This is a genomic window from Streptococcus sp. LQJ-218, from assembly GCF_003428885.1.
In the GTDB taxonomy this organism is placed as follows: Bacteria; Bacillota; Bacilli; order Lactobacillales; family Streptococcaceae; genus Streptococcus.
Genome location: NZ_QQRU01000005.1, coordinates 115,344 through 166,241, shown reverse-complemented (window position 1 = coordinate 166,241; position 50,898 = coordinate 115,344). Strand labels below are relative to the sequence as shown.

Genomic DNA, 50,898 nt, shown 5'->3' with positions numbered 1-50,898 from the left:
CAGAAGGAACACCAGCTGAAACAACAGATATCCAAGGTAAAGAACAAACTGGCAAACCTGAGTTCAAACCAGGCAACCCAGAAGTACCAATGGACGATGAAGTACCAGCAACATTCGAAGATGGATCAACTGAGAAGAAAGTACCAGGTGAAGGAACTTACACAGTTGCTCCAAATGGAACTGTAACCTTTGTACCAGAGAAATCATTCACAGGAGTAGGAACAGGCGTGACTGTTAAACGTGTAGATAAGAATGGTACACCAGTAACAGCTAAGTACACCCCAACAGTAACACCAGTAACTCCTACAGGTGAACCAGCAACAACAATTGGTCCAAAAGGCCAAGAGCAATCTGGTAAACCAGTCTTCAAGGAAGGCGATAGTCGTGTTCCTATGAATGACAATGTTCCAGCAACATTCGAAGATGGCTCAACAACTAAGACAATTGAAGGAGTTGGTACTTATACGGTAGCTCCAGATGGAACAGTAACCTTTAAACCAGAACCAGAATTTACTGGAACGGCTCCATCAGTGACAGTTGTTCGTGAAGATATGAACGGAACAAAAGCTTCTGCGACATATACACCAACAGTAACACCTGTGACCACATTTGTAGACAAAGAAGGTAAAGAAATTCCAGGATATCCAACAGAAGACGGTGAAAATCCTAAGAAAGACATTCCAGGATACCGCTTCGTTGAAACTAAGAAGTTGCCAAACGGTGATACAGTACATGTCTACGAAAAGATCACAACAACTCATGTTGACGAAAATGGAAACCCAATTCCAGGATATCCAACTGAGGATGGAGAACAACCTAAGAAAGATATTCCAGGATATGAGTTTGTCAAGACAATTGTAGATGCAAATGGTAACATCCAACACATCTACAAGAAAGTGGTAACACCAGATCCAGTGCCAACGCCAGATCCAGTGCCAACGCCAGATCCAGTGCCAACGCCAGATCCAGTGCCAACGCCAGACCCAGTGCCAACACCAGATCCAGTGCCAACGCCAGATCCAGTGCCAACACCAGATCCAGTGCCAACGCCAGATCCAGTGCCAACGCCAGATTCAGTGCCAACGCCAGTTCAAGAAAAATCAGCTCCAGTAGCTGAAGAGGCAGTTTGGGTAACTGACCAATTGCCAAATACTGGTACTGAAGATCATGCTAGCCTTGCTGCCCTTGGTTTAGTAGGTGTCTTGAGTGGATTCGGTCTTATGGCTCGTAAAAAGAAAGAAGACTAATTTATCCTATTAAGGAAATAGGGCTCTTTGTCAACTGTAGTGGGTTGAAGTCAGCTAAGATCGAGAAAGGACAAATTTTGTCCTTTCTTTTTTGATGTTCAGAGCAATAAAAATCCTTTTTTTTGAAGTTTTCAAAGTTCCGAAAACCAAAGGCATTGCGTTTGATAAGTTTGATGAGATTATTGGTTGCTTCTAATTTGGCGTTGGAATTTGGAATAAGGTAATTGAAGAGTGTTGACGATTTTCTCTTTGTCTTTTAGAAATATTTTAAAGACAGTTTGAAAAATAGGATGAACCTGCTTCAGATTGTCCTCAATGAGTCCGAAAAATTTCTCAGGGTCTTTGTTCTGAAAGTGAAAAAGCAAGAGCTGATAGATCTGATAGTGGTGTTTCAAGTCTTCTGAATAGCTCAAAAGTTTGTCAAGAATTTCTTTATTTGTTAAGTGCATGCGAAAAGTAGGGCGATAAAAACGTTTATCGCTCAATTTACGACTATCCTGTTGGATAAGTTTCCAGTAACGCTTGATAGTCTTGTATTCATGAGATTTTCGTTCAAACTGATTCATGATTTGGACACGCACACGACTCATAGCACGGCTGAGATGTTGGAGTAAAACAGTCCAGTGGACTGTTTTAGCCTGAGTTTAGAAATAGAATAACGAAGGGTGAAAGCGATCAAGTACAATTTTTGCATTCGGGAGTGAAACAGTCTGGGAGACCGTTTCAGCCTGAACCTAGAAATTCGAAAGCGAAGCTGCTTGGCCAAGTCATAGTAAGGACTAAACATATCCATCGTAATGATTTTGATGCGACATCGGACGGCTCGATCGTAGCGAAGAAAGTGATTCCGGATGATAGATTGTGTTCTACCTTCAAGAACAGTGATGATATTGAGCTTATCAAAATCTTACGCAATGAAACTCATCTTCATCTCCCGATTGAAACAGTCACTCCCCTGACTGTTTCAACATCCCAGGACATAATTTCAGGAAGACGAGAAAGATCATGCTTAAAGTGAAAATCATTGAGCTTACGAATAACAGTTGAAGTTGAAATGGCCAGCTGATGAGCAATATCAGTCATAGAAGTCTTTTCAATTAACTTTTGAGCAATTTTTTGGTTGATGATACGAGGGATTTGATGATTTTTCTTTACTAGAGAAGTCTCAGCCACCATCATTTTTGAACAGTGATAGCACTTGAAACGGCGTTTTCTAAGGAGAATTCTAGAAGGCATACCAGTTGTTTCGAGGTAAGGGATCTTAGAAGTTTTTCGAAAGTCATATTTCTTCATTTGATTTCCACAATCAGGACAAGAAGGGGCCTCATAATCCAGCTTAGCGATGATTTCTTTGTGGGTATCCCTATTGATGATATCTAGAATCTTGATGTTTGGGTCTTTGATATCAAGAAGTTTTGTGATAAAATGTAATGGTTTCATATGATTCTTTCTAATGAAGGTTTTGTCGCTTTTCATTATAGATCTTATGGGACTTTTTTTCTACAACAAAATAGGCTCCATAATATCCATAGGGGATTTACCAACTACAAATATTATAGAGCCAAATAAAAGAGAATGAGAGAGACTTCGGGTTCTCTTTCTCTTTTCTGAAAACTTTCTCCATTTTTCCATGAAATATGGTAAAATAATACTCAATGAAAATCAAAGAGCAAACTAGGAAACTAGCTGCAGGTTGCCCAAAGCACTGCTTTGAGGTTGTAGATAAGACTGACGAAGTCAGCTCAAAACACTGTTTTGAGGTTGTGGATAGAACTAACGAAGTCAGTAACCATATCTACGGCAAGGCGACGTTGACGTGGTTTGAAGAGATTTTCGAAGAGTATAAAAGAAAGAAGCTGACAAAGGAGACAGGTATGGAACAGACATTTTTTATCATTAAACCAGATGGTGTAAAAAGAGGGCTAGTGGGTGAAGTATTGAAACGCATTGAACAACGTGGATTTACAATCGAAAAATTGGAGTTGCGCACAAAGGTTTCAGAAGAGTTAATTGATCAGCACTATCAGGACTTGGTTGGTCAAAGTTTTTACCCACCGATTCGTGAATTTATGACTTCGGGACCGGTTCTTATGGGTATCATTTCTGGTCCTAAAGTAATCGAAACTTGGCGGACCATGATGGGTGCAACTCGTCCAGAAGAAGCTTTACCAGGAACGATTCGATGTGATTTTGCAAAAGCTGCTGGAGAAAATCAAGCTATTCAAAATGTTGTACATGGTTCAGATTCAAAAGAGTCAGCTAAGCGAGAAATCGCTCTTTGGTTTGACGGAAAATAATGAAAGTTTGATGTAAGGATTACTTGCATCAAATTTTTTTACATTTTAGAGTAGAAAACTGACAGTTGAGAAATATTCTAGCAATGGTGAGAATTTCTAGCCTATAATAAGGGTAAGTAAGGGAGGAAGAATGATGGAAAAAATGAAAAAGCAAATTCGTGTTTTGTTATTACTGACAGTTTTTGGTCTTAGTAGCTGTTCTTGTTTAAGCTTATCGACTTGGGCCTTGATGTTAAATCAAAACTGCTTCTATTATTTAGTTGGCATGTTGCTTCTTGCCAGTATTGGTGCAGGGCTAAACTACTATAGTGGACAGCGAAATCAATCTTATTCAGTTTTTAAGGAAGATAAGCAACAATTCTTGTATAGTCTGTTGCTCCTAGTAAACATTTTGGGTTTAGCTTTAATTGTTATAGAACATATCCTTGCAGGAAATACATCCGTAGAAGGAGGTGTGGAAGCCTTTTTACCGAGCTTCTTTTTCTTATTTGGTATTGATTTGTTAGTTTTTCTACCGATTCAGAAGTATGTAAATGGATTGAAAAAGATTTTGGGAAAGAAGGAGATGTGTTTTATTAGTGGACTAGTTATTCTAATCTTTCTTAGAAATCCTTGGATGCTATTATCCATGACCTTTTATATCATCTTGGGAATGCTATTTCTAGGACTGTTGGTACCAAAAGTCATTCGCTGGGAAGTTTCGTTTTATAGCCATTTGATGAGAGATATCTTATTAGTTGTCTTCTTACTGTTTCTATTCTGAGAACTAAAGAAGAGATCGTTGAAGTTTTACAATTTATAATATGGAATTCACATATAATATCTCGACAAAGAACAACTTTTTGGTATAATAGAAGTATGTACACTAAAAACGAAGAAGAGTTACAGTCCTTAGGTGAACGTTTGGGCTATTTATTAGAAAAGAATGATGTTTTAATTCTAACCGGAGAACTCGGAGCAGGCAAAACGACCTTCACAAAAGGCCTTGCTAAGGGATTGCAGATTTCTCAGATGATTAAGAGTCCAACCTATACTATTGTTAGAGAATATGAAGGTAGACTATCTCTTTATCATTTAGATGTCTACCGTATTGGAGGAGATGCTGATTCTATCGACTTGGATGAATTTCTCTTTGGTGGCGGGGTGACTGTCATCGAGTGGGGACATCTTTTAGGTGATGCTTTGCCAGATACTTATTTAGAATTGGAAATTCTAAAAGAAGGAGACGGTCGCAGATTACATTTCCAAGCCAAGGGTTTGCGTGCAGAAAAACTCTTGGAGGAGCTTCAACATGGAGTATGAATTGCTCATTAGAGAAGCAGAACCTGGTGATGCTGCTGAGTTAGTGACATTTTTAAATCGTGTCAGTGTAGAAACAGATTTTACCAGTCTGGACAGGGAAGGTATTCTGTTGACAGATACTGAGATGGAGTTGTTTTTGGATAAACAGGCCCGTTCAGAAAATCAAATCACTTTACTTGCCTTGCTGAATGATGAAATTGCTGGTCTTGTAAATATCACAGCCGATCAACGTAAGAGAGTTCGTCATATTGGAGATCTTTTTATTGTGGTTGGTAAGAAATATTGGAATAATGGACTGGGAAATTTGTTACTTGAAGAAGTCATAGAATGGGTACAAGCTAGTGGCATTCTTCGTAGGCTTCAACTCACTGTCCAAACTCGTAATCAGACTGCAGTTCATCTATATCAAAAACATGGCTTTGCAATTGAGGGTAGACAAGAGCGCGGTGCATACATAGAAGAAGGAGAATTTGTCGATGTTTACCTGATGGGTAGACTGATAGATTGATAGAAATATGGTTAAAAAAATTATTGGAATGGTACTAGCTTTTCTAGCTGTGACAGTTTTAGGTGTGGGTGTTTTTGCTTATACCATTTATCAGCAAGGCACACAAACTTTATCAAAAACATATAAAAAGATTGGGGAAGAAACCAAGGTTATCGAAGCAACTGAACCCATGACTATTCTTTTGATGGGAGTTGATACTGGAAACGTGGAACGAACGGACCCTTGGGAGGGAAATAGTGATTCCATGATTCTCGTGACGGTTAATCCTCATACGAAAAAAACAACGATGTTGAGTTTAGAACGTGATATTCTGACTAAAATTCAGCATAAAGATGGTAGTATTGAAGAAGCGAAGTTAAATGCTGCCTATGCTGGTGGTGGTGCAGAGTTAGTTATTTCAACTATTCAAAAGATGATGAACATCCATATTGATCGCTATATTATGGTCAATATGCACGGCTTGCAACAATTAGTCGATGCGGTAGGTGGTATAACTGTCAACAATACATTAGGTTTCCCGATTTCTATCAGTGACCAAGAAGAGTTCAACACTATTTCTATTGGTGTTGGAGAACAGACAATAAATGGAGAAGAAGCGCTTGTTTATTCACGCATGCGTTATCAAGACCCAGAAGGAGATTACGGACGTCAGAAGCGTCAGCGTGAAGTCATTCAAAAAGTTGTTGAAAAAGCTCTTAGCTTGAATAGTGTCAGTCACTATCAGTCTATCTTGAAAGCCCTAAGTACCAATATGCAGACTAATATTGATTTATCTGCAAAAAGTATTCCGAACTTGTTGGGCTATAAAGATTCCTTTAAAACCATTGAATCACAACAATTGAAGGGCGAAGGAGAGATGTTGCAAGGCATTTCTTACCAGATTGTTTCGAGAGAGCATATGTTGGAAATGCAGAATATATTGCGACGTTCTTTAGGACAAGAAGAAGTCACTCAGCTTGAAACTAATGCTGTTTTATTTGAAGATTTGTTTGGACGGGTGCCTGTTGCTAATGAGGATAATCAAGAACAAGGTGTCTTTGTAACAAATGAAGTAGAATAGTTCATTTGTTGATAAAAATAAAAAATCAATCGTGGGAAATTTCCTGCGATTTTTTCAAAAAAAAACGAATAGATAGGTAGGAGGAAACATGAAAGCAGAAATCATTGCTGTTGGAACAGAGATTTTGACAGGACAGATTGTCAACACTAATGCTCAATTTTTATCGGAAAAACTAGCTGAGATTGGAGTAGATGTTTATTTTCAGACGGCTGTAGGAGACAATGAAGCTCGTCTCTTGTCTTTGCTTGAGATTGCCAGTCAACGTAGCAGTCTGGTGATTTTGACAGGTGGTTTGGGGCCAACTGAGGACGATTTGACCAAACAAACCCTGGCTAAATTTTTAGGGAAAGAATTAGTCTTCGATCCTCAGGCGCAGGAGAAGTTGGATGTCTTTTTTGCCCAGAGACCAGACTATGCCCGAACACCGAATAATGAAAGACAAGCTCAAATTGTAGAAGGGGCGACTCCACTACCCAATGAAACGGGACTGGCTGTGGGAGGAATGTTAGAAGCCGAAGGAGTGACTTATGTTGTCCTTCCTGGTCCACCAAGTGAATTGAAACCGATGGTCTTAAACCAGCTTCTACCCAAGTTGATGACAGGGAGTAAGCTATATTCCCGAGTTCTTCGTTTTTTTGGAATTGGCGAAAGTCAGCTGGTGACGATTTTGGCTGATTTGATTGACCATCAAACAGATCCGACCTTGGCACCTTATGCCAAGACAGGAGAGGTGACTCTACGTCTGTCAACAAAAGCTAGCAATCAAGAAGAAGCGAATCAAGGGCTGGATATCTTGGAAAATCAAATCTTAAGTCGCCAAACCTTTGAAGGATTTTCTTTACAAGACATTTGTTATGGTTATGGGGAAGAGTCTAGCTTAGCCAGCATTGTGGTAGAAGAACTGAAAAAACAAGGGAAAACCATCACAGCAGCAGAGAGTTTGACGGCAGGTCTTTTCCAAGCGACCGTAGCGAATTTTTCTGGAGTTTCCAGTATATTTAAGGGTGGTTTTGTGACCTATAGCTTGGAGGAGAAATCTAAGATGTTGGATATTCCTGTCAAGGATTTGGAAGAACAGGGTGTGGTGTCTGAATTTACCGCTCAGAAGATGGCTGAGCAGGCACGAAGCAAGACCCAATCTGATTTTGGAATTAGTTTGACTGGAGTGGCAGGACCAGATAGCCTAGAAGGACATCCAGCTGGGACAGTCTTCATAGGCTTGGCTCAAGAGCAAGGAACTGAGGTTATAAAGGTCAATATTGGAGGTAGGAGTCGAGCAGATGTACGTCATATTGCGGTTATGCATGCCTTTAACCTAGTTCGCAAGGCTTTATTAAGTGACTGACTTTTGATATAATAGTAGTTAGGTCTAAGGACCATTAGAATGTAGGAGAATAGAATGGCGAAAAAACCAAAAAAATTAGATGAAATTTCAAAAAAATTCGGGGCAGAACGTGAAAAAGCCTTGAATGACGCTCTTAAATTGATTGAGAAAGACTTTGGTAAGGGTTCAATCATGCGTTTGGGTGAACGTGCAGAGCAAAAGGTGCAAGTGATGAGTTCAGGTTCATTGGCTCTTGACATTGCCCTTGGTTCAGGTGGTTATCCTAAGGGGCGTATCGTCGAAATCTATGGGCCAGAGTCATCTGGTAAGACAACGGTTGCCCTTCATGCAGTTGCACAAGCACAAAAAGAAGGTGGGATTGCTGCCTTTATCGATGCGGAACATGCTCTCGATCCAGCTTACGCTGCGGCTCTTGGTGTCAACATTGACGAGTTGCTCTTGTCACAACCAGACTCAGGAGAGCAAGGTCTTGAAATTGCAGGAAAATTGATTGACTCAGGTGCTGTAGATCTTGTCGTAGTCGACTCAGTTGCGGCCCTTGTACCTCGTGCTGAAATTGATGGAGATATCGGAGATAGCCACGTTGGTTTGCAGGCTCGTATGATGAGCCAGGCTATGCGTAAACTTGGTGCATCTATCAATAAAACCAAAACAATTGCCATCTTTATCAACCAATTGCGTGAAAAAGTTGGGGTCATGTTTGGAAATCCAGAAACAACTCCTGGTGGACGTGCTCTGAAATTCTACGCTTCAGTCCGCTTAGATGTTCGTGGTAATACACAAATTAAGGGAACTGGTGACCAAAAAGATACCAATGTCGGTAAGGAAACTAAAATCAAGGTTGTAAAAAACAAGGTGGCTCCACCGTTTAAGGAAGCTATAGTTGAAATTATGTATGGAGAAGGGATTTCTAAGACTGGTGAACTTTTGAAAATCGCAAGTGATTTGGATATCGTCAAAAAAGCAGGAGCTTGGTACTCTTACAAGGATGAGAAAATCGGACAAGGTTCTGAAAATGCTAAGAAATACTTGGCAGATCACCCAGAAGTCTTTGATGAAATCGACCATCAAGTCCGTGTTCAATTTGGTTTGATTGATGGAGAAGAAGCCTCTGTAGAAAATGTGGAAACTCAAAAAGATGAGGCAGTTCAAGCAGATTCTGTGAATGAAGAAGTAATACTTGACTTAGGCAATGAGCTTGAAATAGAAATTGAAGAATAAAAAGTGAAAGTGGTGGAGCAATCCGCTGCTTTTTTGCCATATGAGAATAAAGAAACAAGTTTATAAGAGTATGATTGACAGATTTTCACAGTAAAAATGAGGAAGACGACTGCAAAACAGATAATTGGATGAGAAAATAAAATTAATGCTAAGGAGATTGTTGGTATGGAAAAACGTGTAGTTCGCAATGTTCAAGATAAAAAATTGCAGGTGTTTGTGCAGATCTTGCTGACTATTTAGATATTGACCCTACTCTAGTTCGTGCACTTTGAATCCTCTTCATTCTACTAGGTGGTTCAGGAATTCTTGCTTACCTCATTCTCTGGCTCACCATACCAGAAGCTGGGACAGAAGCGTAAACTTAGTGACCTCTTTATAAGATAAGTCCTGATAGGGCTGAAACAAGGTTGTCTCAGTCTTATTTATTTTGATGGATTTAGAAAAACTTTCTGCTATTTGATTTTGGAATCACAAAAAAATCACCTGTAGCACAGGTGATTGGGTATTCATTGTAGAAGAATTTGCGGTTTCTTACTGGGAAGTTCAAGACTACAGTATAGGTTAGTGGTCGCTGAAACGACGATACTCGATGTGGAAGTCGAAATAATTTTCTTTTTGCAATTTTTGAAAGATGTTCTGATAAGCCTCTTCATCAAAGCGGTCGCCACGATATAGAATCTCAAAACTAAGACCTTCGTACTCCAAAAAGGCATTGGCTGTTTTGAAGCCATTTTGTAAGTAAAAGTCCATGCGGGCTTTTCGTTGTTCAAGATTGTCACAGTCTTCGTCCAATCGCTCCACTTCAAGAATCATAGTACGCTGGTAAAAATCAATCAGCTTTTCAATGATTTCTTTTCCATAGCCGTGGCTACGCAAATGGGGCATAATAGCAAAAAAGCTGATATAGAAAGCTTTTTGATTGGAAAGAGCGAAGGCGAATCCTACAAATTCCTCTTCGTTGTAAAAGGCGAAAAAGTGGGCGTCGTCTCGATCCTGATATCGTAAAAATTCAGACAGGGACACACGCTCTTCTTCAGGAAAGGCTTCGATATTTAACTTTTCAACTTTCTCAAGGTCTGGAAATATATCTGTAATTAATTGGCTGGTTAAGCTCATACATAAACTCCTTTTCTGTCACGATTATACCAAATTGTTAGTTTCTAGGCAACCGATTTCTCCGGAGTTGGAAGCTAAGTCTGACCTTGTTCCTCTTCTAGAAAGCTGATATAATAGCCTTATGAATAAAAAACGAACAGTGGACTTGATACATGGTTCTATCCTTCCCTCGCTCTTGACCTTTGCCTTTCCAATCTTGCTGTCAAATATTTTTCAACAGCTCTATAACACTGCTGACGTCTTGATTGTTGGGCGATTTCTTGGTCAAGAATCCTTGGCTGCAGTAGGAGCGTCGACAGCTATTTTTGATTTGATTGTAGGTTTTACTCTTGGCGTTGGCAATGGCATGGGGATTGTCATTGCCCGCTATTATGGAGCTCGGAATTTCACTAAAATAAAGGAAGCAGTAGCTGCCACCTGGATTTTAGGTGCGCTTTTGAGTGTTGTAGTGATGCTGCTGGGCTTTCTTGGTTTATATCCTCTTTTACAGTACCTAGATACCCCTGCTGAAATCCTCTCTCAGTCCTATCAATATATTTCTATGATTGTGACTTGTGTAGGTGTCAGTTTTGCCTATAATCTTTTTGCAGGCTTGTTGCGGTCCATTGGGGACAGTCTCGCGGCTCTTGGCTTCCTGATTTTTTCTGCTTTGGTCAATGTGGTGCTGGATCTCTATTTTATTACGCAATTGCAACTGGGGGTTCAATCTGCGGGGCTTGCTACCATCATTTCGCAAGGCTTATCAGCCGTTCTCTGCTTTTACTATATTCGTAAGAGTGTACCTGAGCTACTCCCTCAGCTCAAGCATTTTAAATGGAACAAGGCCTTGTACGCTGATCTCTTGGAGCAAGGTTTGGCTATGGGCTTGATGAGTTCAATTGTGTCCATCGGTAGTGTGATTTTACAGTCTTCTGTTAATACCTTTGGTGCAGTAATTATTAGTGCCCAGACGGCGGCTCGACGCATTATGGCCTTCGCCCTTCTTCCTATGACTGCTATCTCTGCCTCGATGACGACCTTTGCTTCTCAGAATTTAGGTGCTAAGCGCCCAGACCGCATTGTCCAAGGTCTTCGAATCGGCAGTTGTTTAAGTATGTCATGGGCAGTTTTTGTTTGTGTCTTCCTCTTTTTTGCAAGCCCTAGCCTAGTTTCCTTCTTGGCTAGTTCGACGGATAGCTACTTGGTAGAAAATGGCAGTCTCTATCTCCAAATCAGCTCAGCCTTTTATCCTATCTTGAGTCTTTTGCTGATTTATCGAAATTGTTTGCAGGGCTTGGGACAGAAAGTCCTCCCTCTGGTTTCTAGCTTTATCGAACTAATCGGGAAAATCGTTTTTGTGGTCTTGATTATCCCTTGGGCGGGCTATAGGGGGGTTATCCTCTGCGAACCCCTTATCTGGGTTGCCATGACCATCCAACTGTACTTTTCGCTTTTTCGTCATCCTTTGATACAGGAAGGAAAGGAAATCTTGGCAACCAAAATGCCATCCTAGTTGGAATTACTGAATAAAATCCATTTCCTCTAGTGAAAATCGACTAGACTTGTGTTATAATAAGAAAGATTAAAATGTGAAAAAAGGAGATTCCGAATGGGACGTAAATGGGCCAATATTGTAGCCAAGAAAACGGCTAAAGATGGAGCTAACTCTAAAGTATATGCAAAATTTGGTGTAGAAATCTATGTAGCAGCTAAAAAAGGTGATCCAGATCCAGAATCAAACTCAGCCTTGAAATTTGTTATCGACCGTGCTAAACAAGCCCAAGTGCCAAAACACGTTATCGATAAAGCTTTGGACAAGGCTAAAGGAAATACAGACGAAACCTTTACAGAAGGACGTTACGAAGGTTTTGGACCAAATGGTTCTATGTTGATTGTTGATACCTTGACTTCTAACGTCAACCGTACAGCGGCTAATGTCCGTGCAGCCTTTGGTAAAAACGGTGGAAACATGGGCGCTTCAGGTTCAGTGTCTTACCTATTTGATAACAAGGGTGTTATCGTATTTGCAGGTGAGGATGCCGATGCAGTCTTTGAGCAATTGCTAGAAGCCGATGTAGATGTGGACGATGTAGAAGCAGAAGAAGGTACAATCACAGTTTACACAGCTCCAACTGACCTTCACAAGGCTATCGTTGCCCTTCGTGAGTCAGGTGTCGAAGAATTCCAAGTGACTGAATTGGAAATGATTCCTCAGTCTGAAGTGGAATTGTCAGGCGATGACCTTGAAACTTTTGAAAAACTTTATAGCGTCCTTGAAGACGACGAAGATGTACAAAAAATCTATACTAACGTAGACGGGTTCTAATTCAAAAGCGAACAGTTATTCAGCTGTTCGCTTTTATTTTATATTAGATTCGTATCCCGCTATCATGTTGTTTTTGTGATTCCAGGACGATCGAAAATTTATGTATTAGAAGAAATTGTCCATTCTCCTGCTTTGCAAAGGTTAGAATTACAGCCTTACTTTCAAAACCTAGGGAGAGATAGGCGATTCTTTTTATTTCATAGTCTCCCATAATTGAATCTGTTTCTGAATCTGGAATTCCATGTTTCCTGATACTATCTTTGTAGTTGCTTCCTTCCTTCCTGCCATCAGAAGTGTCCCATTCTACCAAGGCATCGAACTGTTCCTGCCCCCAAGTGAAGAATTCGGTATCATCTTCGTCATCTTCCTCAGTTGTACTACTATCAGGGAGTTCATCATACTCCCCAGCATTAGTTGAAAAAGTGATGTTTCTATAGGGGTGACTAAAGGCTCTGGCAAGGTCAGTAAAGATATTAGTAGATAGAACTTGAGTTATCAAAACAATGACAATGGAAATAACACCTAAGGTTGTTCCAATAATAGCCAATGTTTTACGGTTTCTGAGATTGAGGGCAATGCCAAAAATTCCTAAAATCAAAGAGGCAATGGCAAGGAAAAATGATAGGATGTTTACAATAGGTATCCAAGAACCAAGAAGTGCCAGAGTTCTAAAGATGATGGCAAGGATTCCTAAGATTTTCTGTTCTTCTTGCTTCGTTTGTGAATGAATCATTTCTAGTAAACTAGATTTGTGTTCGTGTGAGATAGTGTCTATTGTAGATATAATAAGAGCTGATGTCAATTTATACCGAGATAGTTCTCATGGAAACTTTTTTCTTGACATCTTTTCTGAAAATGATAAAATAGTTCTCATGGAAACTTAATTGTTCTCAAGAGAACTATTTTCACTTAGAAGGGGGAAAGCATGGATAAACCGATGTTGGTCTTTAAACGTTTTGGTTACCAGTTACATCTGATGGTACAAAAGGAAGCCAAGCGTTGTGGTATTGAATTTATGGGGGGACCGCAAGGGCAGGTCATTCGTTTTTTAGATCGTCGTGAGCATGAACAAGAATTAACACTCATCAAGGATATTGAACAAGAATTCAATATTACCAAGTCAGTTGCTAGTAATTTGGTCAAGCGTATGGTGCAAAATGGTTTGGTAGAGTTGGAGGTGAATCCAAGTGATAAACGGGCGAAATTTGTTCATTTGACCGAAAAATCACGCTCTCAAATGAAGCAAGTTAAGTCTTTCTTTGATCAAATTGATCGTAGTTTACTCGATGGTATTTCCGAAGAGAATCTCGTTATCTTTGAAGAAGTTCTTGGAAAACTACAAGCAAATGTAGAAAAAATAGGAGGTAAGAATGAAGAAACTTGCTAAGCGTATCACAGGAAAAGAGTGGGGCATGATTCTAATAACTGTTCTCTTTACCTGTTGCTCGGTCTATCTAGAGTTAGAAGTACCGACTTACGTTTCAAAAATAACAGAATTACTCGTAACGCCAGGTACGGAGTTGGGAGACCTTTGGTCGCCAGCAACTAAGATGATGGGCTTGTCATTCTTAGCCTTCCTATCGTCTGTAACAGTTGGATTTTTTGCCGCTCGAGTTGCAGCATCCTATACGGCTCATCTACGAAGCGATATTTTTAATCGTGTTTTGGATTACTCCCAGACAGAAATTAAACGTTTTTCAATTCCCAGTCTATTAACTCGGACGACTAATGATATCACACAGATTCAGATGCTCTTTACCATGGGACTTCAGGTAGTCACTCGCGGACCAATCATGGCGCTTTGGGCTATTGGTAAAATCCTTGGCAAGTCTGAATACTGGATTTGGGCAGTAGTGGTGGCAGTCATTGTTAATGTTCTGATGACAACTGTTCTCATGACTTTGGCCTTTCCTAAACAATCTGTCATCCAAAAATTGACAGATAAACTCAATAGCATCACCCGTGAAAGTTTGACTGGGATTCGAGTTGTTCGTGCTTACAATGCTGAGGAATATCAAGATAAGAAATTTGAAGAAGCTAATGATGAGGTGACGCGACTTAATCTCTTTGTCAACCGTTTGATGGCCATTATGAATCCTATTATGATGGCAATTTCCAGTGGGTTAATCTTGGCTATTTATTGGATTGGGGCCTATCTCATCAACGATGCTAGTTTGACAGAGCGTCTACCACTATTTAGTGATATGGTAGTCTTTATGTCCTATGCCATGCAAGTCGTAATGGGATTCTTGCTCATGGGTGCTCTCTTTATCGTTCTTCCTCGTACCTTGGTTTCTGCAGGGCGTATCAATCAAGTCTTGGACCTTCATTCCGCTATTGAAAATCCTAGACATCCGCAGACAGCAAACTCTTCTGTAAAAGGACAAGTGGAATACCGTGATGTAACCTTCCGCTACTCTAAACACTCAGAAGCAGTTGTGGAACATGTCAGCTTCAAGGCAGAAGCAGGGCAAACCATTGCCTTTATCGGATCAACTGGTTCTGGTAAATCGACGCTTGTGAACCTCTTGCCCCGTTTTTATGATGTGTCAGAGGGAGAAATTCTAGTAGACGGCGTCAATGTTCAGAATTATGACTTAGAAGATTTGCGTAATAGAGTTGGCTATATCCCTCAAAAAGCTGTGCTCTTTTCTGGAGATGTTAAGGGCAATCTCGACTTTGGTAAGAGTCAAGAAACGCCACTAAGTGAGACGGCCATGTGGCAAGCTCTGGAATTGGCTCAATCTAAAAACTTTATAGAAGATAAGGAAGCGAGTATAGCTTCAGAAGTAGCTCAAGGTGGGACCAATTTCTCAGGTGGACAGAGACAACGTCTGGCCATTGCACGCGCCTTGGCTCGTAAACCAGAGATTCTCATTTTTGATGATTCATTCTCAGCCTTGGACTACAAGACCGATCGTATCTTGCGTCAAGTATTGGCTGAAAAAACACAATCCATGACCAAGTTAATCGTTGCCCAACGCATCTCAACCATCATGGATGCAGACCTGATCTTAGTCTTGGATCAGGGTAAAGTCGTGGGACAAGGCACCCACAAAGAACTTCTAGCAAGCAATGAAGTTTACCAAGAAATTGCCTACTCGCAACTATCGAAGGAGGAATTGGAACATGGAAAATAAGAAAATGTCCTTATGGAAACAGTGTAGACCTTTTCTAGCAGGTCTCCAACTTCCTCTACTAGTCGCAGTTGTGGCGGCTATCTGTTCAAGTATTATCACGGTTTATGGACCAACTAAGATCAAAGAAATTACCAATTTGATTTCAGATGGGTTAATGACAGAGATTGACCTAGAGGCTGTCTCAAGTATTGCTAGTTTTTTGGTTATCCTTTATGTGCTTGGAATTATCCTGAACTATACGCAAGCCTACATTTTTTCAACTAGTATCCAACATTTCTCAAAACGTTTGCGGACAGCTATTGCTGAGAAAATCAATCGCTTGCCACTTGCTTATTTTGATCGTCATTCTCAAGGGGATACCCTTTCTCGTGTAACGAATGATGTTGATACAGCCGCTCAATCTCTCAACCAAAGTTTGGGAACAGTGATCTCAGCTAGCTTCTTGCTGATTGCTGTTTTGATTACCATGTTTGGTATGAACTGGATTTTGGCACTGGTAACCGTTGTTTCAACTCTTGTTGGATTTGCAGCGGTCTCAGTGATTATGGTTAAATCTCAAGGCTACTTTAAAGCTCAACAAAACAACCTAGCAGCTGTAAATGGCTATGTGGAAGAAATGTACTCTGGCCACAATGTGGTGACCAGTTATAATGCTGTGGAACCAACAAAAGATACATTTGCAGGCTTGAATCAGAATCTACATGATAGCATCTGGAAATCTCAGTTTGTCTCTGGAATTATGATGCCTGCCATGATATTTGTAGGCAACTTTAGTTATGTTCTAGTCATTATCGTCGGTGCTGCCTTGGCTCTTGAAGGGCATATCAGTATCGGGATTATTGTAGCCTTCATGGTTTATGTTCGAACCTTCTCGCAACCCTTATCACAGATTGCCCAAGGAATTACCAGCTTACAACAAGCTAGTGCAGCCATGACTCGTGTCTTCGAATTTCTAGGTGAAGAGGAAATGGAAGATGAATCTCATAAGGAAAGACAATTGACCAACATGAAGGGTGAGGTGGTCTTTGACAGAGTTGCCTTTGGTTATACTCCTGATAAAACCATCATTCACGACTTTTCTGCGACAGCTCATGCAGGTCAAAAGGTCGCCATTGTCGGACCGACTGGAGCTGGAAAGACGACCATTGTTAACCTCTTGATGAAATTCTATGAGATTGATAAGGGAAGTATTCGCATTGATGGTGTAGATACCAAGGCTATGAAGCGTTCAGAAGTACATGATGCCTTTTCAATGGTCTTGCAGGATACCTGGCTCTTTGAAGGAACCATTCGTGATAATCTCATCTACAATCAAACAGGTATCAGTGATGAAGGAGTGATTGAAGCTGCCAAAGCAGTAGGAATCCACCACTTCATCACAACCTTACCTGATGGATACGATACAGTCTTGGATGATACAGTAACCTTATCAGTCGGACAGAAACAACTCTTGACCATTGCTCGTGCCCTGCTCAAGGATGCTCCACTCTTGATTCTGGACGAAGCAACATCCTCAGTCGATACTCGTACGGAGGAGTTGATTCAAAAGGCTATGGACCGTTTGATGGAGGGACGCACATCCTTTGTCATCGCCCACCGCTTGTCAACAATCCGTAATGCTGACTTGATTCTGGTCATGAAAGATGGAAATATCATCGAGCAGGGCAATCATGAGGAACTCATGGCTCAAGGTGGTTTCTATGCAGACCTCTACAATAGTCAATTCACAGAAGACCAAGTAGAAGAATAAACTAAAAGAAGGCTTGACGGCCTTCTTTTTCTGCACTATACTAGAGTAGGAGAAGCTAGCCGACTTATTCTGTCAGGCTTCTTGTGTAAAGTCTAGAAACAACGAGAAAACAGATGAAAAATTATCAAGAGTGGTACGATAAGAGGAAATCAAGTCTTCTTCGACAACCACAACTTTTGCAACTGATGCGCGTTTTTAATCGCATGATGACAGTGCTGATGCCCTTAGCTTACTTGACCCTGTTGGGAACAAACTTTGTAAGTAAAGGGGGTGGAAAAGAACTTTCTGCTTATATTTTGGTGCCAGCTTTTGGCTTTGTCCTATTGACGCTTGTTCGTAAGTGGATCAATCAACCGCGTCCCTATGAAACTTGGGAAATTGTCCCGCTACTAGATAAGGGCAGCTCTGGGAATTCAATGCCCAGCCGCCATGTCTTTTCGGCAACCATTATTTCCATGGCATGCTTCCATGCAAATCTGCCTGTGGGATTGGTTTTATTGGTCTTTTCAGCTTTTCTTGGCCTTGTTCGGGTCTTGGGTGGGGTTCATTATCCCAAGGATGTTCTAGTTGGCTACGCCTGTGGCCTACTCTGGGGAATTCTTTTCTTTATTTTCTAAAAAGTTAAGCAAGTGGGCTTGGCCTCGTAACCACTTACGGGCTAAAAATGACCACTTGCTTTTTTGCCCTTGTAAAGTCTTCTGGCCTTTGGTATAGTAGATGCAGAAAGGAGATAGGATGAAGTTACGAATCGAGATTGATAGTGAATTAACTGAGACAGAGATTGTCATCAAGGCTGCAGCCCTGACAGATGAGATTGCTGACTTGCAACGACTCTTTCAAGAAACCAAGGCTCCTAGATTAATCTTTTATAAGGGGACGGGTGAGTACTACTTAGACTTGGCAGAAATCCTCTTTTTTGAGACAGAAGGGAGCAAGATTTACGCCCATACCCAGAAAGAAGCCTACGAGGTTCGACTCAAGCTTTATGAACTAGAGTCCATCCTGCCCCGCTATTTCAGTCGAGTATCCAAGTCGACCATTGCTAATCTTCGGCAGGTCTACTCGGTGGACAAGTCCTTTTCAGGGACAGGAACTATTTTCTTTTATCAGACCCACAAGGAGGTTCACGTGTCGCGGCACTATCAATCCCTCCTAAAAGAAAATCTAAGAAATATGAGGTAAGAAGATGAAAAAGAAAGTATTTGGTATTGTGTTGCTAGTATTGGCAGCCTTAGTGTTATTGCAGGGAAATTTTGGAATTCCTTCTCTTGGAGGGCACATTTGGCCCTTGCTCGGTATTGCATTTTTTGCCTACCAATCCGTTGAAGCTTTGTTGCGTCGTCATCTGACATCAGCCTCTTTTACAGCCCTAGTGGCGCTAATGATTGCTAATCATTTTTATGACATTTTACCGATTCCTAATCAGTCATTGTTCTGGGCTGGAGTTCTAATCGTTCTCGGAGTAAATATGCTGACTCACTCTAACAGAACCTGGAATGGGAAAAAATGGTGGTATGACAGTGAAAAGACCATTCTGACAGACAAGGAAGTTGCTTTTGGGGCGGGTACATTTTACAAGCAAGACCAAGAATTGGTAGAAGATGAGTTTGAGGTCGGTTTTGGGAATGCCAAGATTTATTATGACAATGCAGAGATGTTAGGTGATTTTGCTACTCTGAATATCGAAGTCGGTTTTGGGAATGCAGTTATCTACGTGCCTCAACACTGGAGAGTAGATCTAAAGGTAGAAACTTTTTGTGGAGCAGCCAAGGCAGATACTCCTCTAGCTCCAACCAGCAAAACTTTGATTATCCGTGGAGATGTAGCTTTTGGGAAACTAGGAGTTGTTTACGTTAAATAAAAAAATCTTCCAATCCCCTTGCCAAAACAGAGAAAGTGTGATAACATAGTACAGTATGTGGTGCTAGCACATCCGCTATATTAGATCTAATAGGAGGAAAACACAAATGGCTAAAGTATGTTACTTTACAGGTCGTAAGACTGTATCAGGAAACAACCGTTCACACGCGATGAACCAAACAAAACGTGCCGTAAAACCAAACCTTCAAAAAGTTACTGTTCTTATCGATGGTAAACCTAAAAAAGTTTGGGCTTCAGCTCGTGCTTTGAAATCAGGTAAAGTTGAACGCGTTTAATAATAAAAGTAAGGAGACCTTAGGGTCTTTTTTCTTTTACTGTAGATATAAAATCATTTGAAAAATAGAGTAAATATCCGCTGATACAGTATTCTGCTTTTACACTTGGCCTGAAATATGATAAAATAGAGTATCAACTAGTTGAGGTAAAAAGGATGACTGTAAAAATTAATACAAAAGATGGTCAAATCGAACTAACAGATGAAGTGATTGCAACCGTCGTAGGTGGAGCAGCAACTGAGATTTTTGGAGTAGTCGGTATGGCTAGTAAAAATGCCCTCAAAGATAATTTCCAAGCTCTTCTAGGTAAAGAAAATTATTCTAAAGGTGTCGTCGTAAAAGCGGCCGAAGATGGCAACATTGCAGTTGATGTATATACCGTGTTGAGCTACGGAACAAAGATTAGCGAAGTGTCAAAAAACATTCAAGAGCGTGTTCGTTTTAGCTTGGAAAACCAGCTTGGAATTACTGCTCAGACTGTAAATGTCTACATTCAAAATATCAAAGTTGTAGGAGAATAACCGTGTCAAAAATTACTACTAGCTTATTTCAAGAAATGGTGCAGGCTGCATCAACTCGCTTGAATAAGCAAGCTGAATATGTCAATTCATTAAACGTCTTTCCGGTTCCAGATGGAGATACTGGGACAAATATGGGAATGACGATTGAAAATGGAGCTAAAGAAGTTGCAGACAAGCCAGCTTCTACAGTTGGAGAGGTAGCGAGCATTCTTGCCAAAGGTCTTTTGATGGGTGCGCGCGGGAACTCAGGAGTTATTACGTCTCAGCTTTTCCGTGGATTTTCACAGGCTATCAAGGATAAAGACGAGTTAACAGGTCAAGACTTGGCTCTTGCCTTCCAATCAGGTGTGGAAGTTGCCTATAAGGCTGTAATGAAACCTGTTGAAGGAACGATTTTGACAGTTTCTCGTGGAGCTGCTATCGGCGCTAAGAAAAAAGCTGAGCAAACAGATGACGCTGTTGAAGTCATGCGCGCAGCTTTAGAAGGTGCTAAAACAGCTCTAGCTAAAACGCCAGACATGCTTCCAGTGTTGAAAGAAGTTGGTGTTGTGGATTCAGGTGGTCAAGGACTGGTCTTCATTTACGAAGGTTTCCTTTCAGCCCTTACTGGCGAATATATTGCATCTGAGGACTTTGTAGCGACTCCAGCCAATATGAGTGAAATGATCAATGCAGAACATCATAAGTCTGTAGCAGGACATGTGGCAACAGAAGACATCACCTTTGGTTACTGTACGGAGATCATGGTTGCTCTTAAACAAGGCCCAACCTATGCCAAAGATTTTGACTACGATGAATTCCGTAACTATTTGAATGAACTCGGGGACTCTCTCCTTGTTGTCAATGATGATGAAATCGTCAAAGTCCACGTCCATACAGAAGATCCAGGACTTGTTATGCAAGAAGGTCTCAAATATGGTAGCTTGGTCAAGGTAAAAGTTGACAATATGCGTAACCAACACGAAGCACAGGTTGAAAAAGAAGCCGCTCAAGTTAGCGAGCCAGCTGAAGAAAAAGAGTATGCTTTGATTGCTGTCGTTGCTGGTAAAGGTCTAGCAGATATCTTCCGTTCTCAAGGCGTGGATTATGTTATCGAAGGTGGACAAACCATGAATCCTTCGACAGAAGACTTTGTCAAAGCTGTTGAGAAAGTGAATGCTCGTAACATCATCTTCTTGCCAAACAACAAAAACATCTTCATGGCAGCTCAATCTGCAGCAGAAGTTTTGGAGCAACCAGCTGTTGTAGTAGAAGCTCGTACAATTCCTCAAGGATTGACTAGCCTTCTAGCATTTGACCCAAGCAAGTCTATCGAAGAAAACCAAGAACGCATGACTGCAGCCCTTGGCGATGTTGTTAGCGGAAGCGTCACAACAGCTGTGCGTGACACGACTATTGATGGTTTAGAAATCCATGAAAATGACAATCTGGGTATGGTAGATGGGAAGATCCTCGTATCAAACCCTGATATGCACCAAACTCTGACTGAAACCTTGAAACATATGTTGGACGAAGATAGTGAAATCGTAACCTTCTATATTGGTGAGGATGGAAGTGAAGAATTGGCTAACCAAATTGCCCAAGAAATCGCAGAAGAATTCGAAGATGTTGAAGTAGAAATCCACCAAGGTCAACAACCAGTATATCCATACCTTTTCAGTGTGGAATAAAGATTAAATAGAAAACGAAAGAGGTCGGGAAAAGATTCCCGACCTTTTAGTATGCAATGAGTTTTTGAGCTGTTAGCTGACTGAACTTTTTATGACATTTGTCATATCTCCTCATGACAGAAGCTTCTAGTGATTCTACCTTCAAAGAATTATACTAGATGTATCAAGTGGAGGAAGAAAAAATGAAACATAAAGTAATTGTCGCAATGAGTTTAGTAGCAGCAGGAGTCATGACTTATCTCATGTTCTCAGGATTGGATGAAGATTTCTATCATTTTCCTTGGGAGCTATTTGCAAGTTTTGGAATCATGTCTTGGCTGATCCGAGAAGGTTTGAAATTGGTCTCAGATGTGAAAAAGGAGTTTGAAAAATGAAAAAAGCGATTCTCTTTCTGTTTATTGGACTGTCACTAGTGGTATGGTTGGTAGAAATGTTTACAGGTTGGTTTGATCAAGCCTTCCTTCACCAAGTCATTCGCGGTGCCTGAGGTCTAGGATTTATGATTTTTATCGCCTTTCCGATGGGGATGGAATGGCTGAAAGGAGAATATCATGAACATGATTAAGGTAGAAAGCCTAAATAAAAACATCAAGGGTAAGGCTATTTTGAAGGAGAGGTTAAAGCAGGAGTCGATGCTTATGTTTTGAAGGAGCGGAGCATATCTGAGCTCATGTAAACCCTGCATACAGTGCTAGAGGGACGCAAGGAGTATTCTCCAGAGCTGATGGAAGTCATGATGACCCATCCCAATCCCTTGACTGACCAAGAAGTCACTGTTCTACAAGGAGTTGCCCAAGGCCTGTCTAACCAAGAAATTGCGGACAAGCTCTACCTCTCAAACGGCACCGTCCGAAACTATGTCACCAATATTCTTTCGAAACTAGATGCAGGTAATCGAACAGAGGCAGCTAATATCGCGAAAGAATCTGGTTGGTTGTGATGATATAATATTTTTTTGAACATTATGTGCTAAAATTGAAATTATTCAATCAAAAAATGTTGTAATTTGAGGGGGCTTAGTTTCCTCCTTTTTGTTTCGTCTAATACTCTTTGAAAATCTCTTCAAACCATGTCAGTTTCCCCTTGGATAATATATGTGACTGACTTTGTCAGCCTAATATACAACCTCAAAGCAGTGCTTTGAGTAGCCTGCAGCTAGCTTACTATTTTGGTCTTTGATTTTCATTGAGTATAAGATGGTAGCAAAGAGCTAAAATTAAGAATAAAAAAGAAAAATATCTTGACAAGAAAGGGAAAATTTTGTTACAATAATAGACGGTACTTTTTACTTTTGGTCTCTCAAGAGTGTACAGGGACGTGCTGACAAATGTTGCAAAAGTACACACAGATGATAGCTGTCACCAAGTGTATCATCACCAAAAATAAAAAACACAGGAGAATGTAGATGCCTACAATTAACCAATTGGTTCGCAAACCGCGTAAATCAAAAGTAGAAAAATCTAAATCACCAGCTTTGAACGTTGGTTACAACAGTCATAAAAAAGTTCAAACAAACGTTTCTTCACCACAAAAACGTGGTGTTGCAACTCGTGTTGGAACTATGACACCTAAAAAACCTAACTCTGCCCTTCGTAAATTTGCTCGTGTACGTTTGAGCAACCTTATCGAAGTTACTGCCTACATCCCAGGTATCGGACACAACTTGCAAGAGCACAGCGTGGTGCTTCTTCGCGGTGGACGTGTAAAAGACCTTCCAGGGGTACGTTACCATATCGTCCGTGGTGCACTTGATACTGCAGGTGTTAACGATCGTAAACAAGGCCGTTCTAAATACGGTACTAAACGTCCGAAAAAAGCATAAGGAAAGGGGATAAAGAGAAATGAGTCGTAAAAATAGAGCTCCAAAACGTGAAGTATTGCCAGATCCGCTTTACAATTCACAATTAGTTACTCGTCTTATCAACCGCGTTATGCTTGACGGTAAACGTGGTACAGCTGCTTCAATCGTTTACGGTGCTTTTGAACAAATCAAAGAAGCTACTGGTAACGATGCACTTGAAGTATTTGAAACAGCTATGGAAAACATCATGCCTGTACTTGAAGTACGTGCACGTCGTGTTGGTGGTTCTAACTACCAAGTCCCAGTTGAAGTTCGTCCAGAACGTCGTACAACTCTTGGACTTCGTTGGTTGGTAACAATCGCTCGCCTTCGTGGTGAACACACAATGCAAGACCGTCTTGCAAAAGAAATCTTGGATGCTGCTAACAACACTGGTGCAGCAGTTAAGAAACGTGAAGACACTCACCGTATGGCTGAAGCTAACCGTGCCTTCGCACACTTCCGTTGGTAATAAAATGATACCAAGAGCGGTAAAGGCCCAAGGCAAAAATAGGAAACTGATGCAGCGTTCCGTGAACACAAAGCAGTTTATCTTTTTTGCACCGGGCCTCGCTCGGGTTCAAATCAATTAACTTGAGCTTTTAGCCCGAGTTCGATTCAATTTGTAAATCTTCAAGTTGAGACCAACAATAGCATGAAAATATTGAGAACGGGTAGGTCCTGCCTATCCGTTTTTATTAAAATCGTGTTATAATAGAATAGAAATAAAAAATATAGGAGAAACAAACCTCATGGCACGCGAATTTTCACTTGAAAAAACTCGTAATATCGGTATCATGGCTCACGTCGATGCTGGTAAGACAACAACTACTGAGCGTATTCTTTACTACACTGGTAAAATCCACAAAATCGGTGAAACTCACGAAGGTGCGTCACAAATGGACTGGATGGAGCAAGAGCAAGAGCGTGGTATCACTATCACATCTGCTGCGACAACAGCTCAATGGAACAACCACCGCGTAAACATCATCGACACACCAGGACACGTGGACTTCACAATTGAAGTACAACGTTCTCTTCGTGTATTGGACGGTGCGGTTACCGTTCTTGACTCACAATCAGGTGTTGAGCCTCAAACTGAAACAGTTTGGCGTCAAGCAACTGAGTATGGAGTTCCACGTATCGTATTTGCCAACAAAATGGATAAAATCGGTGCTGACTTCCTTTACTCTGTAAGCACACTTCATGATCGTCTTCAAGCAAATGCACATCCAATTCAATTGCCAATCGGTGCTGAAGATGACTTCCGTGGAATCATCGACTTGATCAAGATGAAAGCTGAAATCTATACTAACGACCTTGGTACAGATATCCTTGAAGAAGACATTCCAGCTGACTACCTTGACCAAGCACAAGAATACCGTGAAAAATTGATCGAAGCAGTTGCTGAAACTGACGAAGAATTGATGATGAAATACCTCGAAGGTGAAGAAATCACTAACGAAGAATTGAAAGCTGGTATCCGTAAAGCGACTATCAACGTTGAATTCTACCCAGTATTGTGTGGTTCTGCCTTCAAGAATAAAGGTGTTCAATTGATGCTTGATGCGGTTATCGACTACCTTCCAAGCCCACTTGATATCCCAGCGATCAAAGGTATCAACCCAGATACTGAAGAAGAAGAAACTCGTCCAGCATCTGATGAAGAGCCATTTGCAGCTCTTGCCTTCAAGATTATGACTGACCCATTCGTAGGTCGTTTGACATTCTTCCGTGTTTACTCAGGTGTTCTTCAATCAGGTTCTTACGTATTGAACACTTCTAAAGGTAAACGTGAACGTATCGGGCGTATCCTTCAAATGCACGCTAACAGCCGTCAAGAAATCGATACTGTTTACTCAGGTGATATCGCTGCTGCCGTTGGTTTGAAAGATACTACAACTGGTGACTCATTGACAGATGAAAAAGCTAAAATCATCCTTGAGTCAATCAACGTTCCAGAACCAGTTATCCAATTGATGGTTGAGCCAAAATCTAAAGCTGACCAAGACAAGATGGGTATCGCCCTTCAAAAATTGGCTGAAGAAGATCCAACATTCCGCGTTGAAACTAACGTTGAAACTGGTGAAACAGTTATCTCTGGTATGGGTGAACTTCACCTTGACGTCCTTGTTGACCGTATGCGCCGTGAGTTCAAAGTTGAAGCGAACGTAGGTGCACCTCAAGTATCTTATCGTGAAACATTCCGCGCTTCTACTCAAGCACGTGGATTCTTCAAACGTCAGTCTGGTGGTAAAGGTCAATTCGGTGATGTATGGATTGAATTTACTCCAAACGAAGAAGGTAAAGGATTCGAATTCGAAAACGCAATCGTCGGTGGTGTGGTTCCTCGTGAATTTATCCCAGCGGTTGAAAAAGGTTTGGTAGAATCTATGGCTAACGGTGTTCTTGCAGGTTACCCAATGGTTGACGTTAAAGCTAAACTTTACGATGGTTCATACCACGATGTCGACTCATCTGAAACTGCCTTCAAGATCGCGGCTTCACTTGCCCTTAAAGAAGCTGCTAAATCAGCACAACCAGCTATCCTTGAACCAATGATGCTTGTAACAATCACTGTTCCAGAAGAAAACCTTGGTGATGTTATGGGTCACGTAACTGCTCGTCGTGGACGTGTAGATGGTATGGAAGCACATGGTAACAGCCAAATCGTTCGTGCTTACGTTCCACTTGCTGAAATGTTCGGTTACGCAACAGTTCTTCGTTCTGCATCTCAAGGACGCGGTACATTCATGATGGTATTTGACCACTACGAAGATGTACCTAAGTCAGTACAAGAAGAAATCATTAAGAAAAACAAAGGTGAAGACTAATCAGTCCTCGCTCTAGAAGGAAGTCACTTAGTGGCTTCCTTTTTTGTATAGTGACGATAAATTTCATAAACTCTGCAAACGTGCAGGACACACAAAAAAATCATACAAAAGGGAGCTAAAGTGATTTGCGAAAGAAATTTATAATATAAATGCAATTAGTTGCTAAAAAATGTGAATTATCTTTTAAAACTTATAAAAACAAAAATAACATTCATAAATAAATGTTAAAATAGAAAATTCAGAAAATTTCTTCTTTTCTCTTGAAAAATTTTGAAAAAATGGTATGATAGTAACAAGTTATTTTTAAGAGAAGAGAAAGGGGAACAATGGAGAAAATCAGTTTAGAATCTCCTAAGACGGGGTCGGACCTAGTTTTGGAAACACTTCATGATTTAGGAATTGATACCATTTTTGGTTATCCTGGTGGTGCTGTCTTGCCTTTGTATGATGCGATATATAATTTTAAAGGCATTCGTCACATTCTAGGACGCCATGAGCAAGGCTGTCTGCATGAAGCTGAAGGTTATGCAAAATCAACTGGAAAGTTGGGTGTTGCCGTCGTCACTAGCGGACCGGGAGCAACAAATGCCATTACAGGGATTGCGGATGCCATGAGCGACAGCGTTCCCCTTTTGGTCTTTACAGGTCAAGTGGCGCGAGCAGGGATTGGGAAGGATGCCTTTCAGGAGGCAGACATCGTGGGAATTACCATGCCAATCACTAAGTACAATTACCAAGTTCGTGAGACGGCTGATATTCCGCGTATCATTACGGAAGCTGTCCATATCGCAACTACAGGCCGTCCAGGCCCAGTTGTCATTGACCTACCTAAAGACGTATCTGCTTTGGAAACAGACTTCATTTATTCTCCAGAAGTGAACTTACCAAGCTATCAGCCGACTCTTGAGCCAAATGAAATGCAAATCAAGAAAATCTTGAAGCAATTATCCAAGGCCAAAAAGCCAGTCTTGCTTGTTGGTGGTGGGGTTAGTTATGCTGAAGCAGCTGTAGAATTAAATGAATTTGCAGAGCGTTATCAAATTCCAGTGGTAACCAGCCTTTTGGGGCAAGGAACGATTGCAACGAGTCATCCGCTCTTCCTAGGAATGGGAGGAATGCACGGGTCATTTGCAGCCAACATTGCAATGACCGAGGCGGACTTTATGATTAGTATTGGTTGCCGGTTCGACGACCGCTTGACGGGAAATCCTAAGACCTTTGCTAAAAATGCCAAGGTTGCCCACATTGATATTGATCCAGCTGAGATTGGCAAGATTATCAGTGCAGATATTCCTGTAGTTGGAGATGCGAAAAAAGCCTTGCAAATGTTGCTGGCTGAGTCGACAATTCATAACAATACTGAGAAATGGATTGAAAAAGTCACTAAAGACAAGAACCGCGTTCGTTCTTATGATAAGAAAGAACGTGTGGTTCAACCGCAAGCTGTTATTGAACGTATCGGTGAGTTGACGAATGGGGATGCTATTGTTGTCACTGATGTAGGACAACATCAAATGTGGACAGCTCAGTATTATCCCTATCAAAATGAACGTCAGTTAGTGACTTCAGGTGGTTTGGGAACGATGGGATTTGGAATTCCAGCAGCAATCGGTGCTAAAATTGCTAACCCGGATAAGGAAGTAGTCTTGTTTGTTGGGGATGGTGGTTTCCAAATGACCAACCAAGAATTGGCTATTTTGAATATTTACAAGGTGCCAATCAAGGTGGTTATGCTGAACAATCACTCACTTGGAATGGTTCGCCAGTGGCAGGAATCCTTCTATGAAGGTAGAACATCAGAGTCAGTCTTTGACACCCTTCCTGATTTCCAATTGATGGCACAAGCTTATGGGATTAAAAACTATAAGTTTGACAATCCTGAGACCTTGGCTCAAGACCTTGAAGTCATCACTGAGGATGTTCCTATGCTAATCGAGGTAGATATTTCTCGTAAGGAGCAGGTATTACCAATGGTACCAGCTGGTAAGAGTAATCATGAGATGTTGGGGGTGAAGTTCCATGCGTAGAATGTTAACAGCAAAACTACAAAATCGTTCAGGAGTCCTCAATCGCTTTACAGGTGTCCTATCTCGTCGTCAGGTTAATATTGAAAGTATCTCTGTTGGAGCAACAGAAGATCCGAATGTATCGCGTATTACCATTATTATTGATGTAGCTTCACATGATGAAGTGGAGCAAATTATCAAACAGCTCAATCGTCAGATTGATGTGATTCGCATTCGTGATATTACAGACAAGCCTCATTTGGAGCGCGAGGTGATTTTGGTTAAGATGTCGGCGCCAGCTGAGAAGCGAGCTGAGATTCTAGCCATTATTCAACCTTTCCGTGCAACGGTGGTAGACGTAGCACCAAGCTCGATTACCATTCAGATGACAGGAAATGCAGAAAAGAGCGAAGCCCTGTTGCGAGTCATTCGACCATACGGTATTCGAAATATTGCTCGTACGGGTGCAACTGGATTTACCCGCGATTAAAATTCAACTTAAATTTGTTAATCCAGCCTAAAAGGCAATAAATAATAGAAAAGAGAGAAAAATTATGGCAGTTCAAATGGAATATGAAAAAGATGTTAAAGTAGCAGCACTTGACGGTAAAAAAATCGCCGTTATCGGTTATGGTTCACAAGGACATGCGCATGCTCAAAACTTGCGTGATTCAGGTCGCGATGTCATCATCGGTGTACGTCCAGGTAAATCTTTTGACAAAGCAAAAGAAGATGGATTTGACACTTACACAGTAGCAGAAGCTACTAAATTAGCTGATGTTATCATGATTTTGGCACCAGACGAAATCCAACAAGAATTGTACGAAGCAGAAATTGCTCCAAACTTGGAAGCTGGAAATGCAGTTGGATTTGCTCACGGTTTCAACATCCACTTTGAATTTATCAAAGTTCCTGCGGATGTAGATGTCTTCATGTGTGCTCCTAAAGGACCAGGACATTTGGTACGCCGTACTTACGAAGAAGGATTTGGTGTTCCGGCTCTTTATGCAGTTTACCAAGATGCTACAGGAAATGCTAAAAACATCGCTATGGACTGGTGTAAAGGTGTTGGAGCAGCGCGTGTAGGTCTTCTTGAAACAACTTATAAAGAAGAAACTGAAGAAGATTTGTTTGGTGAACAAGCTGTACTTTGCGGTGGTTTGACTGCCCTTATCGAAGCTGGTTTTGAAGTATTGACAGAAGCAGGCTACGCTCCCGAATTGGCTTACTTTGAAGTTCTTCACGAAATGAAATTGATCGTTGACTTGATCTATGAAGGTGGATTTAAGAAAATGCGTCAATCTATTTCAAATACTGCTGAGTATGGCGACTATGTATCAGGTCCACGTGTAATCACTGAACAAGTCAAAGAAAACATGAAAGCAGTTCTTGCGGATATCCAAAATGGTAAATTTGCAAACGACTTTGTAAATGACTATAAAGCTGGACGTCCAAAATTGACTGCCTACCGTGAACAGGCAGCTAGCCTTGAAATTGAAAAAGTTGGTGCAGAATTGCGTAAAGCAATGCCATTCGTTGGTAAAAACGACGATGATGCATTTAAAATCTATAACTAATTGATAGAAATTAAGGTGAAGGCGAGTTGGGGGACTAACTCGCTTTTATAATCAATTCATCCTTTTTAAGAGGATGGACTACGATCAGTTTGAAATAGTCTAGGAGAAAAAGATGTTAAGTTCAAAAGATATCATCAAGGCTCATAAGGTCTTGAACGGTGTGGTTGTGAATACTCCACTGGATTACGATCATTATTTATCGGAGAAGTATGGTGCTAAGATTTATTTGAAAAAGGAAAATGCTCAACGTGTTCGCTCTTTTAAAATTCGTGGTGCCTATTATGCCATTTCTCAGCTTAGCAAGGAAGAACGTGAACGTGGAGTAGTCTGCGCTTCTGCAGGAAATCATGCGCAGGGAGTTGCTTATACTTGTAAAGAAATGAAAATTTCTGCTACTATCTTTATGCCCATTACTACGCCACAACAAAAGATTGGTCAGGTTCGCTTTTTTGGAGGGGACTTCGTGACCATTAAATTAGTTGGAGATACCTTTGATGCCTCAGCAAAAGCAGCTCAAGAATTTACAGTCTCTGAAAATCGTACCTTTATTGATCCCTTTGATGATGCCCATGTTCAAGCAGGTCAAGGGACAGTTGCTTATGAGATTTTAGAAGAAGCTCGAAAAGAATCAATTGATTTTGATGCTGTCTTGGTCCCTGTTGGAGGTGGCGGTCTTATTGCTGGGGTTTCCACCTATATCAAGGAAACAAGTCCAGAAATTGAAGTCATTGGGGTAGAGGCTAATGGAGCGCGTTCCATGAAGGCTGCTTTTGAAGCTGGTGGTCCTGTCAAACTCAAAGAAATTGACAAATTTGCGGATGGGATTGCTGTACAAAAGGTAGGTCAGTTGACCTATGAAGCAACTCGTCAACATGTTCAAAATTTAGTAGGTGTAGATGAGGGATTGATTTCTGAAACCTTGATTGATCTCTACTCTAAGCAAGGGATTGTCGCAGAACCTGCTGGAGCGGCTAGTATCGCCTCTTTAGAGGTTTTAGCTGAATATATCAAGGGGAAAACTATTTGTTGTATCATTTCTGGAGGAAATAATGATATCAACCGTATGCCTGAAATGGAAGAGCGTGCCTTGATTTATGGTGGGATCAAGCATTATTTTGTGGTCAATTTTCCACAGCGTCCAGGTGCTCTGCGTGAGTTTGTAAATGATATCTTGGGACCAAATGATGATATCACTCGTTTTGAGTATATCAAACGAGCTAGCAAGGGGACAGGCCCAGTGTTGATTGGGATTGCTTTGGCAGATAAGCATGATTATGCAGAAATGATCCGTCGAATGGAAGGTTTTGACCCAGCCTATATTAACTTAAATGGTAATGAAACACTCTATAATATGCTTGTCTGAGCACTAATAAAAATATCATATTATTTGCACAATTGATGTATAGGTGCTATAATGAAGATGAAGAAAGGGGGCGGTTCCTATGGACTTAGGAAATCGATTACGCTATTTCTATCATAATTCATTATAGTACCTATGTTTTTTGATTCAATTTATAGTAAGGTAGTAAAATTACTTGTTATATATAAGGTTTTTTTGAAATTCAATATTTTATATATGGCAGGTCTGAGACTTGTCTAAATCTAATAGGAATTAGAAAAATAATCAACACGAATAGAAAACCTTATAATGAGGTAATTGAAAAGAGTGATGAGATACTAAGAAGGTAAAAACAGTAGAAAATGTTGAAAGATAGGATACTATTGTTTCTTAACTACTAATCTTTTTGGGTTTAAAGAAACAAAAAGGAATCTTGATAAAGGAAATAAATAGTACCAGTTGAGAAAGTGAAAAGCATTTATAAAGGCAGGAAGAAAATTAAAGAAGGAGGAGAGAAATAATAGTTAGTAATAGTGTGGAGAGAAAGTCTTCCGCTATTAGAAATATCGTTTAAAAGTTAGATAAATAGAATAAAGTTGAAGATAAAACCTGTCTAACCTATCCCGAACTGGTATTTGTAAATTATGAATATTTTTACAAACAAAAGAGTTAATAATACAATTGTTTTAAAAGTATTTACTAATGGTTTATAGTAAGTTAAAACCTATATATTATCGGCTTTAATAAGATAGTAACAGAAAAATAAATCATTAATTTTATTGAATATATGTTTTTTTATTGACAAAAGTCATAAAAACGTATACAATTAAATACCATAAAGAAGAAAATAGGAGAAGGACATGACTAAGTCAAACTTTGAAAAAGTAGAATCAGTTGTTGGCTGGGTTCGTGATAAGAAAATCACAGGCTACCGTATCTCTAAAGAAACGAATGCACGTGAAATGTCTATCATTGCTCTAGCGCAGGGGCGTGCAAAAGTAAAAAATATTTCGTTTGAAACGGCTCTAGGTTTAATTGATTTCTATGATAAAAATCATGAAAAATTTGAAGATTAATCTTTGGATAATGGCGGATTCTTGAAATGGATCTGCCTTTTTATTTTGAGGACAGCAAAAAGACTGCACGGTTGATGCAGCCTTTTCTTTTTATTTGAGATAGCGTTGAAGAAATTCTTTTGTTCGCTCTTCTTTAGGATTGGTGAAGAGGTCTTCTGGTTTGCCTTCTTCAGCAATCACACCTTTATCCATAAAGATAACACGGTGAGAGACATCACGAGCAAATTCCATCTCGTGAGTCACTACAATTATAGTCAAGCCTTCTTTGGCAAGTTCCTGCATGATTTTAAGGACTTCTCCAACCATTTCTGGATCGAGAGCTGATGTTGGTTCATCAAAGAGAATAGCGTCCGGATTCATGGAAAGGGCACGAGCGATGGCTACACGTTGTTTTTGGCCACCTGAGAGTTGTTTTGGTTTGGCTTGCCAGTAGCGTTCTCCCATACCGACCTTTTCTAGGTTTTCTTTAGCCATCTTTTCAGCTTCTGTACGTTCGCGTTTAAGGACAGTTGTCTGAGCGACAATTGTGTTTTCAAGCACGTTGAGATTTTCAAAGAGGTTAAAGGATTGGAACACCATCCCCAATTTTTCACGGTATTGCGTGAGGTCATAGCCTTTTTCAAGGACGTTTTGTCCATGATAAAGGATTTGTCCATCAGTTGGTGTTTCAAGAAGGTTAATGGAGCGTAGGAAAGTTGATTTTCCGCTTCCAGAGCTTCCGATGATAGAGATGACCTCGCCCTTGTGGACAGTGAGTGAAATGTCTTTTAGCACTTCGTTTTGTCCATAGGATTTTTTGAGATGTTTAATTTCAAGGATTGCTTGTGTCATTATTTCAAATCCTCCGTTTGCATTTGGTTAGCATCTGTAGTATAGGTATCCATGTCCATGCGGCGTTCGATGAAGCGTAGGATACGTGTTACGGTGAAGGTGAGGACAAAGTAAATCACGGCGATGATTGTAAATGTCTGGAAGTATTGATAGGTTTGTGTTGCCACGGTATTTCCTGAGAAATAAAGTTCGACAACAGAGATAACGTTCAATACAGATGTATCTTTGATATTGATGACAAATTCATTACCAGTTGCTGGTAGGATGTTGCGGACGACCTGAGGTAGGACAATCTTACGCATGGTTTGGTTATGAGTCATACCAAGAGCAGTCGCAGCTTCAAACTGTCCCTTGTCAACTGCTAGGATACCACCGCGGACGATTTCGGTCATGTAGGCACCAGTGTTGATCGAAACGATGAAGATAGCAGCCAGTGTGCGGTCAAGGTTGATACCGAAAGCTTGGGCAGTTCCATAGTAGATAACCATCGATTGAACAATCATAGGTGTACCACGGAAAATTTCAATGTAGACATTGAGGATCCAGCCGACTAGTTTTTGTAGGCCGTAAATGGCTTTGTTTTCAGATAGTGGAGCAGTACGGAAGACACCAATGGCAAGTCCAATAATGAGACCTGTGATGGTTCCGACGATAGAGATTAAAAGAGTTACACCAGCACCACGCAAGAGTTGTTGCCAGTTTTCAGAAAGAATTTTAGCGACTTGGCTAAAGAAACTACTGCTAGCCTCTTCAGTTGTTGTAGCTTCGGYAGGTTGCTCTTTGATCATACGATCCATCAAGGCAACTTGGTCGTCTTTTGAAATAGTTTCAATGCTAGCATTGATTTGGCTAATGCGATTATCATCCTTACGAAGCCCGATGGCGATAGCTGTATCTTCTTCTCCAGTTTTAAAACCTGGTTCCACTTGAACCATTTTAAACTTAGAGTTAGCAGTTTCAGCAGTCAGGGCTTCTGGGCGTTCAGAAACATAGGCATCGATGACCCCAGCCTCAAGAGCTTGGCGCATTTGAGCGAAATCCCCCATGGCTGTTTCTTTTTTAGCTCCTGGGATTTGTGCAATCAAATCGTAAAGGTAGACCCCTTGTTGAGAAGTAATTTTCGCACCGTTAAAGTCATCCAAAGATTTGGCATTTGCGTAGGCAGAATCTTTTTTGACTAGTAGAACTGGTTCGCTAGTGTAGTAACTGCTTGAAAAGGCAATTTCTTGTTTACGCTCGGCAGTTGGACTCATACCTGTGATAATCATGTCAATCTTACCAGAAGTAAGGGCAGGGACTAGGCCTTCCCACTTGGTTTTAACAACCAAAGGTTCTTTACCTAAGTCCTTAGCGATTTTCTTAGCGATTTGAACATCGTATCCGTTGGCATACTGGTTAGTTCCATCGATTTTGACAGCTCCATTGCTATCATCGTCTTGAGTCCAGTTAAAGGGAGCATATGCTGCTTCCATCCCGATGCGTAAATATTCATCAGCATGAGCAACATTGACAAGTCCCAGCATCAGCAAGAGACTTGTGAAAATAGATAAGTATATTTTTCTCATGATTTCTCCTATTTCTAATCTATTAAAAAATAACTGTCTCCTATTTTATCGAAAAAAACTCTATTTTTCAATATAGGTAAGCCTTTACTTATGAAAAAATGATATAATGATAGCAAAGATAAAAAGGGGGCTTAGTTGATGAAAAAAACTTTTTTCTTACTAGTGTTAGGCTTGTTTTGCCTTCTGCCATTCTCTGTTTTTGCTATTGATTTCAAGATAAACTCTTATCAAGGGGATTTGTATATTCATGCAGACAATACAGCAGAATTTAGACAGAAGATAGTTTACCAGTTKGAGGAGGACTTTAAGGGCCAAATCGTGGGGCTTGGACGTGCTGGCAAGATGCCTAGTGGGTTTGAGATAGATTCTCATCCAAAGGTTCAGGCTGCGAAAAACGGTGCAGAACTGACAGATGTTACTAGCGAAGTGGCAGAAGAAGCGAATGGTTATACTGTGAAAGTCTATAACCCCGGTCAGGAAGGCGATACAGTTGAAGTTGTCCTCACATGGAATTTAAAAAATTTGCTTTTCCTATATGATGACATCGCTGAATTAAATTGGCAACCTTTAACAGATAGTTCAGGAACTATTGGAAAGTTTGAATTTCATGTGAGGGGAGACAAGGGGGCTGAAAAACTCTTTTTCCATACAGGCAAACTTTTTAGAGAGGGAACGATTGAAAAGAGTAATCTTGATTATACTATTCGTTTGGACAATCTTCCAGCTAAGCGTGGAGTTGAATTGCATGCATACTGGCCTCGGACCGATTTTGCTAGCGCTGGAGATCAGGGTTTGAAAGGGAATCGTTTAGAAGAGTTTAATAAGATAGAAGACTCGATTGTTAAAGAAAAGGAGCAAAGTAAAGAACTTGTTACTTGGGTCTTCCCTGCTATACTTTCCATCTCCTTGTTATTGAGTGCCTGTTTCTATCTTATCTATAGAAAAAAGACCACCCCTTCAGTCAAATATGCAAAAAATCATCGTCTCTATGAACCACCAATGGAATTAGAGCCTATGGTTTTATCGGAGGCTGTCTACTCGACCTCTTTGGATGAAGTGAGTCCTCTAACCAAGGGAGCTGGTAAATTTACCTTTGACCAACTTGTTCAAGCTACCTTGTTAGATGTGATTGACCGTGGGAATGTTTCTATTGTTGCAGATGGAGATGCAGTTGGTTTGAGTTTGGTAAAAGAAGAGGGCTTATCAAATTTTGAGAAAGACTGCCTTAATCTGGCTTTTTCAGGCAAAAAAGAAGTAGCTCTTTCAAATTTGTTTGCGGATTACAAGGTATCTGAAACTCTTTATCGTGGGGCAAAAGTCTCTGATGAAAAACGGATTCAAGCAAGAGGGATTCAGCTCAAATCCTCTTTCGAAGAAGCATTGAAAGAAATGCAAGAAGGAGTGCGAAAGCGAGTTTCTTTCTGGGGTCTCCCAGATTATTATCGTCCTTTAACTGGTGGGGAAAAGGCCTTGCAAATGGGTATGGGACTCTCTACGGTTTTACCTCTTTTTATTGGATTTGGTTTGTTCTTGTACAGTTTAGACGTTCATGGCTATCTTCACATCCCCTTGGCAATACTTGGTTTTCTAGGTTTAGTTTTGGCTGTTTTCTATTATTGGAAGCTTCGATTAGATAACCGTGATGGTGTCCTAAATGAAGCAGGGGCAGAAGTCTACTATCTCTGGACCAGTTTTGAAAATATGTTGCGGGAGATTGCACGATTGGATCAGGCTGAACTGGAAAGTATTGTACTTTGGAATCGCCTTTTGGTCTATGCGACCTTATTTGGCTATGCGGACAAGGTCAGCCGTTTGATGAAGGTGCATCAGATTCAAGTAGAAAATCCAGATATCAATCTCTATGTAGCTTATGGCTGGCATAGTATGTTTTATCATTCAACAGCGCAAATGAGCCATTATGCTAGTGTCGCAAATACAGCAAGTACCTACTCCGTATCTTCTGGAAGTGGAAGTTCTGGCGGTGGCTTCTCTGGAGGCGGAGGAGGCGGTAGTATCGGCGCCTTTTAAAGAGAACTGCCATAGACTGAAAAGTATGCTATAATGGAAGATAGAAAAAAGGAGTAATCTATGTATCTTATTGAAATTTTAAAATCTATCTTCTTCGGGATTGTTGAAGGAATTACGGAATGGCTGCCGATTTCTAGTACAGGTCACTTGATTCTAGCAGAGGAATTTATCCAATACCAAAATCAGAATGAAGCCTTTATGTCCATGTTTAATGTCGTGATTCAGCTTGGTGCTATTTTAGCGGTTATGGTGATTTACTTTAACAAGCTCAATCCTTTCAAACCAAGTAAGGACAAACAGGAAGTTCGTCAAACTTGGCAATTGTGGTCTAAAGTTCTTGTAGCTACTTTACCTTTGCTTGCTGTATTTAAGTTTGATGATTGGTTTGATACCCATTTTCATAATATGGTTTCTGTTGCTCTCATGTTGATTATCTATGGGATTGCCTTTATCTATTTGGAAAAGCGTAATAAAGCGCGTGCTATCGAGCCAAGTGTGACAGAGTTGGATAAGCTTCCTTATACGACAGCCTTCTATATCGGCCTCTTCCAAGTTCTTGCCCTGTTACCAGGAACCAGTCGTTCTGGGGCAACGATTGTCGGTGGTTTGTTAAATGGAACCAGTCGTTCTGTTGTGACAGAATTTACCTTCTATCTTGGAATTCCAGTTATGTTTGGAGCTAGTGCCTTAAAGATTTTCAAATTTGTAAAAGCAGGACAGCTCTTGAGCTTTGGACAATTATTCTTGCTCTTGGTTGCCATGGGCGTCGCTTTTGCAGTCAGTATGGTCGCTATTCGTTTCTTGACCAGCTATGTGAAAAAACACGACTTTACCCTTTTTGGTAAATACCGTATCGTGCTTGGTAGCGTCTTGCTATTTTATAGCTTTGTCCGTTTATTTGTATAAGAAAAACCTTGAAGGGGCAGCTCTTCAAGGTTTTAAAATCCAGTCACGGTAATCCCTAGCAGTCGGACACCTCTTTCTTTCTCGCTTAATTCTTCATAGAGTTGCAGGGCTATTTGGCTTATCTGACTAGCATCCTGTGTTTTTTGAGCAAGACTTTTTCGTTTCGTAAGAGTTGAAAAGTCCTCGTAGCGGATTTTCAAAATGACAATTTTTCCAGCTTTTTCTTGCTGAGCGAGATTGAGAGCGACTCTTTCTGATAGGAGAGTCAGCTCTTTTTTGATGTCTTCCTCGGCACGGAGAATCTTTCCATAGGTTTTCTCCTTCCCGATTGATTTACGGATACGATTTGATTTGACTGGGGAATTGTGGATACCACGAGCCTTTCGATAAAGGTCATAGCCCAGTCTGCCAAAACGGTCTATTAGGGTCACTTCAGGAACTTCAAGTAGATCTGCGCCAGTAAAAACGCCCAATTGGTGAAGGCGTTCAACCGTCTTTTTTCCTACTCCATGAAACTTGGAAACATCCATTTGTTTGAGAAAATCTTCAGCTTGGTCAGGTAGAATCACTGTCAGACCATGTGGTTTTTGATAATCACTAGCCATCTTTGCTAAGAACTTGTTGTAGGAAACACCGGCAGAAGCAGTTAAATGGAGTTCTTGCCAAATATCCTCTTGAATGAGGCGAGCGATTTTGACTGCCGACTTGATACCGAGTTTATTTTCTGTTACATCCAAGTAAGCCTCGTCAATACTCATAGGTTCAATCAAATCTGTATAGCGCTTAAAAATAGCTCGAATCTGGAGGCCCACAGATTTGTATTTCTCATAATTCCCTGAGATAAAGATAGCTTGGGGACAGCGCTCATAAGCTTCTTTAGAACTCATGGCAGAGTGAATGCCAAAGGCTCGCGCCTCGTAGCTACAAGTAGACACAACTCCCCGCCCACCTGTCTGCCGAGGGTCGCTTCCGATAATGACAGGTTTTCCTCTGAGTTTAGGATTATCCCTGATTTCCACGGCAGCAAAAAAGGCATCCATATCGATATGGATGATTTTTCTGGACAAATCATTAATCAATGGAAATATGAGCATTTTGCTTCCTTTCTACTATCATTTTTTATTCATTATACCTTTTTTTCTGAAAAAATGGAAAAGAGTAATTCTACTTTCAAATATATAATACAGATTGTATTAAAAAACAGACTGTATTAGAAAAGAAAGTAACAAAAAAGCTGGATTTTGCTTGTTGAAATCGGTTACTGTGTGTTATACTGAATACATGAATGTAACAGATGGTTGTTACTAGAAAGAAAAAAGAGGAATTAACATGGTTGTTAAGACAGTTGTTGAAGCACAAGATATTTTTGACAAAGCTTGGGAAGGCTTCAAAGGCGTAGATTGGAAAGAAAAAGCAAGTGTATCACGCTTTGTACAAGCTAACTACACACCTTACGATGGAGACGAAAGCTTCCTTGCAGGACCAACAGAACGTTCACTTCACATCAAAAAAATTGTAGAAGAAACGAAGGCTCACTACGAAGAAACTCGTTTCCCAATGGACACTCGTCCAACATCTATTGCTGATATTCCTGCTGGATTTATCGACAAAGAAAACGAAGTGATCTTCGGTATCCAAAATGATGAACTCTTCAAATTGAACTTCATGCCAAAAGGTGGTATCCGTATGGCTGAAACTACTTTGAAAGAAAATGGATACGAACCAGATCCAGCTGTTCACGAAATCTTTACTAAATACGTAACAACAGTTAACGATGGTATTTTCCGTGCCTACACTTCAAACATTCGTCGCGCACGTCACGCACACACTGTAACTGGTCTTCCAGATGCCTACTCACGTGGACGTATCATCGGTGTTTACGCACGTCTTGCTCTTTACGGTGCAGACTACTTGATGCAAGAAAAAGTAAATGACTGGAATGCAATTAAAGAAATTGATGAAGAAACAATCCGTCTTTGTGAAGAAGTAAACCTTCAATACCAAGCATTGCAACAAGTTGTTCGCTTGGGTGACCTTTACGGAGTTGACGTTCGCAAACCAGCGATGAACGTCAAAGAAGCTATCCAATGGGTTAACATCGCCTTCATGGCTGTCTGCCGTGTTATCAATGGTGCTGCTACATCTCTAGGTCGTGTGCCAATCGTACTTGATATCTTTGCAGAACGTGACCTTGCTCGTGGTACATTTACTGAATCAGAAATCCAAGAATTTGTTGATGATTTCGTTATGAAACTTCGTACAGTTAAATTTGCTCGTACAAAAGCTTATGACCAATTGTACTCAGGTGACCCAACCTTCATCACAACTTCTATGGCTGGTATGGGTAACGACGGTCGCCACCGTGTTACTAAGATGGACTACCGTTTCTTGAACACTCTTGACAATATCGGTAACTCTCCAGAACCAAACTTGACAGTTCTTTGGACTGACAAATTGCCATACAACTTCCGTCGCTACTGTATGCATATGAGCCATAAACACTCTTCTATCCAATACGAAGGTGTAACAACAATGGCTAAAGACGGATATGGTGAAATGAGCTGTATCTCATGCTGTGTGTCACCACTTGACCCAGAAAATGAAGATCAACGCCACAACATCCAATACTTCGGTGCGCGTGTAAACGTTCTTAAAGCTCTTCTTACTGGTTTGAACGGTGGTTACGACGATGTTCACAAAGACTACAAAGTATTTGACATTGAACCAATCCGTGACGAAGTTCTTGAATTTGAATCAGTTAAAGCTAACTTTGAAAAATCTCTTGACTGGTTGACTGACACTTACGTAGATGCTTTGAACATCATCCACTACATGACTGATAAGTACAACTACGAAGCTGTTCAAATGGCTTTCTTACCAACTAAACAACGTGCCAACATGGGATTCGGTATCTGTGGATTTGCTAACACTGTTGATACACTGGCAGCTATCAAATACGCTACAGTTAAACCAATCCGTGACGAAAATGGCTATATCTACGATTACGAAACAATCGGTGAATACCCACGTTGGGGTGAAGATGACCCACGTTCAAACGAATTGGCAGAATGGTTGATCGAAGCTTACACAACTCGTCTACGTAGCCACAAACTTTACAAAGACGCTGAAGCTACAGTATCACTTTTGACAATCACATCTAACGTTGCTTACTCTAAACAAACGGGTAACTCACCAGTCCACAAAGGTGTATACCTCAACGAAGATGGTTCTGTGAACTTGTCTAAACTTGAATTCTTCTCACCAGGTGCTAACCCATCTAACAAAGCTAAAGGTGGATGGTTGCAAAACTTGAACTCACTTGCTAGCCTTGACTTTGGTTACGCAGCTGATGGTATCTCATTGACAACTCAAGTATCACCACGTGCTCTTGGTAAAACTCGTGACGAACAAGTTGATAACTTAGTCACAATCCTTGATGGTTACTTCGAAAACGGTGGACAACACGTTAACTTGAACGTTATGGACTTGAACGATGTTTACGAAAAGATCATGTCAGGTGAAGACGTTATCGTACGTATCTCTGGATACTGTGTAAACACTAAATACCTCACTCCAGAACAAAAAACTGAATTAACACAACGTGTCTTCCACGAAGTTCTTTCAATGGATGATGCATTGAGCTAATCAAGTTCTTGAATAATGAAATAAATAACCCTCGGTCAGTCGACTGAGGGTTGTTTTTTGAGGCTCTTCAATTCCTTAAGTCAGGCACTGAAATGTCTGGTCAGGATTCAAAGATACTTGTTGAGTTGCGGGAGGTATTTGATACTCAATGAAAATCAAAGAGCAAACTAGGAAATTGGCCGCAGGTTGCTCAAAACACTGTTTTGAGGTTGTAGATAGAGCTGACGTGGTTTGAAGAGATTTTCGAAGAGTATGAAAATAAAAACACCACACTTTGTATGGAACAAGGTGTGGTTGTATTTTATCTCTTAGACCAGGTTCTCTTCATAAAGAGAAGTAGGATTGGGTAAATCTCTAAGCGCCCTGCAATCATTGCAAAGGAGAGGAGAATTTTTGAGATAGGACTAAAGATTGAGAAGCTAGAAGTAGTTCCTAGAATAGGTCCGATATTATTGAAACAGCTAAAGACAGCACTGGTCACAACCAGGAAATCATTGCTATCTAGGCTGACAATAAAGATAAGTGCTAGTAAAATCATAGAATAGATGACAAAGTACTTGAGAATTTTATGCTGGGTATCTTTGTCAATTACCGTTTTATTAACATGGAGGGTCAAAACACGGTGGGGTGATAGGATTGACAAAATTTGGTTTTTGGCAATTTTTGAAAGGATAAGACCTCGAATAACCTTGAGTCCACCTGCGGTTGAACCAGCAGAACCACCGATTACCATGAGGAAGAGAAGGATAAACTGGGAGAAAAGGGGCCAGTTGGTAATATCTCCGTAACCAAAACCAGTCGTTGTAATGATATTGGAAACCTGGAAGAAGGCCATTTCAAAGCTCTTGGAAAATCCTGGGTAGAGATAGAGGGTATTAAGGCTAATCAAGCCTGTAGAAACCAGCACGATGAGCAAGTAAGCTCGAAGTTCTTCGTCCCCAAAGAAGGCCTTGATGCGACGGAGCATAAGGTAGTAGTAGAGGTTGAAATTGATCCCAAAAACCAGAACTCCGATACTAACCAGATAGGTAATTAGTGAGCTACCATAGTGGGCAATTCCATCGTTATAGACTGTAAAACCTCCTGTACCTGCTGTCCCCATAGCGATCACAAAACTGTCAAATAGGGGCATACCGGCTAGGTAATAGATGATGACAAAGAGGGAGAAGAGAGCTAGATAAAGGAGATAGAGAATCTGGGCAGTGTTTTTTAGTTTGGATACAACCTTGCCAAAAACAGGGCCAGGAACCTCAGCCTTCATCACCTCTAGGTGGCTATTTTTGGCATTATCCATAATAGCAAGTGCAAAAACAAGCACTCCCATCCCTCCAATCAAGTGGGTAAAGCTTCGCCAGAAGAGGAGAGAACGACTGAGAACCGAAACATCGTTCAAAATAGTTGCCCCAGTAGTTGTAAAGCCAGAACTAATCTCAAAAAAGGCATCGATAACGCTGGGAATTTGCCCAGCAAAAACAAAGGGGAGACCACCAAAGAAAGACCAAAGGATCCAACAGAGGGCAACAATCAAGATTCCCTCCTTGGCATAAATCCGTTGATTTTTTGGCTTTTGTAAAATTCCTGAACCGCCTAGTAATACGAGAATCCCAATCGTTGTAAAGAGGGCTGTAAAGACTTGGCTCGATTCACGGTAATAGACGGCAATCGCAACAGGAACCAAGAGGAGAACAGCTTCAATCAGAAGTAACTTTGAAAGGAGGTAACGAATCATACTTTTATTCATCTCTTACCTCGCGATCAAGTCATAAATCTTGGTGATGTTTGGCAACAAGGTTGTTACTAGGAGCTTGTCTCCGACTTCAAGCATATCCTCCCCTGTAGGGAAAATAGTCTTTCCCTTTCGAATGATGGCTGCAATAAGAACCCCTTTTTTCAATTTCAGTTGAGAAAGTGGTTTGGCAGTCATTTTATTGGCTTCCTTGATATGGAATTGCAGGATTTCGATTTGGCCATTAGCTAGATGGTGCATGGCTTGAAGGTCTGAATACTGGGCATTAACACGACCACGAATAAAGTGCATAATCGTATCTACAGCAATGCTTTTAGGTGTGATGATACTTGAAAAATCAGGTGCATTGATAATCTCGAGGAGACTGGTACGATTGACCTTGGTGATGTTTTTCTGTACACCTACGCTGTCAAGGAACATAGAAGTAATCAGATTTTCCTCATCGACTCCTGTTAGAGTCGCAACGGCATCATAGTTTTGAGCACTTTCTTCCAGCAGGATATCTTTTGCGGTCCCATCTCCTTGAACGATGTAAAGATTTGGGAATTTCTCGCTAAAGAAGCTGGCGATTTCAGGATTGATTTCAATGACTTTGGTATCGATCCGACTATCTTTGAGAATACCTAGTAGATAATAGGCAATTCTACCAGCTCCAACAATAAGAAGGCTTTTCACGGCACGAGACTTGAAATAATTATGGAAGAGCATCATATCAACACGGTTACCAGTGACAAAGATTCTATCTTTATCTTGTACAGTCATGTCACCGCTTGGAATGATAATTTGATGATCTCTCTCTATCGCACAGACAATAATATTGCCAAATTTTTTCCGAAAATCAGAAATGGGCATTTGGCAAAGACAGCTGGTAGATTTGACGACAAATTCCATGAGGCTAACACGTCCATCAGCAAAGCGTTCGACAGACAGAGCGTTGGGAAAGTCAATGATATTCGCGATAGCGCGGGCAGCCAAGAGCTCAGGGTTAACGATAAGAGAAAAACCAAGGATATTCTTTTCTTTGAAATAAGAATTAGAATATTCAGGATTACGCACCCGAACGATGGTCTCTTTAGCTCCCATTTTCTTGGCTAGAACGGCTGAAATCATGTTTACTTCATCGTACTCAGTCAGGGCGATAAAGATATCACATTCTTGGACGCTGGCTTGCTCAAGAATGGCAAAATCAGCTCCGTTACCAAGGATACCCATGATATCAAAGCGACTGACAATATGATTGAGGACGGCTTCGTCTTGCTCAATCAGCAAAACATCGTGCTTTTCTGCAACCAAGGAGCGACAGAGGGCAGAACCAACTTTTCCCCCTCCGACAAGGATAATTTTCATAATAAAACCTACTTTTTCATGATGTAACTATCATACCTTTTTTCAAGAAAAAATGCACCTACCAGCTAATAACTAGAGTTTTTAGTAGGAAATTTGCTATAAGGTAAAGCTATACCCTAACCAGTTGAAATAGCTATTAGCTACTTTTTAGAAAATATGGTATGATAAAGGACATACGGGGAGACAAAATGAATAATAATTTACTGGTATTACAATCAGACTTTGGTCTGGTTGATGGTGCGATATCGGCTATGATTGGAGTGGCTTTAGAAGAATCTCCAACCTTAAAAATTCATCATTTGACGCATGATATCACGCCTTATAATATTTTTGAGGGGAGCTACCGTCTCTTTCAGACGGTGGATTACTGGCCTGAGGGAACGACCTTTGTATCGGTTGTCGATCCAGGTGTCGGCTCGAAACGTAAGAGTGTGGTTGCCAAAACTGCAAAAAATCAATACATTGTCACACCAGACAATGGGACTCTTTCTTTTATCAAGAAACACGTTGGCATTGTAGCTATTCGTGAGATTTCTGAAGTGGCCAATAGACGGCAAAATACAGAGCATTCTTATACCTTCCACGGTCGTGATGTTTATGCCTATACTGGTGCTAAACTAGCCAGTGGTCACATTACTTTTGAGGAAGTGGGACCAGAGCTTAGTGTGGATCAGATTGTGGAGCTTCCAGTCGTAGAGACTATCATAGAAGATCATCTGGTGAAGGGAGCTATTGATATTCTGGATGTGCGTTTTGGCTCGCTTTGGACCTCTATCACGCGAGAAGAATTTTACAAACTGGAACCAGCATTTGGTGATCGTTTTGAAGTGACCATCTATCATGCAGATATGCTGGTCTATCAAAATCAGGTTGTCTATGGTAAATCATTTGCAGATGTGAGAATTGGGCAACCAATCCTTTACATCAACTCACTCTATCGTTTAGGTCTGGCTATCAACCAAGGTTCCTTTGCTAAGGCCTATAATGTGGGAGTCGGTTCATCTTGGACCATTGAAATAAAGAAAATAGAATCATAAAATAGGAGAATATAAATGAAAAATCAATCAATTAAACAAGTTGTTGCTATCGGTGTTGGAGCTGCACTCTTTGTTGTCATCGGGATGATCAGCATTCCGACACCCGTTCCAAATACAAGCATCCAGCTTCAGTATGCGGTACAGAGCCTCTTGTCTATCATTTTTGGCCCTCTAGTGGGATTACTTGTTGGTTTAATTGGTCATGCAGTGAAGGACTCTCTTGCTGGCTACGGTCTTTGGTGGACTTGGATTATTGCTAGTGGTCTCTTTGGTCTAGCTGTAGGTCTCTTTAGAAAATACATTCGAGTAACACAGGGTGTTTTTGAGTTGAAGGATATTGTCCTCTTTAACCTCATTCAGATTATCGCAAATGCTCTTGTTTGGGGTGTCTTGGCACCACTTGGAGATGTTGTGATTTATCAAGAAGCGGCAGAAAAAGTATTTGCCCAAGGGATTGTTGCAGGTATTGCTAACGCTGTAACTGTAGCTATCGCAGGTACTCTTCTCTTGCTAGCTTATTCACGTACGCAGACTCGTTCAGGAAGTTTGAAAAAGGATTAACATAAAGGAAAAGGCTGGACAACCAGTCTTTTTCGATGTTTATAGACTAGTTAGGCAAGTAAGCTAGGATAGGACTCTTTTTGACGCTAAGATTTTACGAGAAGAGTCTGCAAGAAGGGGTAGATTTATGATAAAATAGAAGTCTAAGAAGCGAATAAAGAGAGTAAGATGAAAGAAGCTATAATTGAGTGGAAGGATTTCTCTTTCCGGTATGAAACACAACAAGAACCGACCTTACAAGGGGTAGACTTGACCATTTATAAGGGAGAAAAAGTCTTAATTGTTGGCCCCTCTGGGTCAGGTAAGTCTACCTTGGGTCAGTGTTTGAATGGGATTATTCCAACTATTTATAAGGGTCAGATGTCTGGAGAATTTTTGATCAAGGGGCAAGCCGCTTTTGATATGAGCATCTACGATAAATCTCATCTGGTCAGCACAGTTTTGCAGGATACAGACGGGCAGTTTATCGGTCTGTCCGTGGCAGAAGATTTGGCTTTTGCTCTGGAAAATGATGTAACAGCTCTAGAAGAGATGAAAAATCGTGTTCATAAATGGTCTGAAAAGCTGGACCTTCTCCCTTTACTAGCTCAGCGTCCCCAGGATTTATCAGGTGGACAAAAGCAGCGGGTCAGTCTAGCTGGTGTCTTGATTGATGAGAGTCCGATTCTCCTGTTTGATGAGCCACTCGCCAATCTGGATCCCAAGTCAGGTCAGGATATTATCGAATTGATTGATCAGATTCATAAGGAGGAGGGGACGACGACCCTTATTATCGAGCACCGTTTGGAGGACGTTCTGCATCGTCCTGTCGATCGGATTGTCTTGATAAACGATTGTCGTATCCTCTTTAACGGGAGCCCTGACCAGTTACTGGCGACTGATTTATTGACACAAAATGGAATTCGAGAACCCCTTTATCTCACTACTCTCCGTCAATTGGGTGTGGATTTAGCTAAGGAAGAACAATTAGTAAATTTGGACAACTTGTCTATCTCAAAAGGCCAGATTCAGTTGCGGACGGAACTGGTAAAAGAAACCCCAGAATTGCAGTCACTCTTTAGACTAGAGGATGTGTCGTTTTCTTATGATGATAGACCGATTTTGAAATCCATTTATCTGGATATTAAAAAGGGCGAAAAGATTGCCATTGTCGGAAAAAATGGAGCTGGGAAGTCAACCCTAGCCAAGGCTATAAGTTGCTTTATCCAGACGGAAGGTCGCTATCTTTGGGAAGGACAGGATATAAAAGGAGATTCTGTTGCAGAGCGGGCGGAACGAGTAGGCTATGTGCTGCAAAATCCTAACCAAATGATTTCAACCAATATGATTTTTGATGAGGTGGCTCTGGGACTTCGTTTGCGAGGTGTGGACGAAAAGGAAATTGAAACGAGAGTCTATGAAGTTTTGAAAATCTGTGGTCTCTATGAATTCCGTAATTGGCCTATTTCTGCCCTGTCATTTGGTCAGAAAAAACGTGTCACCATTGCATCTATTTTGGTCTTAGGAGCTGAAATTATCCTCTTAGATGAACCGACTGCAGGCCAAGACCAGAAAAACTATACTGAGATTATGGAATTTCTTGAAGAACTGCATCAAAAAGGTCATACCATTGTCATGATTACCCATGATATGCAATTGATGCTGGATTATTCAGACCGAGCCCTTGTCATGGTGGATGGGGAATTGATTGCCGATACTGATCCAGCTAGTCTGTTGAGCAATCCTGAGCTGTTAGTAAAAGCCAATCTAAAAGAAACTTCAATCTTCAACTTGGCCAAGAAACTAGACGTGGATCCACTTGCTTTAACGGCATTTTACAAAGAAAGGAGAGAAGGATGCAAGCTAAATTAATCGGTTACCAGCATAGAGATACTGTGATTCACCGCTTGTCAGGAGCTGGTAAACTTCTCTTTTTCATCCTCGTGTCATTGGCGGCCATGATTAGCTATGATACCAGACTGCTTGTTCTGATTGCCATCTTTTCGGTCTTTCTCCTCTATTTGTCAGAAATCCGTTTTAAAGATGTATCCTTTGTGGCCGTTTTTGCGACGGTATTTGCCATTTTAAACGTCTTGATGGTCTATCTCTTTTCTCCCGAATATGGGGTTGGACTTTACGGAGAGAGAAGTGTGATTTGGCAGGGAATCGGTGCCTACACTCTAACCAGTCAAGAGCTCTTTTATCTGCTAAATCTGGCTATTAAGTACCTTTGCACCATTCCTCTGGCTATTATCTTTTTGATGACAACTCATCCTAGTCAGTTTGCTTCCAGTTTAAATCAAATCGGTGTGCCTTACAAAATTGCCTATTCAGTCAGCCTGACCTTGCGCTATATTCCAGATTTGCAGGAAGAATTCTTTACCATCAAGATGTCTCAGGAAGCGCGTGGGATGGAATTATCCAAGAAAGCTTCTCTTATGCAACGAATCAAAGGCAATCTGCTCATTATCACTCCCTTGATTTTTAGTTCGCTAGAACGCATTGATACCATCGCGACCGCTATGGAGCTTCGACGCTTTGGGAAAGAGAAAAAACGCACTTGGTATAGTTATCAGGCCTTGAAAAAAGGAGACTATCTTACCTTGCTCTTGGCAGCCTTGTTTTTAGTAGCTAGTTTACTACTTATCTTGCAGAATCAGGGACGATTTTACAACCCTTGGAAATAGCTTAAAAAAATTGAAAAAATCAAGTCGTTTCTATTGACAATGATTCTGAAAGTGTTATACTAAGAAAGTAGTTTCGCTGATTTACTTCAGACCTGTTGTGAGGTAAGTTAACGATGCCTTAACCACGCTGTTTGCTGAGCTTGACTCCGGGCAGTGTGGCTATTTTTTTGCAATGGTGAAAGGAAGCAAGTCATGACAAATCACATTGTATTATTTGAACCTCAAATTCCACAAAATACAGGCAATATTGCGCGTACGTGCGCTGCGACCAATTCTCCCCTCCACATCATCAAGCCCATGGGCTTTCCTATTGATGACCGCAAGATGAAGCGGGCTGGGTTGGATTATTGGGATAAGCTAGAGATTTATTTTTACGACAGTTTAGAAGATTTCATGTCTCAGATGAAGGGCAAACTCTATCTGATTTCAAAATTTGCGGAAAAGGTCTATTCTGAGGTGGATTTATCGACTGACGAGGACCACTATTTTCTCTTTGGACGTGAAGACAAGGGTTTGCCGGAGGACTTTATGCGCGAACATCCTGAGAAGGCTCTCCGTATTCCCATGAACGATGAGCATGTCCGCAGTCTCAATGTGTCTAATACTGTCTGCATGATTGTCTACGAAGCCCTTCGCCAGCAGAACTTTGCGGGTCTTGAGCTCGTTCATACCTATGAAGTGGATAAATTGAAATAAAAAATGAAAATGAAAATGAACAAAATGCTTGCGCTTGCAAGCGTTTTTTGTTATGATAAAAGAGTCTTCAGGGCAGGGTGAAATTCCCGACCGGCGGTAAATTTGACTAGCTATTTTAGCTTTCTCGTCGTTGTCTTGTTTAGATATACTTTAAGTATTATCTTCGACTGCGACGCCTAGATAAATCTAAAATATCTTAGCCAAATAAGTCCGCGAGCGCAAGCTGATGTGGTGAGATTCCACAACCGACAGTATAGTCTGGATGGGAGAAGACGAGAGAATAGCTTTGTCTGTTCTGATAGATTTATAGCTAAACTGTAACCGCTTGCTTAACAGGGTAAGAGGGAACTTTTGGGATATAAAAACTGAGAATAGATAGAGGAATCCTTTCTAACTTCTTCTGATTTTATAGAAAATTGGAGGAACCTGTTATGACAAACACACGTCGACTTTCGACCATTGCGATTCTATCAGCCATCTCATTTGTGCTGATGTACTTTGACTTTCCGCTTTTACCAGCGGCGTCCTTCCTCAAGATCGAATTTAGTATCTTGCCAGTCCTTGTGGGTCTGGTGGTCATGGATTTGCCTGCTGCTCTAGGAGTTCTCTTGCTTCGCTCACTCTTGAAATTGCTTCTTAACAGCCAGGGAGTGAATACTTACATTGGTTTGCCAATGAATATCGTAGCTTTGGGAGTTTTTGTCATCGTCTTTGCTTTGATTTGGAAAAAGGAACGCACAACCCTTCGCTTCCTACTAGGCTCTCTAGCTGGGACTATTGGTTTAACCGTAGCTATGTTGGTTCTCAACTATGTTTACGCTGTTCCTTTGTACGCTAAGTTTGCTAACTTTGATATTGGAAAAATTTTGGGACTTTCTAACTACCTAATGACCATGGTATTACCTTTTAACTTGATTGAGGGTGTAATCTTTTCCGTTTCATTCTGGTTGTTGTACGTCCTTTTGAAACCAACCTTAAAACACTATGAAAGATAAACAAACATTTTTAATGAAGGGCTCTTTTGCCCTTTTACTTTTCGTTATTCTTGGCTACATGGTCAAATTTTACCCTGAAACGCTGGTCGGTTTTGACCAACCGATTCAGACGGCTGTGCGAGGAGACTTGCCAGATTACTTGACTATTCTTTTCCGAGCTATTACACGCTTGATTGATATCCCAGTGATTATCACTTGGGTTGTCATTACAGCTTTTATCTTTTATCGTAAGCGCTGGAAGATAGAAAGTTTCTTCATGCTTGGGAATCTGGCTTTGGCAGGTCTTTTAATTGTGACCTTTAAAAATATCTACCAGCGCCCACGACCAGCTATTTTACACTTGGTTGAGGAGAAGGGATTTTCTTTTCCAAGTGGCCATTCTCTGGCTGTAACCTTGATGGTCGGTTCTCTGATTGTTATTCTTAGTCAGAGGATGAAAGATCCGGTCTGGAGAAAAATCGTGCAAATCGTCCTTGGTCTCTACCTAGTCAGTGTGCTGGTATCAAGGGTCTATCTGGGGGTTCATTACCCATCAGATGTCCTTGCTAGTCTCTGTGTGGGCTT

General features: G+C 40.8%; 45 protein-coding genes, 4 pseudogenes and 1 riboswitch (1 of these 50 cut by a window edge). Of the genes and pseudogenes, 41 read left to right on the top strand and 8 right to left on the bottom strand.

From position 1 onward, the window contains the following. Positions 1-1,247, top strand: a 1,247-nt coding sequence (locus tag D2908_RS06035) for an LPXTG cell wall anchor domain-containing protein (RefSeq protein ID WP_117305628.1), incomplete at its 5' end; no start/stop codon positions are given. Between the two features lie 54 nt (positions 1,248-1,301). Here D2908_RS06035 and D2908_RS10245 read toward each other — a convergent pair. Further along, positions 1,302-2,687, bottom strand: a pseudogene (locus tag D2908_RS10245) (ISL3 family transposase). A gap of 434 nt (positions 2,688-3,121) precedes the next feature. Between D2908_RS10245 and ndk the strand changes: the two are divergent. The 8 genes and pseudogenes from ndk (at position 3,122) to D2908_RS10275 (ending at position 9,339) form a co-directional block, all read left to right on the top strand. Then, the gene (ndk, locus tag D2908_RS06025) at positions 3,122-3,544 is read left to right on the top strand and encodes a nucleoside-diphosphate kinase (protein ID WP_117305638.1); all 423 of its coding nucleotides are present in this window, start codon (positions 3,122-3,124) and stop codon (positions 3,542-3,544) included. Between the two features lie 133 nt (positions 3,545-3,677). Then, entirely contained in the window at positions 3,678-4,307 is a 630-nt protein-coding gene (locus D2908_RS06020) for a competence protein (protein ID WP_117305626.1), read from the top strand. A 95-nt stretch (positions 4,308-4,402) separates the two neighbouring features. After that, positions 4,403-4,846, top strand: coding sequence for a tRNA (adenosine(37)-N6)-threonylcarbamoyltransferase complex ATPase subunit type 1 TsaE (gene tsaE / locus D2908_RS06015; protein ID WP_117305623.1), 444 nt, complete (start codon positions 4,403-4,405; stop codon positions 4,844-4,846). Next, entirely contained in the window at positions 4,836-5,354 is a 519-nt protein-coding gene (locus D2908_RS06010) for a GNAT family N-acetyltransferase (RefSeq protein ID WP_117305621.1), read from the top strand. Before tsaE ends, D2908_RS06010 begins: the two co-directional genes overlap by 11 nt. Before the next feature lie 7 nt (positions 5,355-5,361). After that, positions 5,362-6,414 carry an LCP family protein gene (locus D2908_RS06005; protein WP_117305620.1) on the top strand — a complete coding sequence of 351 codons (1,053 nt, stop codon included), beginning with the start codon at positions 5,362-5,364 and terminating at the stop codon, positions 6,412-6,414. Positions 6,415-6,502: 88 nt separating this feature from the next. Further along, entirely contained in the window at positions 6,503-7,759 is a 1,257-nt protein-coding gene (locus tag D2908_RS06000) for a competence/damage-inducible protein A (RefSeq protein WP_117305618.1), read from the top strand. 54 nt (positions 7,760-7,813) lie between these two features. Next, the gene (recA, locus tag D2908_RS05995; protein WP_117305616.1) at positions 7,814-8,980 is read left to right on the top strand and encodes a recombinase RecA; all 1,167 of its coding nucleotides are present in this window, start codon (positions 7,814-7,816) and stop codon (positions 8,978-8,980) included. Between the two features lie 165 nt (positions 8,981-9,145). Next, positions 9,146-9,339 (top strand): annotated as a pseudogene (locus tag D2908_RS10275) (PspC domain-containing protein). 202 nt (positions 9,340-9,541) lie between these two features. Here the strand turns inward: D2908_RS10275 and D2908_RS05985 are convergent. Beyond that, positions 9,542-10,096, bottom strand: a complete 555-nt coding sequence (locus tag D2908_RS05985) for a GNAT family N-acetyltransferase (RefSeq protein WP_117305614.1) — start codon at positions 10,094-10,096, stop codon at positions 9,542-9,544. Positions 10,097-10,217: 121 nt separating this feature from the next. Between D2908_RS05985 and D2908_RS05980 the strand changes: the two genes are divergently transcribed. Then, positions 10,218-11,588, top strand: coding sequence for an MATE family efflux transporter (locus tag D2908_RS05980; RefSeq protein WP_117305613.1), 1,371 nt, complete (start codon positions 10,218-10,220; stop codon positions 11,586-11,588). 96 nt (positions 11,589-11,684) lie between these two features. Beyond that, positions 11,685-12,401, top strand: coding sequence for a YebC/PmpR family DNA-binding transcriptional regulator (locus D2908_RS05975; RefSeq protein WP_000532883.1), 717 nt, complete (start codon positions 11,685-11,687; stop codon positions 12,399-12,401). Between the two features lie 43 nt (positions 12,402-12,444). Here the strand turns inward: D2908_RS05975 and D2908_RS05970 are convergent, their stop codons facing one another. Further along, positions 12,445-13,134, bottom strand: a complete 690-nt coding sequence (locus D2908_RS05970) for a hypothetical protein (protein WP_117305636.1) — start codon at positions 13,132-13,134, stop codon at positions 12,445-12,447. A gap of 192 nt (positions 13,135-13,326) precedes the next feature. Between D2908_RS05970 and D2908_RS05965 the strand changes: the two genes are divergently transcribed. The 20 genes and pseudogenes from D2908_RS05965 to D2908_RS05865 all read left to right on the top strand — a co-directional run bounded on the left by D2908_RS05965 (position 13,327) and on the right by D2908_RS05865 (position 32,310). Then, positions 13,327-13,788: a MarR family winged helix-turn-helix transcriptional regulator gene (locus D2908_RS05965; RefSeq protein WP_117305611.1), complete on the top strand. Its 462-nt coding sequence runs from the start codon at positions 13,327-13,329 to the stop codon at positions 13,786-13,788. After that, positions 13,772-15,541 carry an ABC transporter ATP-binding protein gene (locus D2908_RS05960; RefSeq protein WP_117305610.1) on the top strand — a complete coding sequence of 590 codons (1,770 nt, stop codon included), beginning with the start codon at positions 13,772-13,774 and terminating at the stop codon, positions 15,539-15,541. The genes D2908_RS05965 and D2908_RS05960 overlap by 17 nt, the downstream gene beginning before the upstream one ends. After that, a complete protein-coding gene (locus D2908_RS05955) occupies positions 15,531-17,291 on the top strand; it encodes an ABC transporter ATP-binding protein (protein ID WP_117305608.1) in 1,761 nt (586 codons plus the stop codon). Before D2908_RS05960 ends, D2908_RS05955 begins: the two co-directional genes overlap by 11 nt. A gap of 113 nt (positions 17,292-17,404) precedes the next feature. After that, the gene (locus D2908_RS05950) at positions 17,405-17,908 is read left to right on the top strand and encodes a phosphatase PAP2 family protein (RefSeq protein WP_117305607.1); all 504 of its coding nucleotides are present in this window, start codon (positions 17,405-17,407) and stop codon (positions 17,906-17,908) included. Between the two features lie 118 nt (positions 17,909-18,026). Then, a complete protein-coding gene (locus tag D2908_RS05945; RefSeq protein WP_117305605.1) occupies positions 18,027-18,473 on the top strand; it encodes a LytTR family DNA-binding domain-containing protein in 447 nt (148 codons plus the stop codon). Between the two features lie 4 nt (positions 18,474-18,477). Continuing rightward, positions 18,478-19,152 carry a hypothetical protein gene (locus D2908_RS05940; protein ID WP_117305604.1) on the top strand — a complete coding sequence of 225 codons (675 nt, stop codon included), beginning with the start codon at positions 18,478-18,480 and terminating at the stop codon, positions 19,150-19,152. A gap of 106 nt (positions 19,153-19,258) precedes the next feature. After that, positions 19,259-19,447, top strand: coding sequence for a 50S ribosomal protein L28 (gene rpmB, locus D2908_RS05935; protein ID WP_001140948.1), 189 nt, complete (start codon positions 19,259-19,261; stop codon positions 19,445-19,447). A 155-nt stretch (positions 19,448-19,602) separates the two neighbouring features. Continuing rightward, positions 19,603-19,968 (top strand): Asp23/Gls24 family envelope stress response protein, encoded by a 366-nt coding sequence (locus D2908_RS05930; protein ID WP_117305602.1) that lies wholly within the window; start codon positions 19,603-19,605, stop codon positions 19,966-19,968. A gap of 2 nt (positions 19,969-19,970) precedes the next feature. Beyond that, positions 19,971-21,638, top strand: coding sequence for a DAK2 domain-containing protein (locus D2908_RS05925; RefSeq protein ID WP_117305600.1), 1,668 nt, complete (start codon positions 19,971-19,973; stop codon positions 21,636-21,638). Positions 21,639-21,820: 182 nt separating this feature from the next. Next, entirely contained in the window at positions 21,821-22,012 is a 192-nt protein-coding gene (locus D2908_RS05920; protein ID WP_117305634.1) for a hypothetical protein, read from the top strand. Beyond that, positions 22,009-22,203 (top strand): annotated as a pseudogene (locus D2908_RS05915) (hypothetical protein). The gene D2908_RS05920 and the pseudogene D2908_RS05915 overlap by 4 nt, the downstream one beginning before the upstream one ends. Positions 22,204-22,236: 33 nt before the next feature. Next, positions 22,237-22,578 (top strand): annotated as a pseudogene (locus D2908_RS05910) (response regulator transcription factor); the annotation flags it as partial. A gap of 465 nt (positions 22,579-23,043) precedes the next feature. After that, the gene (gene rpsL / locus D2908_RS05900) at positions 23,044-23,460 is read left to right on the top strand and encodes a 30S ribosomal protein S12 (RefSeq protein WP_001142333.1); all 417 of its coding nucleotides are present in this window, start codon (positions 23,044-23,046) and stop codon (positions 23,458-23,460) included. Positions 23,461-23,479: 19 nt separating this feature from the next. After that, positions 23,480-23,950 (top strand): 30S ribosomal protein S7, encoded by a 471-nt coding sequence (gene rpsG, locus D2908_RS05895; protein ID WP_004250722.1) that lies wholly within the window; start codon positions 23,480-23,482, stop codon positions 23,948-23,950. Between the two features lie 280 nt (positions 23,951-24,230). After that, on the top strand, positions 24,231-26,312 hold the full coding sequence (gene fusA, locus D2908_RS05890) for an elongation factor G (RefSeq protein ID WP_049497248.1): 2,082 nt from the start codon (positions 24,231-24,233) through the stop codon (positions 26,310-26,312). A 326-nt stretch (positions 26,313-26,638) separates the two neighbouring features. After that, the gene (locus D2908_RS05885) at positions 26,639-28,339 is read left to right on the top strand and encodes an acetolactate synthase large subunit (RefSeq protein WP_117305599.1); all 1,701 of its coding nucleotides are present in this window, start codon (positions 26,639-26,641) and stop codon (positions 28,337-28,339) included. Further along, positions 28,332-28,808, top strand: coding sequence for an acetolactate synthase small subunit (ilvN, locus tag D2908_RS05880; protein WP_001253803.1), 477 nt, complete (start codon positions 28,332-28,334; stop codon positions 28,806-28,808). The genes D2908_RS05885 and ilvN overlap by 8 nt, the downstream gene beginning before the upstream one ends. A 64-nt stretch (positions 28,809-28,872) precedes the next feature. After that, positions 28,873-29,895 (top strand): ketol-acid reductoisomerase, encoded by a 1,023-nt coding sequence (gene ilvC, locus D2908_RS05875; RefSeq protein ID WP_117305597.1) that lies wholly within the window; start codon positions 28,873-28,875, stop codon positions 29,893-29,895. A 112-nt stretch (positions 29,896-30,007) separates the two neighbouring features. Continuing rightward, positions 30,008-31,258 carry a threonine ammonia-lyase IlvA gene (gene ilvA / locus D2908_RS05870; protein WP_117305596.1) on the top strand — a complete coding sequence of 417 codons (1,251 nt, stop codon included), beginning with the start codon at positions 30,008-30,010 and terminating at the stop codon, positions 31,256-31,258. Between the two features lie 836 nt (positions 31,259-32,094). Further along, positions 32,095-32,310 (top strand): hypothetical protein, encoded by a 216-nt coding sequence (locus D2908_RS05865; protein WP_049497238.1) that lies wholly within the window; start codon positions 32,095-32,097, stop codon positions 32,308-32,310. Between the two features lie 90 nt (positions 32,311-32,400). Here the strand turns inward: D2908_RS05865 and D2908_RS05860 are convergent, their stop codons facing one another. Continuing rightward, complete coding sequence (locus tag D2908_RS05860) at positions 32,401-33,141, bottom strand: amino acid ABC transporter ATP-binding protein (protein ID WP_117305594.1); 741 nt, start codon at positions 33,139-33,141, stop codon at positions 32,401-32,403. Next, entirely contained in the window at positions 33,141-34,706 is a 1,566-nt protein-coding gene (locus D2908_RS05855; protein WP_117305592.1) for an ABC transporter substrate-binding protein/permease, read from the bottom strand. The genes D2908_RS05860 and D2908_RS05855 overlap by 1 nt, the downstream gene beginning before the upstream one ends. 138 nt (positions 34,707-34,844) lie before the next feature. Between D2908_RS05855 and D2908_RS05850 the strand changes: the two genes are divergently transcribed. Further along, entirely contained in the window at positions 34,845-36,734 is a 1,890-nt protein-coding gene (locus tag D2908_RS05850) for a DUF2207 domain-containing protein (RefSeq protein ID WP_117305591.1), read from the top strand. Positions 36,735-36,794: 60 nt separating this feature from the next. Further along, entirely contained in the window at positions 36,795-37,640 is an 846-nt protein-coding gene (locus tag D2908_RS05845; RefSeq protein WP_049497230.1) for an undecaprenyl-diphosphate phosphatase, read from the top strand. A gap of 32 nt (positions 37,641-37,672) precedes the next feature. Here the strand turns inward: D2908_RS05845 and dinB are convergent, their stop codons facing one another. Next, a complete protein-coding gene (gene dinB, locus D2908_RS05840; protein WP_117305589.1) occupies positions 37,673-38,734 on the bottom strand; it encodes a DNA polymerase IV in 1,062 nt (353 codons plus the stop codon). A 235-nt stretch (positions 38,735-38,969) separates the two neighbouring features. Between dinB and pflB the strand changes: the two genes are divergently transcribed. Then, positions 38,970-41,285 (top strand): formate C-acetyltransferase, encoded by a 2,316-nt coding sequence (gene pflB, locus D2908_RS05835; RefSeq protein WP_117305587.1) that lies wholly within the window; start codon positions 38,970-38,972, stop codon positions 41,283-41,285. 301 nt (positions 41,286-41,586) lie between these two features. Here the strand turns inward: pflB and D2908_RS05825 are convergent, their stop codons facing one another. Both D2908_RS05825 and trkA read right to left on the bottom strand, forming a co-directional pair. Then, the gene (locus D2908_RS05825; protein ID WP_117305583.1) at positions 41,587-43,026 is read right to left on the bottom strand and encodes a TrkH family potassium uptake protein; all 1,440 of its coding nucleotides are present in this window, start codon (positions 43,024-43,026) and stop codon (positions 41,587-41,589) included. 3 nt (positions 43,027-43,029) lie between these two features. Then, the gene (trkA, locus tag D2908_RS05820; RefSeq protein WP_117305581.1) at positions 43,030-44,379 is read right to left on the bottom strand and encodes a Trk system potassium transporter TrkA; all 1,350 of its coding nucleotides are present in this window, start codon (positions 44,377-44,379) and stop codon (positions 43,030-43,032) included. 188 nt (positions 44,380-44,567) lie between these two features. Here trkA and D2908_RS05815 point away from each other — a divergent pair, with 188 nt between their 5' ends. The 7 genes from D2908_RS05815 to D2908_RS05785 all read left to right on the top strand — a co-directional run. After that, positions 44,568-45,416, top strand: a complete 849-nt coding sequence (locus D2908_RS05815) for an S-adenosyl-l-methionine hydroxide adenosyltransferase family protein (RefSeq protein WP_117305579.1) — start codon at positions 44,568-44,570, stop codon at positions 45,414-45,416. A 15-nt stretch (positions 45,417-45,431) separates the two neighbouring features. Beyond that, on the top strand, positions 45,432-45,977 hold the full coding sequence (locus tag D2908_RS05810; RefSeq protein WP_117305578.1) for an ECF-type riboflavin transporter substrate-binding protein: 546 nt from the start codon (positions 45,432-45,434) through the stop codon (positions 45,975-45,977). Between the two features lie 168 nt (positions 45,978-46,145). Next, the gene (locus D2908_RS05805) at positions 46,146-47,828 is read left to right on the top strand and encodes an ABC transporter ATP-binding protein (RefSeq protein WP_117305576.1); all 1,683 of its coding nucleotides are present in this window, start codon (positions 46,146-46,148) and stop codon (positions 47,826-47,828) included. Further along, entirely contained in the window at positions 47,813-48,643 is an 831-nt protein-coding gene (locus tag D2908_RS05800) for an energy-coupling factor transporter transmembrane component T (RefSeq protein WP_117305574.1), read from the top strand. Before D2908_RS05805 ends, D2908_RS05800 begins: the two co-directional genes overlap by 16 nt. A 192-nt stretch (positions 48,644-48,835) precedes the next feature. Then, positions 48,836-49,339: a tRNA (cytidine(34)-2'-O)-methyltransferase gene (locus D2908_RS05795; RefSeq protein WP_050207395.1), complete on the top strand. Its 504-nt coding sequence runs from the start codon at positions 48,836-48,838 to the stop codon at positions 49,337-49,339. Positions 49,340-49,398: 59 nt separating this feature from the next. Then, positions 49,399-49,617: riboswitch (FMN riboswitch) on the top strand. 153 nt (positions 49,618-49,770) lie between these two features. After that, positions 49,771-50,334: an ECF transporter S component gene (locus D2908_RS05790; RefSeq protein ID WP_000185834.1), complete on the top strand. Its 564-nt coding sequence runs from the start codon at positions 49,771-49,773 to the stop codon at positions 50,332-50,334. Beyond that, positions 50,324-50,898, top strand: partial view of a phosphatase PAP2 family protein gene (locus D2908_RS05785; protein ID WP_117305572.1) — the 5' portion only. The gene runs 76 nt beyond the window's last position; 575 of the gene's 651 nt are visible here — the first part of the coding sequence; it begins with the start codon at positions 50,324-50,326; the stop codon falls past the right edge of the window. Before D2908_RS05790 ends, D2908_RS05785 begins: the two co-directional genes overlap by 11 nt.

Bases quoted from the DNA above. Each gene is read 5' to 3' on its own strand.
- ndk (WP_117305638.1), top strand. From the start codon at position 3,122: ATGGAACAGACATTTTTTATCATTAAACCAGATGGTGTAAAAAGAGGG.
- D2908_RS06020 (WP_117305626.1), top strand. From the start codon at position 3,678: ATGGAAAAAATGAAAAAGCAAATTCGTGTTTTGTTATTACTGACAGTT.
- tsaE (WP_117305623.1), top strand. From the start codon at position 4,403: ATGTACACTAAAAACGAAGAAGAGTTACAGTCCTTAGGTGAACGTTTG.
- D2908_RS06010 (WP_117305621.1), top strand. From the start codon at position 4,836: ATGGAGTATGAATTGCTCATTAGAGAAGCAGAACCTGGTGATGCTGCT.
- D2908_RS06005 (WP_117305620.1), top strand. From the start codon at position 5,362: ATGGTTAAAAAAATTATTGGAATGGTACTAGCTTTTCTAGCTGTGACA.
- D2908_RS06000 (WP_117305618.1), top strand. From the start codon at position 6,503: ATGAAAGCAGAAATCATTGCTGTTGGAACAGAGATTTTGACAGGACAG.
- recA (WP_117305616.1), top strand. From the start codon at position 7,814: ATGGCGAAAAAACCAAAAAAATTAGATGAAATTTCAAAAAAATTCGGG.
- D2908_RS05985 (WP_117305614.1), bottom strand. From the start codon at position 10,096: ATGAGCTTAACCAGCCAATTAATTACAGATATATTTCCAGACCTTGAG.
- D2908_RS05980 (WP_117305613.1), top strand. From the start codon at position 10,218: ATGAATAAAAAACGAACAGTGGACTTGATACATGGTTCTATCCTTCCC.
- D2908_RS05975 (WP_000532883.1), top strand. From the start codon at position 11,685: ATGGGACGTAAATGGGCCAATATTGTAGCCAAGAAAACGGCTAAAGAT.
- D2908_RS05970 (WP_117305636.1), bottom strand. From the start codon at position 13,134: ATGATTCATTCACAAACGAAGCAAGAAGAACAGAAAATCTTAGGAATC.
- D2908_RS05965 (WP_117305611.1), top strand. From the start codon at position 13,327: ATGGATAAACCGATGTTGGTCTTTAAACGTTTTGGTTACCAGTTACAT.
- D2908_RS05960 (WP_117305610.1), top strand. From the start codon at position 13,772: ATGAAGAAACTTGCTAAGCGTATCACAGGAAAAGAGTGGGGCATGATT.
- D2908_RS05955 (WP_117305608.1), top strand. From the start codon at position 15,531: ATGGAAAATAAGAAAATGTCCTTATGGAAACAGTGTAGACCTTTTCTA.
- D2908_RS05950 (WP_117305607.1), top strand. From the start codon at position 17,405: ATGAAAAATTATCAAGAGTGGTACGATAAGAGGAAATCAAGTCTTCTT.
- D2908_RS05945 (WP_117305605.1), top strand. From the start codon at position 18,027: ATGAAGTTACGAATCGAGATTGATAGTGAATTAACTGAGACAGAGATT.
- D2908_RS05940 (WP_117305604.1), top strand. From the start codon at position 18,478: ATGAAAAAGAAAGTATTTGGTATTGTGTTGCTAGTATTGGCAGCCTTA.
- rpmB (WP_001140948.1), top strand. From the start codon at position 19,259: ATGGCTAAAGTATGTTACTTTACAGGTCGTAAGACTGTATCAGGAAAC.
- D2908_RS05930 (WP_117305602.1), top strand. From the start codon at position 19,603: ATGACTGTAAAAATTAATACAAAAGATGGTCAAATCGAACTAACAGAT.
- D2908_RS05920 (WP_117305634.1), top strand. From the start codon at position 21,821: ATGAAACATAAAGTAATTGTCGCAATGAGTTTAGTAGCAGCAGGAGTC.
- rpsL (WP_001142333.1), top strand. From the start codon at position 23,044: ATGCCTACAATTAACCAATTGGTTCGCAAACCGCGTAAATCAAAAGTA.
- rpsG (WP_004250722.1), top strand. From the start codon at position 23,480: ATGAGTCGTAAAAATAGAGCTCCAAAACGTGAAGTATTGCCAGATCCG.
- fusA (WP_049497248.1), top strand. From the start codon at position 24,231: ATGGCACGCGAATTTTCACTTGAAAAAACTCGTAATATCGGTATCATG.
- D2908_RS05885 (WP_117305599.1), top strand. From the start codon at position 26,639: ATGGAGAAAATCAGTTTAGAATCTCCTAAGACGGGGTCGGACCTAGTT.
- ilvN (WP_001253803.1), top strand. From the start codon at position 28,332: ATGCGTAGAATGTTAACAGCAAAACTACAAAATCGTTCAGGAGTCCTC.
- ilvC (WP_117305597.1), top strand. From the start codon at position 28,873: ATGGCAGTTCAAATGGAATATGAAAAAGATGTTAAAGTAGCAGCACTT.
- ilvA (WP_117305596.1), top strand. From the start codon at position 30,008: ATGTTAAGTTCAAAAGATATCATCAAGGCTCATAAGGTCTTGAACGGT.
- D2908_RS05865 (WP_049497238.1), top strand. From the start codon at position 32,095: ATGACTAAGTCAAACTTTGAAAAAGTAGAATCAGTTGTTGGCTGGGTT.
- D2908_RS05860 (WP_117305594.1), bottom strand. From the start codon at position 33,141: ATGACACAAGCAATCCTTGAAATTAAACATCTCAAAAAATCCTATGGA.
- D2908_RS05845 (WP_049497230.1), top strand. From the start codon at position 36,795: ATGTATCTTATTGAAATTTTAAAATCTATCTTCTTCGGGATTGTTGAA.
- dinB (WP_117305589.1), bottom strand. From the start codon at position 38,734: ATGCTCATATTTCCATTGATTAATGATTTGTCCAGAAAAATCATCCAT.
- pflB (WP_117305587.1), top strand. From the start codon at position 38,970: ATGGTTGTTAAGACAGTTGTTGAAGCACAAGATATTTTTGACAAAGCT.
- D2908_RS05825 (WP_117305583.1), bottom strand. From the start codon at position 43,026: ATGAATAAAAGTATGATTCGTTACCTCCTTTCAAAGTTACTTCTGATT.
- trkA (WP_117305581.1), bottom strand. From the start codon at position 44,379: ATGAAAATTATCCTTGTCGGAGGGGGAAAAGTTGGTTCTGCCCTCTGT.
- D2908_RS05815 (WP_117305579.1), top strand. From the start codon at position 44,568: ATGAATAATAATTTACTGGTATTACAATCAGACTTTGGTCTGGTTGAT.
- D2908_RS05810 (WP_117305578.1), top strand. From the start codon at position 45,432: ATGAAAAATCAATCAATTAAACAAGTTGTTGCTATCGGTGTTGGAGCT.
- D2908_RS05805 (WP_117305576.1), top strand. From the start codon at position 46,146: ATGAAAGAAGCTATAATTGAGTGGAAGGATTTCTCTTTCCGGTATGAA.
- D2908_RS05800 (WP_117305574.1), top strand. From the start codon at position 47,813: ATGCAAGCTAAATTAATCGGTTACCAGCATAGAGATACTGTGATTCAC.
- D2908_RS05795 (WP_050207395.1), top strand. From the start codon at position 48,836: ATGACAAATCACATTGTATTATTTGAACCTCAAATTCCACAAAATACA.
- D2908_RS05790 (WP_000185834.1), top strand. From the start codon at position 49,771: ATGACAAACACACGTCGACTTTCGACCATTGCGATTCTATCAGCCATC.